The 40,708-nt window shown below is 69.7% G+C and carries 37 protein-coding genes; 22 read left to right on the top strand and 15 right to left on the bottom strand.

Annotated elements, in window-relative coordinates; translation table 11 throughout:
• The 4 genes from CSR00_RS19790 to CSR00_RS19805 all read right to left on the bottom strand — a co-directional run.
• The coding region (locus CSR00_RS19790; RefSeq protein ID WP_099024134.1) for a hypothetical protein at positions 1–599 on the bottom strand (599 nt) is incomplete at its 3' end.
• 1 nt (position 600) lies between these two features.
• Positions 601–1,431 carry a hypothetical protein gene (locus CSR00_RS19795; RefSeq protein ID WP_099024135.1) on the bottom strand — a complete coding sequence of 277 codons (831 nt, stop codon included), beginning with the start codon at positions 1,429–1,431 and terminating at the stop codon, positions 601–603.
• Between the two features lies 1 nt (position 1,432).
• Positions 1,433–3,679, bottom strand: a complete 2,247-nt coding sequence (locus CSR00_RS19800) for a TPR repeat domain-containing protein (RefSeq protein WP_141564406.1) — start codon at positions 3,677–3,679, stop codon at positions 1,433–1,435.
• Positions 3,680–3,775: 96 nt separating this feature from the next.
• Positions 3,776–4,306, bottom strand: coding sequence for a hypothetical protein (locus CSR00_RS19805; protein WP_099024164.1), 531 nt, complete (start codon positions 4,304–4,306; stop codon positions 3,776–3,778).
• 217 nt (positions 4,307–4,523) lie between these two features.
• Here CSR00_RS19805 and CSR00_RS19810 point away from each other — a divergent pair, with 217 nt between their 5' ends.
• From CSR00_RS19810 to CSR00_RS19820, 3 genes are all read left to right on the top strand, one after another.
• On the top strand, positions 4,524–5,144 hold the full coding sequence (locus CSR00_RS19810) for a DUF3159 domain-containing protein (protein WP_099024137.1): 621 nt from the start codon (positions 4,524–4,526) through the stop codon (positions 5,142–5,144).
• Positions 5,145–5,170: 26 nt separating this feature from the next.
• Positions 5,171–5,791, top strand: a complete 621-nt coding sequence (locus CSR00_RS19815; RefSeq protein WP_099024138.1) for a DsbA family oxidoreductase — start codon at positions 5,171–5,173, stop codon at positions 5,789–5,791.
• A 61-nt stretch (positions 5,792–5,852) separates the two neighbouring features.
• The gene (locus tag CSR00_RS19820; RefSeq protein WP_099024139.1) at positions 5,853–7,130 is read left to right on the top strand and encodes a hemolysin family protein; all 1,278 of its coding nucleotides are present in this window, start codon (positions 5,853–5,855) and stop codon (positions 7,128–7,130) included.
• Between the two features lie 3 nt (positions 7,131–7,133).
• Here CSR00_RS19820 and CSR00_RS19825 read toward each other — a convergent pair whose 3' ends face one another.
• On the bottom strand, positions 7,134–7,880 hold the full coding sequence (locus CSR00_RS19825) for a hypothetical protein (RefSeq protein WP_141564407.1): 747 nt from the start codon (positions 7,878–7,880) through the stop codon (positions 7,134–7,136).
• 209 nt (positions 7,881–8,089) lie between these two features.
• Here CSR00_RS19825 and CSR00_RS19830 point away from each other — a divergent pair, with 209 nt between their 5' ends.
• From CSR00_RS19830 to CSR00_RS19875, 10 genes are all read left to right on the top strand, one after another.
• Positions 8,090–9,292, top strand: a complete 1,203-nt coding sequence (locus CSR00_RS19830; protein ID WP_407662482.1) for a L,D-transpeptidase — start codon at positions 8,090–8,092, stop codon at positions 9,290–9,292.
• Positions 9,265–10,203, top strand: a complete 939-nt coding sequence (locus CSR00_RS19835; protein ID WP_099024141.1) for a F510_1955 family glycosylhydrolase — start codon at positions 9,265–9,267, stop codon at positions 10,201–10,203. The genes CSR00_RS19830 and CSR00_RS19835 overlap by 28 nt, the downstream gene beginning before the upstream one ends.
• 148 nt (positions 10,204–10,351) lie before the next feature.
• Positions 10,352–10,966 carry a TetR/AcrR family transcriptional regulator gene (locus CSR00_RS19840; RefSeq protein WP_099024142.1) on the top strand — a complete coding sequence of 205 codons (615 nt, stop codon included), beginning with the start codon at positions 10,352–10,354 and terminating at the stop codon, positions 10,964–10,966.
• The gene (locus CSR00_RS19845; protein WP_281259739.1) at positions 10,963–11,412 is read left to right on the top strand and encodes an MmpS family transport accessory protein; all 450 of its coding nucleotides are present in this window, start codon (positions 10,963–10,965) and stop codon (positions 11,410–11,412) included. Before CSR00_RS19840 ends, CSR00_RS19845 begins: the two co-directional genes overlap by 4 nt.
• Positions 11,413–11,474: 62 nt before the next feature.
• Complete coding sequence (locus tag CSR00_RS19850) at positions 11,475–14,381, top strand: MMPL/RND family transporter (RefSeq protein WP_281259740.1); 2,907 nt, start codon at positions 11,475–11,477, stop codon at positions 14,379–14,381.
• Positions 14,378–14,803 (top strand): hypothetical protein, encoded by a 426-nt coding sequence (locus CSR00_RS19855; RefSeq protein ID WP_099024144.1) that lies wholly within the window; start codon positions 14,378–14,380, stop codon positions 14,801–14,803. The genes CSR00_RS19850 and CSR00_RS19855 overlap by 4 nt, the downstream gene beginning before the upstream one ends.
• Positions 14,804–15,005: 202 nt before the next feature.
• Entirely contained in the window at positions 15,006–16,862 is a 1,857-nt protein-coding gene (dnaK, locus tag CSR00_RS19860) for a molecular chaperone DnaK (protein WP_099024145.1), read from the top strand.
• On the top strand, positions 16,859–17,509 hold the full coding sequence (grpE, locus tag CSR00_RS19865) for a nucleotide exchange factor GrpE (protein WP_099024146.1): 651 nt from the start codon (positions 16,859–16,861) through the stop codon (positions 17,507–17,509). The genes dnaK and grpE overlap by 4 nt, the downstream gene beginning before the upstream one ends.
• Positions 17,510–17,550: 41 nt before the next feature.
• Positions 17,551–18,747 (top strand): molecular chaperone DnaJ, encoded by a 1,197-nt coding sequence (gene dnaJ / locus CSR00_RS19870; RefSeq protein ID WP_099024147.1) that lies wholly within the window; start codon positions 17,551–17,553, stop codon positions 18,745–18,747.
• 6 nt (positions 18,748–18,753) lie between these two features.
• Complete coding sequence (locus tag CSR00_RS19875) at positions 18,754–19,164, top strand: heat shock protein transcriptional repressor HspR (RefSeq protein WP_099024148.1); 411 nt, start codon at positions 18,754–18,756, stop codon at positions 19,162–19,164.
• A gap of 6 nt (positions 19,165–19,170) precedes the next feature.
• Here the strand turns inward: CSR00_RS19875 and CSR00_RS19880 are convergent, their stop codons facing one another.
• Together CSR00_RS19880 and CSR00_RS19885 are read right to left on the bottom strand one after the other, a co-directional pair.
• Entirely contained in the window at positions 19,171–20,061 is an 891-nt protein-coding gene (locus CSR00_RS19880) for an aldose 1-epimerase (RefSeq protein ID WP_099024149.1), read from the bottom strand.
• A gap of 10 nt (positions 20,062–20,071) precedes the next feature.
• Positions 20,072–21,232, bottom strand: a complete 1,161-nt coding sequence (locus CSR00_RS19885) for an FAD-binding oxidoreductase (protein WP_099024150.1) — start codon at positions 21,230–21,232, stop codon at positions 20,072–20,074.
• Positions 21,233–21,543: 311 nt separating this feature from the next.
• On the opposite strand from CSR00_RS19885, the gene CSR00_RS19890 reads away from it, so the two are divergent.
• Positions 21,544–22,188 (top strand): TetR/AcrR family transcriptional regulator, encoded by a 645-nt coding sequence (locus tag CSR00_RS19890; protein WP_456093790.1) that lies wholly within the window; start codon positions 21,544–21,546, stop codon positions 22,186–22,188.
• On the opposite strand, the gene CSR00_RS19895 is transcribed toward CSR00_RS19890, so the two are convergent.
• Positions 22,176–22,847 (bottom strand): GAP family protein, encoded by a 672-nt coding sequence (locus CSR00_RS19895; RefSeq protein WP_407662481.1) that lies wholly within the window; start codon positions 22,845–22,847, stop codon positions 22,176–22,178. The genes CSR00_RS19890 and CSR00_RS19895 overlap by 13 nt on opposite strands.
• Before the next feature lie 73 nt (positions 22,848–22,920).
• On the opposite strand from CSR00_RS19895, the gene CSR00_RS19900 reads away from it, so the two are divergent.
• Positions 22,921–24,324: a guanine deaminase gene (locus tag CSR00_RS19900; RefSeq protein WP_099024152.1), complete on the top strand. Its 1,404-nt coding sequence runs from the start codon at positions 22,921–22,923 to the stop codon at positions 24,322–24,324.
• A 15-nt stretch (positions 24,325–24,339) separates the two neighbouring features.
• On the top strand, positions 24,340–25,287 hold the full coding sequence (locus tag CSR00_RS30720; RefSeq protein WP_099024153.1) for an antibiotic biosynthesis monooxygenase: 948 nt from the start codon (positions 24,340–24,342) through the stop codon (positions 25,285–25,287).
• Between the two features lie 17 nt (positions 25,288–25,304).
• Here the strand turns inward: CSR00_RS30720 and CSR00_RS19910 are convergent, their stop codons facing one another.
• Entirely contained in the window at positions 25,305–25,631 is a 327-nt protein-coding gene (locus CSR00_RS19910) for a hypothetical protein (RefSeq protein WP_099024154.1), read from the bottom strand.
• Positions 25,632–25,854: 223 nt separating this feature from the next.
• On the opposite strand from CSR00_RS19910, the gene clpB reads away from it, so the two are divergent.
• The 5 genes from clpB to CSR00_RS19935 all read left to right on the top strand — a co-directional run bounded on the left by clpB (position 25,855) and on the right by CSR00_RS19935 (position 31,109).
• The gene (gene clpB, locus CSR00_RS19915; RefSeq protein ID WP_099024155.1) at positions 25,855–28,401 is read left to right on the top strand and encodes an ATP-dependent chaperone ClpB; all 2,547 of its coding nucleotides are present in this window, start codon (positions 25,855–25,857) and stop codon (positions 28,399–28,401) included.
• A 130-nt stretch (positions 28,402–28,531) separates the two neighbouring features.
• Complete coding sequence (gene ttfA, locus CSR00_RS19920) at positions 28,532–29,344, top strand: trehalose monomycolate transport factor TtfA (RefSeq protein WP_099024156.1); 813 nt, start codon at positions 28,532–28,534, stop codon at positions 29,342–29,344.
• 13 nt (positions 29,345–29,357) lie between these two features.
• On the top strand, positions 29,358–30,131 hold the full coding sequence (locus CSR00_RS19925; protein WP_176562157.1) for an SDR family NAD(P)-dependent oxidoreductase: 774 nt from the start codon (positions 29,358–29,360) through the stop codon (positions 30,129–30,131).
• A gap of 13 nt (positions 30,132–30,144) precedes the next feature.
• Positions 30,145–30,690: an orotate phosphoribosyltransferase gene (gene pyrE / locus CSR00_RS19930; protein ID WP_099024169.1), complete on the top strand. Its 546-nt coding sequence runs from the start codon at positions 30,145–30,147 to the stop codon at positions 30,688–30,690.
• 56 nt (positions 30,691–30,746) lie between these two features.
• Positions 30,747–31,109, top strand: a complete 363-nt coding sequence (locus CSR00_RS19935; RefSeq protein WP_099024170.1) for a PAS domain-containing protein — start codon at positions 30,747–30,749, stop codon at positions 31,107–31,109.
• A gap of 20 nt (positions 31,110–31,129) precedes the next feature.
• Here the strand turns inward: CSR00_RS19935 and CSR00_RS19940 are convergent, their stop codons facing one another.
• Together CSR00_RS19940 and CSR00_RS19945 are read right to left on the bottom strand one after the other, a co-directional pair.
• A complete protein-coding gene (locus tag CSR00_RS19940) occupies positions 31,130–31,783 on the bottom strand; it encodes a TetR family transcriptional regulator (RefSeq protein ID WP_099024157.1) in 654 nt (217 codons plus the stop codon).
• A gap of 36 nt (positions 31,784–31,819) precedes the next feature.
• Positions 31,820–32,533 carry a TetR family transcriptional regulator gene (locus tag CSR00_RS19945; RefSeq protein WP_099024158.1) on the bottom strand — a complete coding sequence of 238 codons (714 nt, stop codon included), beginning with the start codon at positions 32,531–32,533 and terminating at the stop codon, positions 31,820–31,822.
• 124 nt (positions 32,534–32,657) lie between these two features.
• Here CSR00_RS19945 and CSR00_RS19950 point away from each other — a divergent pair, with 124 nt between their 5' ends.
• Positions 32,658–33,629 carry a hypothetical protein gene (locus tag CSR00_RS19950; RefSeq protein ID WP_099024159.1) on the top strand — a complete coding sequence of 324 codons (972 nt, stop codon included), beginning with the start codon at positions 32,658–32,660 and terminating at the stop codon, positions 33,627–33,629.
• A gap of 22 nt (positions 33,630–33,651) precedes the next feature.
• Here CSR00_RS19950 and CSR00_RS19955 read toward each other — a convergent pair whose 3' ends face one another.
• The 4 genes from CSR00_RS19955 to CSR00_RS19970 form a co-directional block, all read right to left on the bottom strand.
• Positions 33,652–35,454 (bottom strand): putative bifunctional diguanylate cyclase/phosphodiesterase, encoded by a 1,803-nt coding sequence (locus CSR00_RS19955; RefSeq protein ID WP_281259741.1) that lies wholly within the window; start codon positions 35,452–35,454, stop codon positions 33,652–33,654.
• Between the two features lie 122 nt (positions 35,455–35,576).
• Positions 35,577–37,703, bottom strand: coding sequence for an Rv1355c family protein (locus tag CSR00_RS19960; RefSeq protein WP_099024161.1), 2,127 nt, complete (start codon positions 37,701–37,703; stop codon positions 35,577–35,579).
• Positions 37,704–37,708: 5 nt separating this feature from the next.
• Entirely contained in the window at positions 37,709–39,076 is a 1,368-nt protein-coding gene (locus tag CSR00_RS19965; RefSeq protein ID WP_245906289.1) for a cytochrome P450, read from the bottom strand.
• An 83-nt stretch (positions 39,077–39,159) separates the two neighbouring features.
• Positions 39,160–39,918 carry a hypothetical protein gene (locus tag CSR00_RS19970; protein ID WP_099024163.1) on the bottom strand — a complete coding sequence of 253 codons (759 nt, stop codon included), beginning with the start codon at positions 39,916–39,918 and terminating at the stop codon, positions 39,160–39,162.
• Between the last annotated feature and the right edge of the window lie 790 nt (positions 39,919–40,708).

Here is a 40,708-nt window from a genome sequence, read left to right on the forward strand (position 1 = left end):
GGGGAGGGCCCCTGCTGGGGCGGCAGGGTGTCTGCGGAGGGGGCGGCCGGAGCCAGCAGGTTGACCCGCTCCATGACGAGAGCAGTAGTCGGGCCAGTGTTCGGAGTCTCGATGCGGTACCTGCCGTCGGGTTGTTGCCACGCCGCCCCGTAGGTCCAGAAGCAGACGACGGCGGTGACGTCGCGCCCGTTCTGGGCGATACGGAGAACATGCCTTAGGCCGGTGCCGGCCATGCGTTTGCCCTCGCCGCCCGGCTCTGGCCAGCGGCCCACTGTCGACAGCGGATTACCGACGGCCGCGGGTAGGTCGGGCTCGACGGCGCGGTCGAAGCCGGGGTAGAGGTAGTCGAGGCTGCCCCCGAAAGCCACCAGGGTCCGGGACTCGAGATAGGCGCGGACGACGACGATCGGTTGGGTCAGCAGGTCGATGTCGGGTTCGGCGGTCCAGACGAAATGCAGGTCGGAGAGGGTGGGGGGCCAGCGTTCCGGGGGTTCAGTTGGCTGGCCGGGTGTGGTGCTGTGGCCGCAGCCGGTGATCAGGGTGGCCGCTAGTGCCGCGGCTGCCATTGCCTGGGCGCCGATCTGTCTGCGGTGCGTCATTTCACCTGGTTTCGACGGGCCAGCCGGGCTCGCTGGGCAGGGTGGGGAAGTCCGAGCGGGGCCGTGGTGCGGAGGTGAGGTATTCGCGGCGTTCGATGCTGGCCGGGGCGCGGGCCGCACAGGCGGCTTGGTCCTGTGGGAATTCGGGCCATTCGGGGCCTGCACCGTTGGGGCCGACCGCCTGCAACTGGCCGATGACGCGCCATCCCCCGAACACATCGGTGTACGGGTAGGGGGAGGGCCCCTTCTGGGGCGGCAGTGTGTCCGCGGAGTCGTCGGCTGGGGCCAGCATGCTGATCCGCTCCACGGACAGTGCGGTGGTCGGACCTGTGTGCACGGTCCCGATGCGGTACCTGCCGTCGGGCTGTTGCCACGCCGCCCCGTAGGTCCAGAAGCAGGCGACGGCGGTGACGTTGCGGCCGTTCTGGGCGATACGGAGGACATGTCGCAGGTCGGTGCCAACCAGTCGTTTACCGTCACCGCCCGGCTCTGGCCAGCGGCCCACTGTCGACAGCGGATTACCGACGGCCGCGGGTAGGTCGGGCTCGACGGCGCGGTCGAAGCCGGGGTAGAGGTAGTCGAGGCTGCCGCCGAACCTCACCAGGGTCCGGGATTCGATGTAGGCGCGCACGACGACGACCGGTTGAGTCAGCAGGTCGATGCCGGGTTCGGCGGTCCAGACGAAATGCAGGTCGGAGAGGGTGGTGGGCCAGCGTTCCGGGGGTTTGGCTGACTGGCCGGGTGTGGTGCTGTGGCCGCAGCCGGTGATCAGGGCGGTCGCCATGGCTACCGCCGCAGTCAGTCGGCTGCCGATCAGCACGCGGCGTGCCATCTCACTTCTCATCCTTGTTGTCGGGGTCGTCGGCCGGGTTGGCGTCGCCGGTGACGGCGTTGTAACGATCGGTCATATTGTCCAGTTGGCTCGCGACGCCACCGTCCACCCCGTGGATGACGGTGTCATTCACCGCCGAATTGATGTTCTGGTCGTAGAAACCAAGAGAATCGTCAATACCTGTGCCTGAGGCTGCTGCCCAATCCTTGTATTCCTCGTAGGAGCGGACGTACGGCCCGTCGGGGTGCTGCTCATCCGGCGGCGCAATGAAGCCCTCGCCGAGGCCGTTGACCTCGACCCCGTTCTGCACCAGCGCGTTCAGCATCTGCCGTGTCGCCTGACCGGACTGCATGTCCTCGATGTCGTGTTGGCTCCATTGGTCTGTCGGCGCATCACCGATCAGTCCGTGCTCCATGGCCTGGCCGAAGACGCCCGAGCCGGGCACGATGGCGTCCGCGGTGCCGAAGGCCATCTCGTAGGCGGACTTCTTGAGTTCGTAGGCGGCAGCGTTCATGTCGTCCTTGTTGATCCCGGAGGCGTCCGTGGCGTTGTGGGTTCCGGAGTCGACCAGCCCCTGCAGGGTCATGGAGTTCTTGAGGTGGGAGTTGTCACCGGAGACATCCACGCCGTTGTTGTAGTCGGCGGCCCACCGGTTCTGCTCGGCGACGACTTCGCGGTCGGCTTCTGCGTTGAAGAAGTCCGACGCCTGCCTATCGCTGCTGAGCACTGAGAAGATGCCCTTGGCGACCGGCATCTTCCCGCTCTCGACATTGGCCGCCGTGTCAAGGTCGGCGAAACCGTCGTGCTGCAGATCGGACGACGTCTGGGCTATATCGGGAATAAAAGGCGCCAGGCCGTGCGAAAGGCCGCGGACTGCTTCGGGATTCAGCTGACCGAGCGTCTGATTGCCGATGTGCAGCAGGTCCCCGTCGTGGTTTCCGACGTAATCGGCGTACGCCGAGGCGGTCTCGGCCGCCATCTTGGCGTCCGGCCCGTCGACCGCATCGCCGGTCCAGCCGAGCATGTTGCCCACCGCCGTACCGTTGTCGGCCCAGTCGGTGGTCAGCGCGCCCTTCATGAAGTCATCCGAATAGGCCGTGTCGTAAAGGATGTCGTGAATCGCCTGGTGATCCTGACCGGCCGTCGCCAGCACATCATTGGCGACCGGGACGCCGTCGTCGGCCACACCGACCACACCGCCCTTTCCGCCGGCGGGCGTGCCGTGGAAGGTGGGCGAGTTCATCATCTCGGTCGCCTTGTTGAGCATGCCCCGGTCCAGCGCCGTGCCACCCTGACGCAACGTCGCGTTGCCGTCCTTGACGATGTCGGTCAGCTTACTCATCTCGTCGAACTGCGACATGCCCTTGGACTTCAACACATTCTGCACGCTGGAGGGCAACTGCCCGAAGCCCCCGCTGGTCATGTTCTTCGGATTGTCGACACCGCCCGGATCGGTCTTCGGGAAGTGGATGTTCGGGTTGCTCATCAGCTGCCAGGAGTCGCTCATCGCGCTGTTGGCGCCACCCATGTTCTGCTCGGCGGTGGCAAGGTCTTTGACCGACATGCCGGCCTGCTGTGACTGCATCTGACTCAGGATCGACGCCTGCATCGGCGTCAGCGGCTCTATGCCGGCCCGCTGGTCGGCGTTGATGGAGTCCAGCACCGTCTTCACCTGGGCGGCGGCGGCCTGGTCGCCCGCGAGCGCCTTCTCGACCGTCTCCTTCGCGGCTTCCGGTGAGACATCCGAGCCGTCGCCCACGGTCTCGGCAGTTTCGGAGATGGCGTTGTTCACCACCGAAGTCAGATGGCGATCGGTGGAGTCGGCCCGGCGCAGCAGGTCGACGATCGCGTCGTGCACGATCTGCACGTGGTGCTCGACCTCCGCCAGCTCCGCGGGATCGTCCGGGATCACGTAGTGCAACTCGCCGGTGGCGGTGTTGATGCCGATGCCCCAGCGGTCGGCCATGCGCTGGATCCGCGTCCACTCTGCCTTGATGGATTCGACCTCGGAGGCGGCGGACGCCACGTCGCGACCGGCCTGGTCGCACTCGTCGGCATGGGCCAGCATGCTGTTGCTGATGGCGGTGGCCATGGACGCCGCCGCCTCATAGGAGAGGCCTTGCCACTCGAGGTTGGTGATGATGGCGTCCTGGTTGTGGGCGATGTCGCGCAGTGAAGTGGCGCGGTCGGTCGCCGCAGTGGCCACCATGCGTATCGACCCGGGATCCCAGGTGTCCAGATCCGTCAACGACACCCCCACAACCAGCGAATTTACCGGATCGGGCTTCCGTGGCAATTCACCTCGCCCCGCGCCGGCGGCCTTGCCGGAGGTCGATCGGCAGGTCTAGAAGGACTCGACGCCCTGCACCGCCACGAACATGCCGTGCCCGGTCGCATCGTTGGTGAAGCGGGTGCCGCCCGCCTCGGCGTCGATGGTCCAGCCCTGCGCGGTGTAGGTGCGGTAGTCCAGCGTGACGGCGGGAATGTTGCCGAGGTTGCCCAGCACCCAGTGCACCGAGCCCCCGGAGGTGACGCTGACCCCGTTGGCGGGTGTGCCGTCGATGTCCGGGGAGTTCTCGAACTGCGACTCGCAGCCCACGGTCTCCCGGTTGAGCTGGCAGCGCGTCTTGCCGGACTTGGTCTGGACGAAGACGTAGCCCTGGTCGTTGGGCGGCAGCGTTTCTGTTCCCGGGGGCGCGGCGATCGCCGACGAGGGGCCCGAGGGACCCGTCGGGCGCTCGGGCGCCGCGGTCGTCGAGGGCGGAGAGACCGACGGTTTCGGGGTGGGGAAGTTCGGTTCGGCGTTGGTGCCGCAGCCCGGGCAGGTGGCCACCCCGTCGGTGGTGTTGCTGCAGCTGACCAGCGCCGCCGCCATCACCAGCGCAGCGCCGGCCAGCGTCCAGCGGGTTTGTGTGGGTGCGCGCACAGGACTCCTCGGGCCGTATGCCTCACCGTACCCAGGCCGTTACGACAGTTAAACCAGTGACTGGTGATGTTTATGAAGATGTGAGGTTGTCCGGCGTCGGTACTCTCGATTTCGGCGGCCGATCCGGCTCGACCAGCCGGAACCGACCCAGACAGGTGGCCCGCACATGACCAACACGCAACCGCCGATCGCCGCGCTGCTGGCCCGGGCCGGCGGTGTCCGCGGGCTGGTCTCCACCGCACTGCCGGTCACCGTCTACGCGGTGTGTTCCTCGGCGCTGGGGGTGGCGCCCGCGGTGGGCGCGGCACTGGTGACCGCGGCGGTCATCCTGGCCTGGCAGCTGCTGCGCCGGGAGTCCCTGCGCCCGGCGTTGTTGGGGTTCGGCGGGGTCGCGGCCTGCGCGATCCTGGCCTACTTCACCGGCCAGGCCAAGGACTTCTACCTGCCCGGCATCGGCATGTATCTGGCCACCGCCGTCGTGTTCACGGCCTCGGTGATCGTGCGCCGGCCGTTGGTCGGGGTGGTGTGGGCCTGGGTCACCGGCCGCGACGACACCTGGCGGCGGGTGCCGCGGGTGCGGCTGGCCTTCGACGTGGTCACGCTGGTGATGGCCGTGGTGTCCTGGTCGCGGTTCGCGGTCCAGTACTACCTGTACGACACCGACCAGGCGGGCATGTTGGCCGCGGCGCGGATCGCCATGGGCTGGCCGCTGTTCGTGGTGACCTCCGCCCTGATCTACCTGGCGGTGCGCAGCGCCCTGCGCGCGCTGCCCCGGGCGACCGAATAGTGCGTCGCCCCGGGTATTCTCGCGGCGTGGGCGTCGTTGAGGTCTTTGCCGATATTCTGTGCCCGTTCACTCACGTGGGGCTCCGCACGGTCGCGGACCGCCGCGCCGAACGCGGACTCACCGAACCGCGTATGCGTATCCGGGCCTGGCCGCTCGAACTGATCAACAGGGCGCCGCTGGACCCGCACCACGTCGCCGTGGAGATCGCCGCGCTGAGGGCGTCGGTGCGCTCGGACCTGTTCACCGGGTTCTCCGTCGACACCTTCCCGACGACGTCGATGGCCGCGTACGCACTGACCGCGGCCGCCGACCGTGCCGGCGACGCCGGACTGGACGAAGAGGTGGGCCTGGCGCTGCGCGACGCGATGTTCGAGCAGGGGCGCGACATCGGTGATCCCACGGTGGTCGCCGAGATCGCGGCCGGCTTCGACCTCGAACCGCTCGGCGCCGAGGAGACCATGGCGGCGGTCCGTGCCGACTGGGACGAGGGACGGGCCCGCGGAGTGGTCGGCTCCCCTCATTTCTTCGCCGCCGGCGGTGGCAGCTGGTTCTGCCCCAGCCTGGCCATCAGTCGCGACGACGCCGACAATTTCGTGATCGCCTGGAAGGAGGGCTCCGAGGCGTTCATCGACGGCGTCTTCGCCTGAGTTCGTCCCGGCACGACCGCGAGTCCCGTTTCGCGAAGCCTTCGTGGTGTAGAAGAGCACCATGAGCGGCTACTGGCCCGACATTGCACTCATCGCCGTGCTGATGCTCGTCAACGGCCTGTTCGCAGGCAGCGAGATGGCTCTGATCTCCCTGCGCGAAGGGCAGTTGCAGGCGCTGGAACGTCGCGGTGGCCGCCGCGACCGGACACTGGTCAGGCTCGCGCGGGATCCCAACCGCTACCTGGGCACCATTCAGATCGGGATCACCCTCGCCGGCTACCTGGCCTCGGCGACCGCGGCGGTCACCCTGGCCCAGCCGCTGGTCCCGTCGCTGGGCTTTCTCGGTGATGCCGCGGGCCCGGCGGCGATCGCGGTGGTCACGGTGCTGCTGACCGGGGTCAACCTCGTCATCGGCGAACTCGCCCCCAAACGGCTCGCGATGCAGTACTACCGGCAGTGGTCGGCGCTGGTGGCCACGCCGCTGAGCGTGCTGGCCACCCTGACACGACCCGTGGTGTGGCTGCTGGGCCTGGCCACCGACGTCGTCGTCCGGATCTGCGGGGGCAACCCCGCCGTCGGGCGGGCACCGCTTTCGCCGGAGGAGCTGCGCGACCTCGTCAGCGCTCACCCCGGGCTCAGTGAGGATCAGCGCATGATCATCAGCGGCGCCCTGGAGATCCACGGGCGTCCGCTGCGCGACGTGTTGGTGCCGCGCCGTTCCGTGGTGACGCTCCCCGCGGACGAGGCCGTGGCGCAGGCCCGCGCCGTGCTCGCGGCCTCGGGGCATTCCCGTGCGCCGGTGGTCCGCGGCGACCTCGACGAGGTGGTAGGGGTGGTGCATCTGCGCGACCTGCTGGGGGACCGGGGGACGGTGGCCGAGGCGGCACGGCCCGGGTTGCTCCTGCCCGACAGCCTGCGCGTCTCCGATGCGCTGCAACGTTTCAAGGCCGACCGACAGCAGTTCGCGCTCGTCGTCGACGAGCGCGGCGGGGTGGCGGGCATCGTCACCATGGAGGATCTGCTGGAAGAGATCGTCGGCGAGATCTACGACGAAACCGACCGTGACGTCCTCGCCGTCCGTCGACTCCCCGACGGCAGCCTGATACTGCCCGGCAGCTTTCCCGTGCACGACCTCTCCGATATCGACGTCGACACCACCGACGCCCCGCCGGGTACCTACACGACGATCGCCGGTCTGGTCCTGGCCGAGTTGGGGCGCATTCCCACGAGCCCCGGAGACCGGGTGGGCTTCGGGCGTTACACCGTTGAGGTGACAGCGATCTCGCACAATGCCATCACCGAGGTCCGGCTGCGTCCCCGCGGCGACGACCGGGCCTGACCGCTACCCGTGGGGATGGTCGTCGCCGTGCTCGGGTGGATGTACCGGCGCCGGGACGCGCACCAGCTGGGCGCCGCCGTGATCCTCGGCTTCGGGCTCGGGGGAGGCGGGCGGCGCGACGTCGTGGTGCTCGTCGGCGTGTTCGTCCGCCGGCGCATCGGCGGGACCGTCATCGGGGCTGTGGTGACCGTGCTCGGCGGTCCCGTGTGGTTGGTGGTGACCGTGCTCGGCGGTGCCCGCGGGCGCATGATGGTCGTCCTGCAGGCCCGAGACCATGCCGACGGCGGTGGCCACGGCGATCACCGAGCCCGCGCCCGTCAGCACCATCGCGTAGCCGAAACCCGGCACGGCCTCGGTGCGGTAGCTGCGCGACCACACCCAGGCGGCACCGAGAACGATGTAGCACTGCAGCATCAGGGCGCACAGGTCGGCGGCCCCCACCATCTCCGGTTGACCGGCGTGCGGGCCGAACGGAACGCCGACGGTGCGAGCCACCCCCCACAGCGCGATCGAGCCGAGATTGGCCAGGACCCCGAGAACCAGGACCGATGCCGACGGGCTGACCAGCACGGCCAGGCCCCAGGCGAGCTGGAACAACGCGATCAGGCCGAAGAACATCCCGGAGGCGGGCCACTCCTGCCAGTGCGAGGGCATGGCGGTGAGATGGATCAGGGCGGCACCGAATGACGCCGTCGCGGCCACCCGGACGGCCACGCCGTTGTCGGTCTTCGATGCTGCTCGCGGTGTCATCGGCACGATCATGGCACAGCGCGCGGAGCCCGAACGAGACGTGCGGATATCGTTTTGACGCCAAAACGCTTACGGCTCAGTGATGTTGATTCGCTTGATCGAATCTTCACACAACCCATAGGCAAGCCACATCCGGGCTGGTGAGACTGGCCAGAAGACCAGGGCAACGGGGCCGCGACAGCAGGGAAGGGGGTCGTCGCGTGCAGCGCATCCATTCGAGCACCGGCGGTGCCCGGACGGTTCTCGGCATCGCCACCCTGTTGGCGGTGGTGCTGGGTGTCGGCGCGTGTGCGCCGGCACCGACGACCTCCGGTCCGCAGTTCATCGAGGAGAAGGGCACGCCCTACGCCGATCTGATGGTGCCGATGCTGCGGGCATCGGTGAGCGACGGCGCGATCGGGGTGCAGGTCGACAAACCCGTCACCGTCGACGCGGGAGCCGGCGTGCTCGGGGCGGTGACCCTGGTGAACGAACAGGACCGGGTCGTCGAGGGGCGGCTCAGCGAGGACGGCCTGACATGGGAGTCGGCCGAGCCGCTGGGCTACAACCGCCGGTACACGTTGAGCGCGGAGGCGCTGGGCCTCAACGGCGTGGCACGCCGGACCACGACCTTCGAGACCCATTCCCCCGAGAACCTCACGATGCCCTACGTGATGCCGAACGACGGTGCCGTGGTGGGGGTGGGGCAGCCGATCGCCGTCCGCTTCGACGAGAACATCACCGATCGCGCCGCCGCACAGGACGCCATCGCGATCACCACCACTCCGCCGGTCGACGGCGCGTTCTACTGGTTGAGCAATCGCGAGGTCCGTTGGCGCCCAGCCGAGTACTGGCAGCCCGGCACCCGGGTCGAGGTGAATGTGCAGACCTACGGCGTGGACCTGGGCGGTGGGCTGTTCGGCCAGGACGATGTGACGACGCGGTTCAGCATCGGCGACCGGGTGATCGCCACCGCCGACGACGCGACCAAGACGCTGACCGTCCGGGTCAACGGCGAGGTGGTCAAGACGATGCCGATCTCCATGGGCAAGGACTCCACGCCGACCGACAACGGGACCTACATCATCGGCGACCGCTACTCCTCGCTGGTCATGGACTCCTCGACCTACGGCGTGCCGGTCAACTCGCCCGACGGCTACCGCACGGAGGTGCAGTGGGCCACCCAGATGTCCTACAGCGGGATCTACGTGCATTCCGCGCCGTGGTCGGTGGGCAGTCAGGGGCGCTCGAACGTCAGCCACGGCTGCCTCAACGTCAGCCCCGCGAATGCCCGGTGGTTCTTCACCCACACCAAACGGGGCGACGTCGTGGAGGTCGTCAACACGCTCGGCCCGACACTGCCGGGTGTGGACGGACTCGGAGACTGGAACCTTCCCTGGGAGCAATGGAAAACCGGAAACGCAGACATCTGACCCCGCCGGCCTCTGCACTGGCCGGCCTGCTGGCGGTCGCGCTGGTCGGCTGCGCCCCGGCGGGCCCCGGACAGGATCCGGCGGGCCCACCGGCCGCGTCGGCCACTTCCACCACGTCCATGGCAGGGCCGGGCGGGTTGTCACTGCCGCGGGAGATGGGCCACGTGCACGCGCTGCGCGTCAACCCCGCAAACGGGGATCTCTACGCCGCCACCCACCACGGCCTCTACCGCTTCGCCGGGGACGCCGACCCGCAACTGGTGGGCGAGTTGGTACAGGACTTCATGGGTTTCACCGTCGTCGGCCCGGATCACTTCCTGGCCAGCGGGCATCCCGGGGCCGGCCACCACGGGCAGCCGGCCAACCTCGGCCTGATCGAGAGCACCGACGGCGGGCAGACGTGGGTCCCCCTGTCGTTGTCGGGGCGGGCCGACTTCCACTCCCTGGAGCACCGGCACGGCCGGACCTACGGTCTGGACAGCCAGACCGGGCGGGTCCTGATCTCCGACGACAACAGGACGTGGCAGCAGCGCGCCGGCGTGCGGGCCCTCGACCTGGCCGTGTCCCCGGCCGACCCGGACGAGCTCCTCATCACCACCGCCGCCGGTCTGCAGCGAAGCGACGATGCCGGCGCCACCTACCAGCCCGTTTCAGGAAGCCCGGCCCTGGCATACCTCAGTTGGCCCACCACCGGGCCGCTGATCGGCGTGGACCGCGCCGGCACGCTGTATGCCAGCGAGGACGCGGGCGCGACCTGGCAGGCCCGGCACCTGCTGGAGCAGCAACCGCAGGCCCTGCTCGCCGTGGGCGACGGGCGCGTGTTCACCGTGGCGGGCACTGGGGGCGGCGCCGTGCTGTACGAGTCCGCCGACGATGCCGTCTCCGTGACGCGCTTCGGCGCCGGCGGATAGCCGCCGGCCGGCGGCATGAGTACGGATAGCCGCCGGCCGGCGGCGTGAGTATCTGACGTCGACAATTTAGGTCTGGTCCCGGCACCGCCCTGCCGCTAGCATTTCAACTCGTGCAGAATTCTGTGGGCGCGGAAATCCGGGGCCGGCGATGAGTCGGCCGCCCGGATCCGTCGTCAAGCACACCGGGCGTAGGCCGGGGCCCAACACCACCCGGGAGCTGATCGCCGACACCGCCCGCAAGCACTTCGCCGCGCTGGGGTACGACCGCACCTCGATGCGGCAGGTGGCGCTGGCGGCCGAGGTCGACCCGACGCTGGTGGCCCACTACTTCGGCACCAAGCTGAACCTGTTCCTGGCGGTGGTCGAGCTACCGATCGACCCCGCGGCGTTGATCGATCGGGTGGTCGGCGATGGCGCCGAGGGGGTGGGTGCACGGTTGGCCTGCGCGGTGCTGGACGTCCTCGACGACGAGGTGCGCCGCCGCCCCATGGTGGGCATGATCCGGGCGGCGACCTCCGAGCCCGAGGCGGCCCGGCTGGTGCGGGACTTCCTGACCCGCAACCTGCTGCTGCCGATCGCCCAACGGCTCGAGGCCGATCATCCCGAATACCGGGCCGGCCTGGTGATGTCGCAGATCGTGGGTTTCACGCTGGCCCGCTACATCGTCGGGATCGAACCGCTGGCCACCCACCCGCGCGAACACGTGGCCGCCGATCTGGGTGCCACGCTGCAGCGCTATCTGCAGGGTGAGCTGAGCCGGTGACCGGGAGCGCGATCGGCCGGCTGCTCCCGCGGGGGTGGTGGATGGTGCTGGTCGCGGTGGTGGTCGTCGCGGTGGCCGGGTTCGCCGTGTACCGGCTGCACGGCATCTTCGGGTCCCACAACGACGTCTCGGCGGGCGGTGAGCTGCCCAACGACGCCGTGTCGCTGAACCCCAAACGCGTGGTCATCGAGGTCTTCGGCGATCCCGGCTCGGTGGCGACGATCAACTACGTCGACGTCGACGCCCAACCGCAGCGCGTCGACGACGCGGCACTGCCGTGGTCCTACGACGTGACCACCACCCAGCCCGGGGTGTTCGTCAACGTCGTCGCCCAGGGCGACAGCGGTTCGCTGGGTTGCCGCATCACCATCGACGGCGAGGTCAAGGACCAGCGAACGGTCACCACGCACAACGCCTACACCTACTGTTTGGAGAAGTCCGGGTGAGTGAGCACCGCGTCGAGGACGGTACGGACAGCACCGGGGACAGTGTCCGGGACAGGTCGTTGGTGCGCCGGATCTCGGGGACCCTCCGGTGGTGGTCGGTGCCGATCGTGTTGGCGTGGTTGCTCATCGCGGTGTTCACCAACGTCTTCGTGCCGCAGCTGGAAACCGTCGGTGAGGCCCACAACGTCGGGCTGAGCTCGCCGGCCGCGCCCTCGCTGCAGGCGATGAAACGCATGGGCAAGGTGTTCCACGAGTTCGACTCGGACAGTTCGGCGATGATCGTGCTGGAAGGCGAGCAGCCCCTGGGTGCCGACGCCCACCGGTTCTACGACACCCTGATCCGCAAGCTGTCGGCCGACACCGCCCATGTGCAGCACATCCAGGATTTCTGGGGGGATCCGCTGACCGCCGGGGGCTCCCAGAGCAGCGACGGAAAGGCCGCCTACACCCAGGTATTCCTCGCCGGGGACCAGGGCGCGACGCTGTCGCTGGAGTCCGTCGCCGCGGTGCGCGACATCGTGGACCACACACCGCCGCCACCGGGGGTCAAGGCCTATGTCACCGGGGCGGCACCGCTGTTCGCCGATCAGATCCAGGTCGGCGGTCAGGGGCTGGTGAAGGTCACCCTGATCACCATCGGGGTGATCCTGGTGATGTTGCTGCTCATCTACCGATCGATCGTGGCGACGCTACTCGTGCTGTTGACCGTCATCATTGAAATGAGCGCGGCCCGAGGGGTTGCGGCGCTGCTGGCCGACTCCGGGATCATCGGGCTGTCGACGTTCGCGACGAACCTGCTGACGTTGCTGGTGATCGCGGCGGGCACCGACTACGCGATCTTTCTGCTCGGTCGCTACCACGAGGCGCGCCACGCCGGCGAGGACCGTGAGACGGCCTTCCACACGATGTACCGGTCGACCGCCCACGTGATTCTGGGCTCGGGGCTGACGGTGGCCGGCGCGGTGTTCTGTCTGAGCTTCACCCGGATGCCCTACTTCCAGAGCATGGGCCCGCTGGGGGCGATCGGTGTGCTGGTCGCGCTGGCCGCCGCGCTGACCCTGGCCCCCGCCGTCATCACGGTGGCCGCCGTGTTCGGACTGCTGGACCCGCGCCGCGCGGTGCAGACCCGGGGATGGCGGCGGATCGGCACCGCGGTGGTGCGCTGGCCCGGGCCGATCCTGGTGGTGACCGTGGGGGTGGCCCTGATCGGCCTGCTCGCCCTGCCCGGCTACAAGACCAGCTACGACCAGCGCCGTTACCTGCCCGGGGACACCCCGGCCAACCTCGGCTACGCCGCCGCGGAACGGCATTTCTCCGCGGCCCGGCTCAACCCCGAGCTGCTGATGATCGAGTCCGACCACGACCTGCGCAATCCCGCGGGCATGATCCTGCTGGAACGGGTGGCCCGGGCCGTCTTCCACACCCCGGGCATCGCGCAGGTGCAGTCGATCACCCGGCCGTTGGGCACCCCGCTCGACCACAGCTCCATCCCGTTCCAGATCAGTGCGCAGAGCATCGGTCAGATCGAGAACCTGCCGTATCAGCAGGACCGCGCCGACGACCTGCTCAAACAGGTTGCCGAGATCGACAAGTCGATCGCCACCCTGAAGCAGCAGTACGCACTGCAACAGCAGGCGAGCGCCGCCACGGCCGAACAGACCCAGGCGTTCCACGACACGGTGGCCACGGTGAACGACCTGCGCGACAAGATCGCCAACTTCGACGATCAGTTCCGGCCCATCCGCAACTACTTCTACTGGGAGCCGCACTGCTTCGACATCCCGATGTGTGCGGCGCTGCGCTCCGTCTTCGACGCACTCGACGGGATCGACTCGCTCACAAGCCAATTCGGGAAGGTCACTGCGAGTCTGGACAAGTTGAACGCGTTGCAGCCGCAGCTGCTCGCGCTCATCCCGAGCCAGATCGCCAGCCAGCAGACCAACCGCGATCTGGCGATGACGAACTACGCCACGCAATCGGGGATCGCCGCCAACAGCGAGGCGTCCCTGGAGAATGCGACCGCGATGGGGCAGGCGTTCGACGCCGCCAAGAATGACGACTCCTTCTATCTGCCGCCGGAGGTGTTCGCCAATCCCGAATTCCAGCGCGGCCTGAAACTGTTCCTCTCGCCCGACGGCAAGGCCGCCCGGATGATCATCACCCACAAGGGCGATCCCGCCACCCTCGAAGGCATCTCGCACATCGACGCCATCCGCGCCGCGGTCGAGGACGCCGTGAAGGGCACGCCGCTCGGCAACGCCGACATCTACATCGGCGGCGCGGCCGCGACGTACAAGGACATCGCCGAGGGCGCGAAATACGACCTGATGATCGCCGGTATCGCCGCGATGAGCCTGATCCTGCTCATCATGATGTTCATCACCCAAAGTCTGGTCGCGGCGCTGGTCATCGTGGGCACGGTCGTGCTCTCGCTGGGGGCGTCGTTCGGCCTGTCGGTGCTGGTGTGGCAGCACATCCTCGGGATCGAGCTGTTGTGGATCGTGCTGGCGCTGTCGGTGATCCTGCTGCTGGCGGTGGGGTCGGACTACAACCTGTTGCTGATATCGCGGTTCAAGGAGGAGATCCACGCCGGGCTCAACACCGGCATCATCCGCGCGATGGCCGGTTCTGGCTCGGTCGTCACCTCCGCGGGCCTGGTGTTCGCCGCCACCATGGCGTCCTTCGTGTTCAGCGATCTGCGGGCGATCGGGCAGGTCGGTACGACCATCGCGCTCGGACTGCTGTTCGACACCCTGATCGTGCGGGCGTTCATGACGCCCTCGATCGCCACACTGCTCGGTCGCTGGTTCTGGTGGCCCCAACGGGTGCGCCCACGCCCGGCCAGTTCGATGCTCCGGCCCTACGGGCCCCGCCCCGCGGTGCGGCAACTGCTGCTGTGGGACGACGACGATGGCGACGACGATGGCGACGACGGTGACGTCACCGCGGCGCGCGGAGCGAAACGATGAGTCTGTTCGGTTGGCTGACGGCGCTGTCCCTCGTGGCCGCGCTGGCCTTCGCCGCGGGCGCCTTCGTCTTCGTCAGACGGCTGTTGAGGCGGACGCCGACCGCGGCCAGCGAGCGGATCGGCAGCGTCAAGTACGTGCTGCACAAGGTGCGCACGGGCGAGCCGATGCCGGCCGACGAGCGGGATTTCGCCGCCCAGACCATCGCCGAGCGTCGATCGCCCCTGGCGTTCTGCGTTCCCGGCGCGCTCTTCTCCATCGGGTGCCTCTACGTGTTCGGCAGGCTCGACCAGCTGCACGGGGCGTCCCCGTCCTGGGCGACGTTCATCGGGGTGCTGCCCATGCTGGCGGCGGTCAACCTCACCGTCCAGCTGCTCAGGATCGCCACCCTGAAGGGCCGGGTTCCGGAGTACGTTCCGGAGTGACCGCCGGTGGCCCGCGCGTGGTCGCTGCGCCGCGCCGGGAACATATCCGGCCGGGGCGGCGTTGACCCCATCGACAAGAACTTGAGTGCAACAGGCTCAACTCTGGGTTGACAGGAGACGGTCGACAGGAGCAGGCTTGAGCGTGGTTCGCTCAGATCCACTGAGGCCCACAAAGGCAGAAGCTATTCAGGAGGCAGTAACTATGGCTCGTGCGGTCGGAATCGACCTCGGGACCACCAACTCCGTCGTCGCAGTGCTGGAGGGTGGCGACCCCGTCGTCGTCGCCAACTCCGAAGGCTCCCGGACCACCCCGTCCGTCGTCGCGTTCGCGCGCAACGGCGAGGTGCTCGTCGGCCAGCCCGCCAAGAACCAGGCAGTCACCAACGTCGACCGGACCATCCGTTCGGTCAAGCGGCACATGGGCACCGACTGGTCCATCGACATCGACGACAAGAAGTACACCGCGCAGGAGATCAGCGCGCGCGTGCTGATGAAGCTCAAGCGCGACGCCGAGAGCTACCTGGGTGAGGACATCACCGACGCGGTCATCACCGTGCCCGCCTACTTCAACGACGCCCAGCGCCAGGCCACCAAGGAGGCCGGACAGATCGCCGGCATGAACGTGCTGCGCATCGTCAACGAGCCGACCGCGGCCGCGCTGGCCTACGGCCTGGACAAGGGCGAGAAGGAACAGACCATCCTGGTCTTCGACCTCGGCGGCGGCACGTTCGACGTCTCGTTGCTGGAGATCGGCGACGGCGTGGTCGAGGTGCGCGCCACCTCCGGCGACAACCACCTCGGTGGCGACGACTGGGACGACCGGATCGTCGAGTGGCTCGTGGAGAAGTTCAAGGGCACCTCGGGCATCGACCTGACCAAGGACAAGATGGCCATGCAGCGGCTGCGTGAGGCCGCCGAGAAGGCCAAGATCGAGCTGTCCAGCTCGCAGAGCACCTCGATCAACCTGCCCTACATCACCGTCGACGCCGACAAGAACCCGCTGTTCCTCGACGAGCAGCTCACGCGTGCGGAGTTCCAGCGCATCACCTCCGATCTGCTGGACCGCACCCGCAAGCCGTTCCAGTCGGTGATCAAGGACGCCGGCATCTCGGTGTCGGAGATCGACCACGTCGTGCTGGTGGGTGGTTCCACCCGCATGCCGGCGGTGACCGACCTGGTCAAGGAGCTCACCGGTGGTAAGGAGCCCAACAAGGGCGTCAACCCCGACGAGGTCGTGGCCGTGGGTGCCGCGCTGCAGGCCGGCGTGCTCAAGGGCGAGGTGAAGGACGTTCTGCTGCTGGACGTCACGCCGCTGTCCCTGGGCATCGAGACCAAGGGTGGCGTGATGACCAAGCTCATCGAGCGCAACACCACGATCCCGACCAAGCGCAGCGAGACCTTCACCACCGCCGACGACAATCAGCCGTCGGTGCAGATCCAGGTCTTCCAGGGCGAGCGCGAGATCGCGGCGCACAACAAGCTGCTCGGCTCCTTCGAGCTGACCGGCATCCCGCCGGCCCCGCGCGGTGTCCCGCAGATCGAGGTCACCTTCGACATCGACGCCAACGGCATCGTGCACGTCACCGCCAAGGACAAGGGCACCGGCAAGGAGAACACGATCAAGATCCAGGAGGGCTCCGGCCTGTCCAAGGAGGAGATCGACCGGATGGTCAAGGACGCCGAGGCGCACGCCGACGAGGACCGTGCCCGTCGCGAGGAGGCCGACGTCCGCAACCAGGCCGAGTCGCTGGTCTACCAGACGGAGAAGTTCGTCTCCGAACAGCGCGGGGCCGAGGGCGGCTCGAAGGTCCCCGAGGACACCCTGACCAAGGTCGACGCCGCGATCTCCGACGCCAAGACGGCCCTGGCCGGCACCGACATCGCCGCGATCAAGACGGCGATGGAGAAGCTCGGCGAGGAGTCCCAGTCGCTGGGCCAGGCGATCTATGAGGCCACCCAGGCCGAGCAGGCCGCCGGCGGTGGCGCGACCGAGACCGACAGCGGAAGCGACGACGTGGTGGATGCCGAGGTCGTCGACGACGACCAGGAGAACAAGTGACGCGTCCCAACCACGGCGAACAGGAACCGCAGGAGCCGGTCACCGTCACCGACAAGCGGCGCATCGATCCCAACACCGGCCAGGTCCGTGAGGCCTCTCCCGGCCCGGCCCCCAGCGGGCCGGGGTCGGGGGAGTTCGCGGGCGAGACCCCGGAGGAAGCCGACAAGGCCACCGAACTGCTCGCCGACCTGCAGCGCGTGCAGGCCGACTTCGCGAACTACCGCAAGCGGGCCCTGCGCGACCAGCAGGTGATCGCGGACCGGGCCAAGGCGACGGTGGTCGGCCAGCTGCTGGGGGTGCTCGACGACCTCGAGCGCGCCCGCAGCCACGGTGACCTCGACTCGGGCCCGTTGAAGGCGGTGGCCGACAAGCTGGTGTCCGTGCTGACCGGGCTGGGCCTGGTGGCGTTCGGCGCCGAGGGCGACGAGTTCGATCCCGCGCTGCACGAAGCGGTGCAGCACGAGGGCGACGGCTCCAACCCGGTGATCGGCACCGTCATGCGCCAGGGGTACAAGCTCGGCGAGCAGGTGCTGCGGCACGCGATGGTGGCCGTCGTCGACACCGTCGAGGGTCCCGGCGCAGATACCGGGGGCGACACCGGCGGTGCTACCAGCGGAGCGGGCGATCAGGCCCCAGAATCAGAGTAAGTAGACGACAGTTATGACAGAAGGTAAGGAGGTGGCGCGCAATGGCTCAGCGTGAGTGGGTCGAGAAGGACTTCTACAAAGAGCTCGGCGTCTCCTCTGACGCCAGCCAGGACGAGATCAAGAAGGCCGCCCGCAAGCTGCTGGCCGAGAACCACCCCGACCGCAACCCGGGAGACCAGGCGGCCGAGGACCGGTACAAGGCGGCCAGTGAGGCCAAGGACGTCCTTCTGGATCCGGCCAAGCGCAAGGAGTACGACGAGACCCGCCGGCTGTTCGCCGGGGGCGGTGGCTTCGGCCGCCGTTTCAACGGCAACTTCGGCGGGGGCGGCGGCTTCAGCGGCGGGGGCTTCGGCTCCGACGGCGCCGAGTTCAATCTCGGTGACCTCTTCGACGCCGCGGGCCAGACCGGCGGCGCCAACATCGGCGACCTGTTCGGTGGGCTGTTCGGCCGCGGTGCCCAACCGCGGCCGAGCCGCCCCCGGCGCGGCAACGACCTGGAGACCGAGACCGAACTCGATTTCCTGGAGGCCACCAAGGGTGTGGCCATGCCGCTGCGGCTGACCAGCCCGGCCCCGTGCACCAACTGCCACGGCAGCGGTGCGCGCCCGGGCACCAGCCCCAAGGTGTGCCCGAGCTGTAACGGTGCCGGCGTCATCAACCGCAACCAGGGCGCTTTCGGGTTCTCCGAACCCTGCACCGAGTGCCGCGGTAGCGGCTCGATCATCGAGCACCCGTGCGATGTGTGCAAGGGCAGCGGGGTGACCACCCGCACCCGCACCATCAACGTGCGGATCCCACCGGGAGTCGAAGACGGCCAACGGATTCGGCTCGCCGGCCAGGGTGAGGCCGGGTTGCGGGGCGCGCCGTCGGGTGACCTCTACGTCACCGTGCACGTGCGCCCGGACAAGGTGTTCGGCCGCGACGGCGACGACCTGACGGTCACCGTGCCGGTCAGCTTCCACGAGCTGGCGCTGGGGACGACGCTGTCGGTTCCCACCCTGGAAGGCAAGGTCGGTGTGCGGGTGCCCAAGGGCACCGCCGACGGCCGCATTCTGCGGGTGCGCGGGCGCGGTGTGCCCAAGCGCAGCGGTGGACACGGCGACCTGTTGGTCACCGTGAAGGTCGCGGTGCCGCCGGACCTGCAGGGCGAGGCGCTGCAGGCGCTGGAGGCCTACGCCGCCGCCGAACGGGACAGCGGCTTCGACCCGCGGGCGAACTGGGCCGGGAACCGGATGTGATGCCCGATGGGCAAATCAGACGAGTCCCGGCGCGGCGCCCGTTTCGAAGTCCGTGAAGAGGCGCGCACCTTCCTGATCTCGGTGGCCGCCGAGCTGGCCGGCATGCACGCCCAGACCCTGCGCAACTACGACCGGCTCGGACTGGTCAGTCCGCAGCGCACCTCGGGCGGCGGGCGGCGTTACTCCGAACGTGACGTCGACCTGCTGCGCGAGGTGCAGCGGCTGTCCCAGGACGAGGGGGTCAACCTGGCAGGCATCAAGCGCATCATCGAGCTGACCAATCAGGTCGAGGCGCTGCAGTCCCGGATGCAGGAGATGGCCGAGGAACTCGACGCCCTGCGCACCGGACAGCGGCGCGACGTGGCCCAGTCGACCAGCACCGCGCTGGTCGTCTGGCAGCCACGGAAACGGCGCTAGCCCTGCCTACACCCGGATCGAGAACCGGTGCAGCACCGACTCTCCGGGGCGGGCGCAGCGATAGGTCCCGCGCGTCAGCGAATCCGTCGGCGCGGCCATCGGTTCGAAGCAGATCAGATCCTCCCCGGTGGGGGCGAAGATCTGTGCGGCCGGATATCCGGTGTCGAAAACCACGTCGATGCGGCGAGTTTCGTCGCTGACCGAGAACACCGCGCCCTCGGCGACTTCGTCGAAGCCGTCGTCGAACGCGGTCTGGCCCAGCGCCTGCGACCCGGCCGGACGCGTCGTGGTCGCCCCGGTGGGCAGGCCCCGCCCGTCGACCTGTAGCTGCCGCATCGGCGGCGTCTGGATCCGCCACGACGAGCGCGGGCTGCCGGGCAGCTGCAGATACGGGTGAAACCCGAAGCACAGCGGCACCGGTTTGTCCGCGGTCGCGCTCACGATGGTCGTCAACTGCAGAGTCCGCTCCCGCAGGGTCACCGCCAGCTCCACCACGTGCGGGAACGGAAAGCTGGCCAGCAGCTCCGGGTGGGCGCCGAAGTCGAACTCGGCGATCAGGTCGGTGTCGGATTCGGTCACCACCCGCCATCCCGGCGAGGCCGCCAGCAGGCCGTGGATCGGCAACCCGTTGGGGTCGGCACGCACCCCCGCGGCGTCCGGGGCGACGTCGACGATCTCGTCACCGACCCGGTAGGTGTTGGTGCTCAACCGGTTCGCCCACGGATACAGCACCGGGATGCCCATCGTCTTGCCGGCCGAGAGGTAGGTCTGCAGGCCGCGGCGCTGACCCAGCAGCTCGGTGCCGCCGTCGGTGAGCGAGACACCGATCATGCCGGCCTCGGGCACGAAGCTCGCCGTCACCGGTGCCGTCGGGTCGCGGAGGGTCACGGTGCGCACGCACCCGAGCCTAAACCGGATCGTGGGCGATGCGCTGCGGCGGCGCTCCCTTGTCGATCAGTGCGGCCCTGGTGGCCGCGATCATCCCGGCGTTGCCGCTGATCAGGATCTGCCGGTCCCCCCAGCCGCCGTAACGGGTGACCACCTCGGGCAGCAGGCCGGTCTGGCGGACGTGCAATCCGCGCGGCGGCTGCACGTCGGGGTACTGCGAGGCCCACGGCGGGTCGTTGGCGTACTGCGAGACCGGGGTGACCGACAGCCACGGGTTGTGCGCGGCGACCTGCCACAGCGTGCGCAGGTCGTAGAGCTCACACGGGTACCGGGCGCCGAAGAACAGGTGCACGCGGGGGTTCACGCCGAACCGGGCCAGGTCCATGATGATCGCCCGCAGCGGTGCCAGGCCGGTGCTGCCCGCCACCATCAGCACGTCGCCGCCGTCCCGGTCGACCTCCAGCGCGCCGTGCGGGTTCGACATGCGCCAGCGGTCCCCGGGCCGGGTCTCGCCGACGATGGCGCTGCTGACGAAACCGCCGGCCACCGAGCGCACGTGGAACTCGATCGAGCCGTCCGGCTGGGCGGGGATGGCCGGCGAGAGGTAGCGCCACCGCCGCGGGCACTGCGGCACCTGCACGTTGACGTACTGGCCGGGGTAGTAGTGCATCGGCCGGTCCAGGAACAGCCGGACCACCGACACGTCCCGGGAGACCCGGTGGTGTTCCACGACGGTGCCCTCCCACCACGGTGGCCCGTCCTCGGCGTCGGCCGCGCCGACCATCACCCCGCTGATCAGGTTGAGCGCCTGTACGGCGGCCTCGTCGACGGCGTCGGTCCAGGCCGGGCCCAGGCTGCTGCGCAGCGTGGCGTACATGGCGTGGGCCATGGTCTCGTAGTGGCGGCGGCTGACGCCGTACTTGCGGTGGTCGCGGCCGAGCTGGGCCAGGAAGGCGACCGGTTCGTCGGCCCGCTGGTCGATGAACTCACCGAGCACCCAGTCGAGCGCCTGGGCGAAGACGGCGCGCTGATGATGCATGTCCGGCGGGAACAGGTCGCGCACCGTGTCGTCCACGGCGAACCAGCAGGTGTAGAACCGTCCGATCAGGGCATCGGACCCACGGTGCGGATCCACGGCGGCGCGCAGCACCGCCAGCGCTTCACGATCCTCCAGACCCACAGTGGCAGATCTTATGCCGCCGGGCGGTTTCTGACCGGGTGGGCCCATACCGTCGGCACCGCGCCGGTCATGATCCAGCAAACCGAAACGGCCGGGGCCGCGTACGGTTTCACAGGTGCTTTCTGTGGGTATCCGGGAGTGCGCAGCGCGCGGTGCAGCGAATATTGGCGCCGTTGCCAGTTGTGCCAGGATCCGACGGCAAACGCTCGCGGTCGGCGGCCCGCCAGCAATCTTCGTCGGCCGGTGAATGGGTACCCGCGCAGTGCGTGCCCGGGTTGCGATAATTTGAATAGCTAATGAAATGATAGGGTTTGGGAGTGGCTCCACCTGCGCAGACCGTCCGCAAGCGAGGTCGCCGTCAGGGCGGACCCGTTCCGCGCGATGCCGTGCTGGCCGCGGCCAAGCGCCGGTTCGCCGATCAGGGCTACGAGAAGACGACGTTGCGCCAGATCGCCGACGACGCCGGCGTCGATCCGTCGATGGTGTCCTACCTGTTCGGATCCAAGAACGAGCTGTTCCGCGAGTCGCTGAAGCTGATCATCGACCCGGAGAGCCTGGTGGCGGCGATGGCGGGCCCGCCCGACCAGATCGGCCTGCGGTTGTCCCGGGTCTACCTGCAGATCTGGGAGGGGCCCGACACGGGCCCGACGATGGCGGCGATGCTGGCCTCGGCCACCTCCAACAACGACGCGCACGAGGCGTTCCGCGACTTCATGCAGGGCTACGTGCTCACCGCGGTCTCCGAGGCGCTGGGGTCCGGCCCGGACACCCGCCTGCGGGCGATGCTCGCCGCGACCAACCTGGTGGGGACGGCGCTGTTGCGCTACGTGATGAAGATCGGCCCGCTGGCCGATGTGTCCGCCGACGAACTGCTGGCCATGCTGGCGCCCTGCGTGCAGCGCTACCTGACCGCCGATGTCGAGGAACTCGGCCTGCCGGCCGGTTACAGGGCGTGAAGACCCTTATAGAGCACCATCAGGCCGATGATCACCAGGATGGCCGCGACCAGCGCCGAGTTGTGTTTCTCCATCCACGCCTTGAGCCGTAGCAGCGCCGGATCCAGCCGCTCACCCATGACGGCGTAGGCCAGGATCGGCGCCGCCACCGTGCAGGCCGAGACGGCCACGAAGATCGCCGCCGCGGCCCAGGCCTTGGTCTGGCCCAGCCCGGCGGTGCCGATGGCCAGACCGGCCGCGGCGCAGATGAACAGCACCTTCGGATTGACCACGGTCAGCAGGGCGCCGACGGCCAGCGCCTTGCCCGGCCCGGCTTCGGTGATGTGCTTGGTGCCCGGCATCTGGTGCGGCTTGGTGTGCCGGGTCAGCCACCGGAAGACGCCGAAGGCGATCAGTGCCGCACCGATGACCACGCGCAGCCACGACGCCCAGGTGGGGGGCTGGCGGTCCATGCCGCCGAGCAGGCCGGAGATCTCGACGAAGAGCACCGTGAGCACCGCCAGCCCGATCACCCAGCCGGTCAGGAACGCCAGCGAGGACGGCCGCGGCCTGGCGGTGTGCAGTATCAGCACGGCCGGAATGATCGAAAGCGGCGATAATGCGATGACCGTCGCGAGGGGAATGAGCTCGGTCAGGATCGAACTCGAGACTGAGGACACCCGAGAAACCTAGCGAACCCCGTGACCGACCGCGACGGAACTCGCCCGCACCGCGAGAGGAAGCCGCCACCCCATGCCCCACGTGCACCTCGGCCATGTGTTCCACATCGGCGGCAGACCCACCGTCACCGAGGCCTCCGACGCCCTGGTCGCCATCGACGACGGGGCGCTGGTGGTCGGCGACGACGGGCGCGTCGAGTTCTGCGGCGAGCGTTCGGCGCTGCCCGACCGGTACGCCGCGGCCACCGTGCACGACCACCGGCCCGGGTTCCTGCTGCCCGGGTTCGTCGACACCCACATCCACTTCCCGCAGACCTACGCCGGCGACTCCTACGGCGGCGGTCAGCTGCTGGAGTGGCTCAACCGCTGCATCTTCCCGTCCGAGTCACGTTTCGCCGAGCCGGAATTCGCGCAGGCGGCCGCCGTCGAATTCTGCGACCGGCGGATCGCCGCGGGCACCACCGCGGCGATGGTGTTCGGATCGGCGTTCCCGCACGCGCAGGACGCGCTGTTCACCGAGACCCGCCGGCGCGGGCTGCGCATCGTCAGCGGCCGCGGCATCCAGACCGTCGGCGGTCCGACCGCCCAGCCGTTGCTCACCTCCGAGGCCGACGCGATCCGGCTGACCCGCGCGGAGATCGAGACCTGGCACGCCGCCGACACCGGCGACCCCGCCACCGCGCTGCTGCACGTGGCGATCGTGCCGCGCTTCTCGTTGTCGGTCACCACCGAGACCCTGAGGAACCTCGGCGAACTCTACGACGAGGTCCGGGACCGCGGTGTCTACGTCCACAGCCATCTCAACGAGAACAACCGCCCGGGCACCGGCGAGGTCGACACCACCAAGCAGACCTATCGGGTGAACACCTACCTGGACACCTACGACGGCAAGTTCCTGCCCGGCTCCGGGGTGGGCGGCAAGAGTCTGCTCGGGCGGCGCACGATCCTGGCCCACTGCGTGCACTGCGAGGACGAGGAACTGGCCCGGATGGCCGAGACCGGGACCTCGATCGCCCACTGTCCGGTGTCGCAGCTGTTCCTCGGCTCGGGAACCATGCCGTGGAAGCGCACGGTGGCCGCCGGCGTCAACATCGCCGCCGGAACCGATTTCGGCGGCGGCGACGAATGGTTGATCCCCCGGGTGCTCGGCGACGCCTTCAAGGTGCACATCAGCGAGCCGGGGGAGGCCGGGGTGTCCATGCACCCCGCCGAGATGCTGTTCGTCGGGACCCTGGCCGGCGCCCGCGCCCTGGACATGGAGGACCGCTTCGGCAACCTCGACCCGGGCAAGGAGGCCGATTTCGTCGTCGTCGACCCGGGCCGGACGCCGGCGCTGGCGGCCCCGCTGCGCCACGGTGTCCGGTCCGGGGACCCGGAGCTGGCCCGCGAGCAGACCCTGTTCGCGCTGTTGACGGGGATTCGCGAGACGTCGATCGCCGAGGTGTACGTGCGGGGGCGGCGTGTCGGGCCGGGCTGAGAGGGGCACGCGGCCGTGACGGCCACCGCCCTGACCGTCTTCCACCCGTTCCCCGACGACGCGGGGTTCTCCGCGTGGCTGGCCGAGGTGCTCGCCTGTGCCCGCGCCGCCGACGGTTTCCGCGTCGCGCGCGAATCCGCGCGCGAGGACCCGCTGCTGGAGCCGGCGATGACGGTCACCTTCCACACCGAGGAGGCCCTGCACCGCTGGCTGGACAGCCCCGGACGCGCCGCGGTGATGCGCGAGGGCCGGCGGCGCGGTTTCGCGGCCAGCACCTCGGATCTGGTCTTCGTCGAGGGCGACCCGCTGCCGCCGGGCCTGAGCGTCTTCCTGCAGACCGTCGCCGCCGGCCGGGAGGCCGAATTCACCGCCGCCCAGGCCGAACTCGCCGCCAAGGCGGCGACGTTCCCCGGGTGCGAGGGCACGGCCGTGTTCCCGCCGGGTGATCGCGGCGAATGGCTGTCGGTGGTGCGGTTCCGCCGGCCCCACCAGCTCCGGGCGTGGCTGGGGTCGGGCTCCCGTGCCGAGGCCCTGCCCGCGGTGCGGGACAGCCTGACCGACAACTTCTCCGTGCACGCCCTGACCACCCCGTACGGCTCGACCGTGCGGACCGACAACGGCCGCACCCAGGTCACCCCGGGGTGGAAGGTCGCCATGCTGGTGCTGCTGGTGCTCTACCCGACGGTGATGCTGCTGTCCCGTTTCCTGGGTCCGATGCTGGCCGGCCTGGGCATCAGGCCGTGGCTGGCGTTCTTCATGAGCAACATCGTCAGCATCGTGGTGATGCAGTGGGCGCTGATGCCGGTGGCCTCGCGGCTGTTCGGCCGGTGGCTGGACCCGGTCGACGGTGCCGGCCTACGGGTCAGCGTCGGCGGCGCGGTCCTCATCGTGCTCGGATACCTCGCCGCGCTGACGCTCTTCGCGACGGTGCACGACCTGCAGTTCTGGGACTACGCAGACTGATACCTCGACGGCACGCCTCAGCGGGCTCGTGCCTCGCCCGCATCGTTGCGCCGCAGGGTCCACGCCGGCACCCAGTGCGTCACCGCCTTCTGCTTGGCGCCGTAGGTGATCTCGTAGGTCACCAGGCCCCACCAGTCGCCCTGCTCGCACAGGCCCCAGCAGCTCAGCCATCCCGGCACGACCTTGTGCATCTGCAGCCCGTGCGGGTGATAGCGCCCGTTGCGGTGCGGCTCCCGCGGAAACAGCACGGTCAGATCGATCAGCACACGCAGCGGCGGGCGCACCACCCGGAACGGCTCCCGGACCGGTTGCCCGTTGTAGCCGATCGACGACTGCCCCTGCATGCCTCGATCATATGTTCGAATGCCCGTGGTGTTGATCCGGTACTCAGAGCGAATTCTGCGCGAATTGTTGGCCCTCAGTACCGAATGAACGGGAAGCTGGTGCTGGTGGCTGGAAAATGGTTAAAGTTGAGCGGAACAGACTCAACATTGACGACGTTATTGAAGGCGACAAGCATTCATCAGGTCACGCGTGCGTGCCCTTTGTGATTGAAACGGAGGTGTCGTGGACTCGTTCAACCCGACCACGAAGACCCAGGCGGCGCTGACGTCGGCGTTGCAGGCGGCCACCGCTGCCGGCAACCCGCAGATCATGCCCGCCCATCTATTGATGGCGCTGCTGACGCAGAACGACGGCATCGCGGCCCCGCTCCTGGAGGCGGTCGGAGTTGACCCCGCGACCATCCGGGCCGAGGCGGAGCGTCTGGTCGAGAAGCTGCCCAGCGCCAGCGGCGCGAATTCGACGCCGCAGCTGTCCCGCGAGTCGCTGGCCGCCATCACCGTGGCACAGCAACTGGCCACGGAGATGGACGACGAATACGTCTCCACCGAGCACCTGATGGTCGGCCTGGCCACCGGCGACAGCGACACGGCCACGCTGCTCACCGGCCACGGCGCGTCCCCGGAGGCGCTGCGCGAGGCGTTCGTCAAGGTGCGCGGCTCCGCCCGCGTGACCAGCCCGGACCCCGAGGGCAGCTACCAGGCGCTGGAGAAGTACTCCACCGACCTGACCGCGCGGGCCAGGGAGGGCAAGCTCGACCCGGTGATCGGGCGTGACACCGAGATCCGCCGCGTCATCCAGGTGCTGTCCCGGCGCACCAAGAACAACCCGGTGCTCATCGGTGAACCCGGCGTCGGCAAGACCGCGATCGTCGAGGGCCTGGCCCAGCGCATCGTGGCCGGCGACGTCCCCGAGAGCCTGCGCGACAAGACGGTGATCAGCCTGGACCTGGGATCCATGGTGGCCGGTGCGAAGTACCGCGGTGAGTTCGAGGAACGGCTCAAGGCCGTGCTCGACGACATCAAGAACTCCGCCGGGCAGATCATCACCTTCATCGACGAGCTGCACACCATCGTCGGCGCCGGTGCCACCGGCGAGGGCGCGATGGACGCCGGAAACATGATCAAGCCGATGCTGGCCCGCGGCGAGCTGCGGCTGGTCGGCGCGACCACCCTCGACGAGTACCGCAAGTACATCGAGAAGGACGCCGCCCTGGAACGCCGGTTCCAGCAGGTGTTCGTCGGCGAGCCGTCGGTGGAGGACACCGTGGGCATCCTGCGCGGTCTCAAGGACCGCTACGAGGTGCACCACGGCGTGCGGATCACCGACTCGGCGCTGGTGGCCGCGGCCACCCTGAGTGATCGCTACATCACCAGCCGCTTCCTGCCGGACAAGGCCATCGACCTGGTCGACGAGGCCGCGTCCCGGCTGCGCATGGAGATCGACTCCCGTCCCGTCGAGATCGACGAGGTCGAACGGGTGGTGCGCCGCCTGGAGATCGAGGAGATGGCGCTGGCCAAGGAGGAGGACGACGCCTCCAAGGAACGGCTGGAGAAGCTGCGCGCCGAACTGGCCGACAAGAAGGAACAGCTCTCCGAGCTGACCACCCGCTGGCAGAACGAGAAGGGCGCCATCGACGTCGTCCGCGAGCTCAAGGAGCAGCTGGAGGACCTGCGCGGTGCGGCCGACCGGGCCGAACGCGACGGCGACCTGGCCAAGGCCGCCGAGCTGCGCTACGGACGCATCCCCGAGGTCGAGAAGAAGCTGGACGCGGCCATCCCGCAGGCCGAGGCCCGCGAGGGCGTCATGCTCAAGGAGGAGGTCGGCCCCGACGACGTCGCCGATGTGGTGGCGTCGTGGACCGGGATCCCGGCCGGGCGGCTGATGGAGGGTGAGACCGCCAAGCTGCTGCGCATGGAGGACGAGCTCGGCAAGCGGGTCGTCGGCCAGAAGATCGCCGTGGCCGCCGTGTCCGACGCGGTGCGCCGCAGCCGGGCCGGGGTCGCCGATCCCAACCGGCCCACCGGCTCGTTCCTGTTCCTGGGCCCCACCGGCGTCGGCAAGACCGAGCTGGCCAAGGCCCTGGCGGACTTCCTGTTCGACGACGAGCGCGCCATGACCCGCATCGACATGAGCGAGTACGGCGAGAAGCACTCGGTGGCCCGGCTGGTGGGCGCGCCCCCCGGCTACATCGGCTACGACCAGGGCGGCCAGCTGACCGAGGCGGTGCGCCGCCGCCCGTACACGGTGGTGCTGTTCGACGAGGTCGAAAAGGCCCACCCGGACGTGTTCGACGTGCTGCTGCAGGTCCTCGACGAGGGCCGGCTCACCGACGGTCAGGGCCGCACGGTGGACTTCCGCAACACCATCCTCATCCTGACCTCCAACCTGGGGTCGGGCGGCACCGAGGAACAGGTCATGGCGGCGGTCCGCGCGGCGTTCAAGCCGGAGTTCATCAACCGGCTCGACGACGTGCTGATCTTCTCGCACCTGCAGCCCGACGAGCTGGTCCGCATCGTCGACATCCAGCTGACCCAGCTGCAGAAGCGCCTGGCGCAGCGCCGGCTGACGCTGGAGGTGTCCCTGCCCGCCAAGGAGCGGCTGGCCGAGCGCGGATTCGACCCGGTCTACGGTGCCCGCCCGCTGCGGCGGCTGGTGCAGCAGGCCATCGGTGACCAGCTGGCCAAGCTGCTGCTGGCCGGCGAGGTCCACGACGGCGACACCGTGCAGGTCAACGTCGCCCCCGACGGCGACGGCCTGGTCCTGGGCTGACCGCAACCCGAAGCGAGCCCGCACCCCGTGAACGGGGTGCGGGCCGTTTTCGGGTCGGGTGCAGGGCGTAACGTGGTTGTGACCTGCTTACATTCTCGTTTCCCCGAATAGAGCAGATAGGCTACGTGCAATGGTCCCGCTCTGGTTCACACTGTCCGCACTGTGTTTCGTCGGTGCGGCGGTGCTGCTGTACGTCGACATCGATCGACGTCGTGGGCTCGGCCGACGCCGCAAGTCGTGGGCCCGGTCCCATGGGTTCGACTACGAACCCCAGTCCACCGAGATTCTGCAACGGTGGAAGCGCGGTGTGATGTCCACCGTCGGTGACGTCACCGCCCGCAACGTCGTGCTCGGGCAGATCCGCGGTGAGGCGGTGTTCATCTTTGACCTCGACGACGTCTCGACGGTCATCGCGCTGCATCGCAAGGTGGGCACCAACGTCAGCGTCGACCTGCGGCTGAAGGGCATCAGCGAGCCCCGCGAGAGCGACATCTGGCTGCTCGGCGCGATCGGGCCCCGGATGGTCTACTCCACCAACCTCGACGCCGCGCGCCGGGCGTGTGACCGCCGCATGGTCACCTTCGCCCACACCGCGCCCGACTGCGCCGAGATCATGTGGAACGAGCAGAACTGGACCCTGGTGTCGATGCCCATCTCCAGCGGCCGCGCCGAATGGGATGAGGGCCTGCGCACCGTGCGGCAGTTCAACGACCTGCTGCGGGTGTTGCCGCCGCTGCCGCAACAGGCCGCCATCGGGGCGGCGCCCCGGCACCGCGACCGCGGCCAGATCGGTGCGGCCCCCGGGCGCCCGATGGCCCCGGCCGAGCTGCCCTCGGGCCCGGCCGGTGAGGATCCCGCCGACGCCCCGACCACCCGCCAGCGTGAGCCGATGCACCGCACGCCGCCGCGCAACGGGCACCAGGCCGCCCACTTCCAGCGCTAGCTAGGCTGGCGGGGTGCCGCCCACCGCGCTGATCACCGGACCGACATCGGGCCTGGGCATGGGGTATGCGCGCCGCTACGCCGCCGACGGTCACGACCTGGTGCTGGTGGCCCGCGACACCGAGCGGTTGGCCGAGCTGGCCGCCGAGCTGCGCGGCCGGCACGGCTGCGCCGTGGAGGTGCTGCCGGCCGATCTGGCCGCCGCCGAGGACCGTGCCGCGGTCGCCGACCGGCTCGCCGCCGGCGTGCGGGTGCTGGTCAACAATGCCGGCTTCGGCACCTCCGGGGAGTTCTGGACGGCCGACCCGGCGCTGCTGCACGCCCAGCTCGACGTCAACGTCACCGCCGTACTGGAACTGACCAGGGCCGCGCTGCCGTCGATGCTCGACGCCGGCTCGGGCACCGTCATCAACATCGCCAGCGTCGCCGGCCTGCTGCCGGGCCGGGGCTCGACCTACTCGGCCTCCAAGGCCTGGGTGGTGTCCTTCACCGAGGGGCTGGCCAACGGGCTGCAGGGCAGCGGTGTCGGGGTGCACGCGGTGTGCCCGGGCTTCGTGCGCACCGAATTCCACCAACGCGCCGGCATCGACATGAGCTCCACGGCATCCTTGATGTGGCTGCAGGTCGACGACGTGGTGCGCGACAGCATGACCGATGTGGCCAAGGGCAAGGTGGTGATCGTGCCCGGCCTGCAGTACAAGGTGTTGACGACCGTTGGACGCATCCTTCCCCGCGGAGTGGTGCGCGCGGCGACCAAGGCGATGGGACGTGGACGTGGACGTACGTGAGGACACACCGGTGCTGACCGAGGCCGACCGGGCCGAGCTCGCGGAGCTGGTACGGCGGCTGTCGGTGGTCCGGGGGCGGGTGGTGCTGTCCTCCGGCAAGGAATCCGACTACTACGTGGACCTGCGTCGGGCCACCCTGCAGCACCGCGCCGCGCGGCTGATCGGCAGTCTGATGCGCGAACTGACCTCCGACTGGGACTACGTCGCCGTCGGGGGCCTGACGCTGGGCGCCGACCCGGTGGCCACCGCGATCATGCACGCCGACGGCCGCCCCGTCGACGCCTTCGTCGTCCGCAAGTCCGCCAAGACCCACGGCATGCAGCGGCTGATCGAGGGCTTCGACGTCGCCGGCCAGCCGGTGCTGGTGGTCGAGGACACCAGCACCACCGGCGCCTCGCCGCTGACGGCGGTCCAGGCCGTGCGCGAGGCCGGGGGCCGGGTTGTCGGGGTGGCCACGGTGGTGGACCGCGCCACCGGTGCGGCCGAGGTGATCCGGGCCGAGGGACTGCCCTACCGCAGCGTGCTCGGGTTGGCCGATCTCGGCCTCGGCGACGGCTGACCGTGATGGTCGAGGGGGTGGAGCGGCGCAGGCGGTCCCGGCGTGCCCGGACGCCGATGCAGACGCTGCAGGAGCTGCCGGCGCTGGTGGTGTTGGAGCGGTTGCCGGTGCCGGTGCTGGCCGTGGCCTCCGACGGCCAGATCCTCTTCGCCAACACCGCTTTCGGTGACATGGTCGGCCGGACCGCCGAATCCGTGCTGAGGATGCGGTTCGACGAACTGTTCACCACCATGGCGATCGACGAGTCGGCGGTGGCCGCCGTGCGTGAGCACGCCGACCTGGTCGTGGAGCTGCGCCACGGCGACGGCTCCACCGTGCGCGCATGGATGAGCCGATCGGCGCTGGTGCGCGACGACGACGACGTGGCGCTGGCGGTGTTCACCGACCTCACCGAGCAGTTCTGGCGCGACGAGTCCTAGGCCGGCTCTCCGGCTGCGGGTCAGCGCGGCCGGCGGCGCAGCGTGACCTCGCGCTCGAGGTACTCGCGCATGAACGGCAGGCTGTCCTCGGCGGTGATCGCCGGGAGCAGCACCTCCCACACCCGGTGCAGGCGTTCGACCATGTCGGCGCCCTGGGCCGAACCGAGGGAGAACAGTTCGACACCCAGATAGGTGCTCACCAGGACCTCGGCGACGCTCTCCGGGGGCACCAGCCCGCTCAGGTCGTCCTCCTCGGCGGCCTGCCGGGTCAGGCCGGTGATGATCTCCTGCATGTCGGTGTAGGTGCGCACCGCCAGTGTGTTGAACTCGCCGAGCGCGCGCATCAACTGCGATCCCGTCCGAACCAGCGCGACCGTGGTGACCAGGTCGGCCAGCGCGAAGGAGCTGTGCAGCAGTTTCTCCAGTGCCGGCATGCCGGCCCGGTCCGCCATCTCGCTGAAGGTGTTGAACACGATTGCCGAGGCGTCGGCGATCAGCGCGGTGGCCAGGGCCTCCTTGGAGTTGAAGTGGTAGTAGAACGCGCCCTTGGTCAGCCGGGACCGTTGGATGACCTCGCCGAGCCCGGTGCAGGAGTAGCCGGCCTCGTCGAACAGCTCGACCGCGGCGTCGAGGATCTTCTGCCGGGTCGCCGCCGAGCGCGTCTGCCGGGCCATGCGTCGCGATACCTCCGATCCGGCCGGGAAATGGAATTACAGCTGGGAAACATCATCACGGTCCGTGTTGCGCAGCGCCATCTTGGTCCTGCGCGCCACGAACCGGGCGAAGTATTCCTCCCGGTCGGCCACCACGACGCCGGGCAGCAGCAGTGCCCAACCGCCCCGCAGGCTGGCCAGGTAGTCCGCGGGGTCGTCGTCCCGGCTGGTCTGGCGCAGCCCGAGAAACAGCGAGACCACCGTGCGGGCGATCTCGCGGGCATCGGCGCCGGCGGCGACGTCGCCGTCGTCGACCGCCCGCTTGGCGAGGCGGGCGAAGCTGTCGGTCCAGGACGTGATCAGCTCGTGGCTCAGCCCGTCCTCCTTGCCGATCGCCGCGAGCAGGTTCAGCCCGGCCCTGGTGAGGTCCTCGGTGAGGTCCTGGCAGGCCAGCGTGAACGTCACGTCGATCAAGGTCTCCAGCGCGGACTGCCCCGCCGTGTCCGCGGTCCGCTTGCGCGCCGACGCGATCGCCTCGTCGATCACCGCGACGGCCAGTGCGCGCTTGGAACGGAAGTGGAAGTACATCGCGCCCTTGGTCAGCTGCGCCTCGGTCAGGATGTCGTCGAGGTTGACCGCGCTGTAGGACCGGCGGGCGAACTGGTGTGCGGCGGCGCGGAGGATCTGGCGGCGGGCCGAGTCGACCCGGCCGTCCTCGTGGCCGTCCCCGCGACCGTCCCCGCAGTCGATCACCGCGCTCACTTCGCCCATCCGCTCAACGTGTCACCACGGCTGAATACTGTAAATCACACAGGCTAGTAGAGAACGTGCAAAAAGTATGTAAGATCCCACTCATGACAACTTCTGGTTCGTCGGCGCCGGGGAGGGCGCCACGGTGAACCGGGGGGGTGAACGGCTGGGCCAGAGCGCCGGAAGTCTGACCGCACGGCGGGGCCTGCCGGTCTGCGAACTCGGCCTGCCCGTGCAGGCGGTGTGCTCCGAGGAAGACTTCGACGGCGATCACGACCGGCCCGGGTACGACGACGACCCGATGGGCGCCGCCGCCCGCCCGGAGAGCGACACCGCACCCGCCGAGATCGACTGGGACGACGAGGTCGACTTCGTGTGCGCCGGCTACCACGGTGGGGAGCTGGCGTCGGGGGTGGTCGCCGCGATGGCGGGGTTCGACGTGTCCGTCGTCGCCATGCCCGCGGGCGGGCCCGTGGACGGCCGGTTGTCGGAGCGCTTCGGGATGGCCGACCCCGGGACCGCCGCCTATCTGGACGCGCTGGCCGCGGATCTGCCGCCGGTCGCCGTGTCCGAGTACGACCCGGTTCCGGTCCGGGCGGTCGACGGCATCCTGCCCGGTGAGTTCAAGCGCGGCGCCGCGGTCGCCCCGTTCTACGGGGCGCAGCTGCGCGACTGGGCCGCCGCCTGCGTCGGGTCGCCCGCCGTGGCGGTGACCAGCGCCGTGATCGACAGCCGCCAGACGATCACCTACACCGCACAGAGCGGACCGATCGACGCCATGGTGATCGGCACCATCGACCTGCCCGAGGACGGGGCCGAGGCCGATCTGCGCAGCTGGCTGATCGCCAGGGCACAGCCCTTCGGTCTGACCGCGGGCGTCGTGCCGGCGCTGCGCAGCCTGGTGTTCGACCACGGCAGTGTGGTGGGGGCGATGACCGACGGCCCGGACGGGGTGCGTGCGGTGCGGGCACACCAGGGTGTGGTGATGACGGGTCTGCCCGCGCGTCCGCGGATCGCGGTGCCCGACGGCGTGCGCGCCGCCGAGGTCGCGTTCGTGCTGCGCGGCGCCAGCCGGTTCGCACGCCTGGAGTTGCTGACCCTGCCGCACCAGCGCTGAGGCGCGCTGGTCGCCCTGGCCGTCAGCGGGAGTGCGCGCGGGGGCTGGAGGGCAGCGTGATCCGTCCCCGGCGGAACATCGACTCCATCGCGGTGCCGCTCAGCGGCCGGGACAGCAGGTAGCCCTGTGCCCGGAAACACCCGTGGTCGACCAGGATCCGCGCCGCCGCCGCCGTCTCCACCCCCTCTGCGACCAGGCCCAGATCGAAGGCCTCGGCCAGGGCGATGACGGCCCGCACGATCGCCAGATCGCCGGTGTTGCTGCCCAATTCGCGCACGAAGCTGCGGTCGATCTTCAGCGTGTCGACCGGGAGCGACTTCAGGTGTGACAGCACGCTGTAGCCGGTTCCGAAGTCGTCGATCGCGATCTGTACGCCGACCTCCTTCAGCGCCGACAGGGTCAGGCGGGTGGTCTCGATGTCCTGGACCACCACACTTTCGGTGATCTCCAGACAGACCGATTCCCCGGGCAGGTGGAACTCGTCGAGGATGTCGGCCACCGCGCCGGCGAAGCCGTCGGCCACCAACTGCACCGGCGACACGTTGACCCGAAGCAGCGCGGTCGACCCCATGCCGCGCGCACGCCACTGGCTGAACTGCTCGCAGGCCGTGCGCAGCACGTAGCGGCCGAGTTCGCCGGCCAGGTTGATGGATTCGGCCACCGAGATGAAGGCGTCGGGCAGCAACAGACCGCGGGTGGGGTGCTGCCAGCGGACCAGCGCCTCGGCGGCGAGCACCTCGCCGGTGCGCAGGTCCAGCTCCGGGAGGTACTGCAGCAGAAGGGAACCACTTTCGATGTCGCCCTGCAGGTGCAGCTCGATCTCGTTGCGCAGTGCACCCTTGAGCGACATCTCCTCGGTGAACACGCTGACCTGGTTTCCGCCGGCACTCTTGGCGGCCAGCACCGACTGGTCGGCGCGGCGCAGGATGTCCGACGAGGTGTCGACCCCGGGAACTCCCGTGGCCACGCCGATACTGGCTGTGCGGGTGATCATCTCGCCGTCGATCGAGACCCGTTCGTGCAGGTTGGTCCGGACCTCGTCGGCCAGCGCCTCGGCGGCGCCGGCGTCCATCGGGTCGGCGGGCACCACGACGAATTCGTCGCCACCGAGGCGGGCGATGAAACTCCGGTGGTCGTACCTCGTGGTCAGCCGCGCGGCGGACGCCCGGATGAACCCGTCGCCGGCGGTGTGGCCCAGGTAGTCGTTGACGGCCTTGAGCCGGTCGAGGTCGATGAACAACACCGCGACGGGACCGGGGCGGTCGGGGCGGAGGCGCTCCTCCAGATGCGTGACCAGCGCCCGTCGGTTGTAGACGCCGGTCAGGTCGTCGTGATCGGCCATGAAGCGCAGCTGCTGCTCGGCCTCGATCCGGGCCTTCAGCTGCGCGAACAGCGACCCGATCGCCTCCAGTGCGTTGAGTTCCTCCGGTGCCCAGGCGCGATCGCCGAACTTGACGAAACCCACCACTCCGGTGGTGGTGTCGCCCGAGACCAGCGGGGCCGCGGCCATCGAGCTCCCGCCGACCCCGCCGCTCTTCTCGATCGTCTGCTGGTACTCGCCGGTGGCCGGCTCGGGCCGGAACACCAGCGGTTTCTTACCGTGCTCGGAGGCGGCGAAGACCGGGTCGGCGTCGGCGAAATAGATCACCCGCAGCGGATCCGGGTCGGGAACGTCGGGTCGCGGGGGCCATTCGGCCACCAGGATCGAGGCATGGCTGGCATGGTCGTTGTGCCGCAGGAAGCTGACGTCGACATGGAAGTAGGAGACCAGCTCGGCCAGGATCTGTTGGCACACCTCGGACGCGTTGGCGTACTCGGCGGCCATCAGCCGGGTGGCGACCGAGGTCACGAGCCGATCCAGACTCTGTGGCACAACCGTCCTCTGTGCAGGGGATGCGGCGTCGGATGGAGAGGCCCGCCGGCGTCCGAACGTCTCCTCATCTTCGCTCATGCGGCGCCGATTCGGTCGGCGCTACGCCGGCTGCGCACCGACGGCGCCGCGGCGAAGGCCAGCCGGACCAGGAGCACGATGCTCTCGCCGTCGGCCACCCCGAGCAGCCGGTCGAAGTCGGCGTGCAGCCGGTACAGCTCGTCGGCGTAGCGCGGCGACATCCCGCGCAGCTCCTCCCGGGTGCGGGCATGGACGAACATCGGGGAGATCGGTTGTACCGCCAGCCCGTGCTCGCCCGCGGCGATCCACACCGACTCCAGCGCCGCCCCACCCCGGGCGTAGTCGGCCAGCGTGTCGCCGGCCACGATGACCGCCGCCAGCGCCGAGGACGCGGTGATCCGGCCGCGGGAGTCCTCGCCCAGTGCCGCGCCGCCGCCCCAGCGCGCGAGATGGGCCATCACGTCGGCGCGCCGCAGGATCTCCAGGGCGGCCAGGTCGCCGGCGTCGAGCTCCAGGGACCGGACATCGAGCCCGGTGTCCGGGTCGGGGTCGCCCGGAAAGCGCAGTTCGGCGATCATCTCCGCGTGCAGGCCCGGGCTCAGGTAACGGATCCGGTCGGCCCCGGCCACGATCGCGGCCGCCGCCTGGATCTCCTGGGCCGACGACAGCAGCCGCAGCCGGGCGTGCTCGGCCTCGGCGGCGGCCCGCAGCGCGGACGCCGTGGCCGCGGACAGTTCCCGCCCGGGCTGCCCGAGGTGCCGGTTGGTCTCGCGGTGCAGCATCGCCGCGTATCTGGCCGCCAGCGCGGGGTCGCGACCGTCGGCCAGGTGCAGCGTCGCCGACAACGGCGCGCCCCCGCCTTCGGTGTACTCGACGGGCCCCAGCACACCATGGGCGGCCGCGGCGACCCGCGCGTTGAACATCGCGGCACCGACGGACAGCGCGGCGCCGCGGTGCCCGACGTCCATCGACGAGGAGTACCGCGGGTCCACCGTGACGGTCACGCTGTCCGACCCTGCGGTGATCCGCCACGGCTGGGCGTTGCCGCCCGAGGGCGCGCGCAGCGCCGCCGCGGCGATGGTGTGCACGGTGTCCCGTGCGCCGGTCTGCGCCTGGCCCTGCGCGCCGGGTTCGGGGGGCGGCGCCACCGGGGCCGGCGGTTGCGCCCGCACCGGGTCGGTGAGCCGGTCCAGTGCGCCCGCGACGTCGATGCGGGCCCGGCCCGACTCCAGATCTTCGCCGAGGCCGATCCGCCGGACCGCCTCGGCGACCGCGGTGGCGCCGAGCCCGACCTCACCGGCCAGCTGCGGCCAGGTGGTCAGCGTGACACCCACCTCGACCATGGAGGCCGCCGCCCGTGCCGACGCCTGCGGCACGTCCAGATGGCCCAGCATGTGGGGGATCTTCTCGCGCGCGGACATGCCCGCCAGCAGTGCCGCGTCGACCTCGCCGAGCAGCCCGTGCAGGATCGGCCGGTCCGGTTCCCGGTCGAAGCGCTCCACGTCGATGAGCCCGCGGTCGCTGGTGGCCATCACCACCGGCAGCCGCCGGCGCCGGGCCGCCTCACGCACGATCGCCTTCATGTCCAGCGAGTCGCACTCCTCGACCACGACATCGAGCCCGTCGAGGAAGGCGTCGAGGTTGTCCGGGCGCACCCCGTCGGGCAGCACCCGCACCGGCAGGTAGGGATCGATCTCGGCGATGCGGCGCGCGGCGACCACCGCCTTGTTCTCACCAAGATCCAGCAGGCCGGCCGGGACGCGGTTGAGGTTGGACAACTCCAGGGTGTCGAAGTCGGCCAGCACCAGCTCGCCGCACAGTCCCTCGGTCGCCAGGGTGTGGGCGATGACGTGGCCGACGCTGAGCCCGGCCACCCCCACCCGGACACCGCGCAGCCGGTCCTGCTCCGCGGCGGTGATCAGGTTGCGGTTGCGGTCCAGCCGCAGCACGGCGAACGCCCGCGGTCCCAGAATGCCCACCGCGGTGCGCCGCCACGGAAAGCAGGCCCACCGGGTGGGCTCACCGAGCAGCTCGGGACCCGGCGCGGGACGCAGCCCACGAAGGGCCTCGAGCTGCTCGGCGCGGTGGTCGAGCAGCTCGATGCCCGGGTCGGCGCGCAGATCGGTCAGCGTGGCGCGGTCGGTGTCGTCGCGTTCGTCGAGGATGACGGCACTGTGCGGCATGGGACTCAGCTCGCCAACTCCAATCCGGTGCTCTCTCGGGCGGCCACGGTGGCCGGGACGGGTCCGTCGGCCACCATTGTGAAATGTACGGTCAGCGGAAAGCTGTCTTCCCGCGACTCGACCGTAATCCGGCGCACGAAGGTCGCCAGCGCGAGCGTCGCCTCCATCATTGCGAAGTGGTCGCCGATGCACGACCGGGGGCCGCCCCCGAAGGGTAGGTACTGATACCGGTCGCGCCCACCCGACCGGTGCGGGGCGAACCGGTCGGGATCGAAGGTCATCGGGTCGTCCCACAGTGCGGGATCCTGCTGGACGGCCTTGCGGCCGAAGGCCAGCATGGTGCCGGCCTCGACACGGTACCCGCCGACAACCAGATCCGTGGTGGCCATTCTGGTCCCGGTGGGCGCCGGCGGGCACAACCGCAGCGCCTCCTTGACCACCTGGTGGGTGTACTCCAGCCGGGGCAGGTCCGCCGTGGTCAACGGGCGGTCACCGAGCCCGTTCACCTCGGCGGCCACCCGCGCCTGATGTGCCGGGTGACGGCCCAGTTCCCACAGTGCGTAGGTCAGCGTGGTCGCGACCGTGTCGTGACCGGCGAACATGAAGATGATCAGCTCGTTGCAGATCTCGCGATCCGACAACGGTTCGCCGGTGACCGGGTCGCTGGCGGCGATCAGCGCCTGCACCAGCGGCGCGTCGCGGTCGGGGTCCTCGCGGCAGGCCCGCAGGATCTCGGCCGCGAGCCGGTGCAGCTCGGCGCTGGCGGCCCGGGCCCGCCGGCGAGCCGGGGTGGGCAGCCACCGCGGCGCCCGCACCGGCCGCAGCGCGCGCCGCATCGCGTAGTTCAGCGCCACGCTCAGCGGATCGGCCACCACTGCGGCCCGGGCTCCCAGGTCCTCGCCGGGGCCGTCGTCGAGGTCGAGCCCGAGCACGGAGCGGCCGAGCGCCTGCAGGGTGATCGCCCGGCACGCCGCGTCCAGGTCGATCTCGACGGAACCGGTGCCCGTCGCCCACCTGCGGCACACCGTCTCGGTGGCCTCGGTGATGTGCCCGGCGAAACGGCCCACGCGGGACCGGGTGAACACCGGTGCGATGGTGCGCCGCCGGGGCTGCCAGTCGCGGTGTCGCAGATTCACCAGGTTGGTGCCGAGGATCGCGCGCAGCTCGTCGAAGACGGGGGAGGTCTTGTCGACGGTGCCGTCCTTGATGGACAGGATGTCACCGATCGCCTGCGGGGAGGTCGCCAGCACGATCGGCGGCATCAGGCGCCGCGGACCCAGGACGATGCGGGTCACCGGGCCGCCGGCGTCGCGCAGCTTCTCGGTGCCCGTGTGGAAGTGCTTGACCGCCGCCAGGCGCTGCCGGTAGGGCATCGGATTCTTCGGGGCCAGCGGCAGCGCCGCGGGTTCCGGAGGTGCCTGCACGGTGCGCGCCGGGCCGGTCGTCGGGAGCGTCGTCATGCCAGCACCTCTTCCACCGTGGTCCAGCCCGCCGCCGCGGTGCCGGCATGGGCGCGGGTGCGCAGCAGCATGGACTCCTGCAGGATCTTGGTCACCTGCTCGGCCTCGGCGTGCTGGATGAACGTGCGCCGGTCCCACCACATCATCCGGGTCTCGTAGCGCTCGTCGGGATACGGTGTCGCCGGGATGTGCTCGGCCACAACACCGCCCGAGGACCGCCACCGGTCGAGCACGTACGCGCCCGCGGTGGCCATGCAGAACTGGATGTCCATCAGCGCCATCGCGTGGAATCCGGAGCGGGCGATCACCTTGGTCAGGGAGCGGCTGCGCTCCCGCCGGTCGGTGACCCAGGCCGATTTCATCTCCAGAATGCCGAAGGGAACACGGTCGGTGATCATCTTGCGCACCTCGCGCAGGCCGGGCCGGCCGGCCCACTCCACGACGGCGTGGGAATCGTCGGGGCCGCGCAGGGGCCCCTTGGCGCGGACCCCGGCCAGGATGGTGCCGCCCGAATCCAGGGCGGCAAAGAACAGGGCGGTGTCCTCGGCGCGCCAGACGGTCTCGACGTCCAGGGCGCACTCGACGCCGTGGCGCCGGTAGCTGCGCTGGGCGCCGTCGAGGTATTCGGCCCACAGTGCGGGCTCGTCGGACGGGCGTGCCACCACCAGGGTGCATTCGGAGTCGGAGTCCCACCAACTGATGCTGCCGTCCATATCGACTTCGGGAGAAGTGGGGTTGAGGGGTTGGGCGTACATGACCAGACCTTTCAGTTTGTTAGCCGAGTTTGGCGAGTTGCCATGGCTGAAATGAGTTTGCACAAACGGCTACGCTGTAAAACGGTTGCAGTTAATTATCTCCCCCCTTGTCCCAATTCCTCTCGGTTCGCGGTATTGGGGTCCGTTGGCATCGGTCATTGCTGTTCACCGGACTATCCCCGGCTATTGCCTCGCGAGCCGTCGTCGCCCCGGTGCAGTTCGAGTGAATCTCCAGCCGGATGTGAGGCGCATTTGTCAGCCTCTGCACGTTATTTGCGGACGTGTGGCGCTACCGGGCGGTAACCCTGACCAGCGACGTAGCTGGCGCGGCCCGGGCCCCCCGGCGTGATCGCGTTCGCGCCGCGCCGCGGTCGCCGCCGTGGTGGACAACGCTCGCGACTCTGCGACTGGGCGTGCCGGAAGGGATCGCCGGCATATGCGCCAATTTGCTCTTCCGGGGTGCCGCATCGCCATTTCTCGGCGGGCGACTGCAAAACGTGCGCCACGTTCCATTCGGGCTTCCGCAAATTGAGAATAGCGCCGCGGGGCGGCGGTCGGGAGATTGCTCGGCGCGGGCGGGGCGGTGGCGCCTCGGTACAGTGCCTGAAGTCGGCGGGCGCGGGCCACGGCAACGGTGGCAACGGCCCAATTCAAGCCAGGAGGAATTCACGGTGAAGCGGTGGCGGGTGGGCGGGTGCCGCCGGCTCGCCGCGGCGCTGGCCGCCGCGGCCCTGGCGGTCAGCGGGTGCTCGGACTCCGGGGGCCCCGCCACCGTGTACGGCGCCGGCAC

The sequence above is a fragment of the Mycolicibacterium palauense genome (genome assembly GCF_002592005.1).
Taxonomy (GTDB): Bacteria; Actinomycetota; Actinomycetes; order Mycobacteriales; family Mycobacteriaceae; genus Mycobacterium; species Mycobacterium palauense.

Coding starts and splice junctions, on each gene's coding strand:
- CSR00_RS19805 (WP_099024164.1), bottom strand. CDS start 4,306: ATGGCGGCGGCGCTGGTCAGCTGCAGCAACACCACCGACGGGGTGGCC.
- CSR00_RS19900 (WP_099024152.1), top strand. CDS start 22,921: ATGCCCCACGTGCACCTCGGCCATGTGTTCCACATCGGCGGCAGACCC.
- CSR00_RS19855 (WP_099024144.1), top strand. CDS start 14,378: ATGAGTCTGTTCGGTTGGCTGACGGCGCTGTCCCTCGTGGCCGCGCTG.
- CSR00_RS19960 (WP_099024161.1), bottom strand. CDS start 37,703: ATGCCGCACAGTGCCGTCATCCTCGACGAACGCGACGACACCGACCGC.
- dnaK (WP_099024145.1), top strand. CDS start 15,006: ATGGCTCGTGCGGTCGGAATCGACCTCGGGACCACCAACTCCGTCGTC.
- CSR00_RS19820 (WP_099024139.1), top strand. CDS start 5,853: ATGAGCGGCTACTGGCCCGACATTGCACTCATCGCCGTGCTGATGCTC.
- CSR00_RS19940 (WP_099024157.1), bottom strand. CDS start 31,783: ATGGCCCGGCAGACGCGCTCGGCGGCGACCCGGCAGAAGATCCTCGAC.
- CSR00_RS19795 (WP_099024135.1), bottom strand. CDS start 1,431: ATGGCACGCCGCGTGCTGATCGGCAGCCGACTGACTGCGGCGGTAGCC.
- CSR00_RS19810 (WP_099024137.1), top strand. CDS start 4,524: ATGACCAACACGCAACCGCCGATCGCCGCGCTGCTGGCCCGGGCCGGC.
- CSR00_RS19935 (WP_099024170.1), top strand. CDS start 30,747: ATGCAGACGCTGCAGGAGCTGCCGGCGCTGGTGGTGTTGGAGCGGTTG.
- CSR00_RS19825 (WP_141564407.1), bottom strand. CDS start 7,880: ATGACACCGCGAGCAGCATCGAAGACCGACAACGGCGTGGCCGTCCGG.
- CSR00_RS19965 (WP_245906289.1), bottom strand. CDS start 39,076: ATGCCCTACCGGCAGCGCCTGGCGGCGGTCAAGCACTTCCACACGGGC.
- CSR00_RS19910 (WP_099024154.1), bottom strand. CDS start 25,631: ATGCAGGGGCAGTCGTCGATCGGCTACAACGGGCAACCGGTCCGGGAG.
- CSR00_RS19840 (WP_099024142.1), top strand. CDS start 10,352: ATGAGTCGGCCGCCCGGATCCGTCGTCAAGCACACCGGGCGTAGGCCG.
- CSR00_RS19970 (WP_099024163.1), bottom strand. CDS start 39,918: ATGTACGCCCAACCCCTCAACCCCACTTCTCCCGAAGTCGATATGGAC.
- CSR00_RS19875 (WP_099024148.1), top strand. CDS start 18,754: ATGGGCAAATCAGACGAGTCCCGGCGCGGCGCCCGTTTCGAAGTCCGT.
- CSR00_RS19835 (WP_099024141.1), top strand. CDS start 9,265: ATGGAAAACCGGAAACGCAGACATCTGACCCCGCCGGCCTCTGCACTG.
- CSR00_RS19955 (WP_281259741.1), bottom strand. CDS start 35,454: ATGGCCGCCGAGTACGCCAACGCGTCCGAGGTGTGCCAACAGATCCTG.
- CSR00_RS19945 (WP_099024158.1), bottom strand. CDS start 32,533: ATGGGCGAAGTGAGCGCGGTGATCGACTGCGGGGACGGTCGCGGGGAC.
- ttfA (WP_099024156.1), top strand. CDS start 28,532: ATGGTCCCGCTCTGGTTCACACTGTCCGCACTGTGTTTCGTCGGTGCG.
- dnaJ (WP_099024147.1), top strand. CDS start 17,551: ATGGCTCAGCGTGAGTGGGTCGAGAAGGACTTCTACAAAGAGCTCGGC.